The sequence below is a fragment of the Aeromonas sp. YN13HZO-058 genome (genome assembly GCF_001921245.1).
GTDB lineage: Bacteria > Pseudomonadota > Gammaproteobacteria > Enterobacterales > Aeromonadaceae > Aeromonas > Aeromonas allosaccharophila.
Window position 1 is genome coordinate 1 of sequence record NZ_MQSY01000079.1, and the last position, 57,671, is coordinate 57,671.

A 57,671-nucleotide genomic window follows, 5' to 3' on the forward strand; every position below is an offset into this window, starting at 1 on the left:
AAATCCGAAACCAAATCAACAGGTTTCGGATTTTTACACATCAGGAGGATCGGTCAATGGATCCTTAACTGATCGGCATTACCATCACGGGCCCCTTTTCGTTGCATGCCGAGCAACCGCATATCATCCCACCGACCAAGCCACTGATTTAAAACATATTAACCAGTCACATCACGGATCTTGGCGAGCCGTCACAGAACGGTGACGTGTAAAAAAACAGCAATTTAAGCGCTGGTCAGATCTCATGTCAAATGGCTCCACCTACTAAACTGGAGCATCACAAAAATGATAAAAATCAATAAATTGGTTCTGGCTGTTACCCTCACCCTCACTGCTACTCCCTTGCTGGCGGCTCACTGGGAGTGCGGCGAGCACGTGCGCTTCGGCCTCCCCTCTGAATCGGATCAGAAGCTCTGCCGTGAAGGGTATGCCGTCGGCTACAACTACGACTACAAGGTGGCGGACTGGGTCTCCTACCGGATAACCGCCCAGAGCGCACAGGGCACAGTGCCGCGCAAGGATGCCTTCGCCGAGGACAGAGAGATCCCGGTCGCCTATCGCGCCACCCTCTCCGACTACAAGGGCTCGGGCTACGACCGTGGCCATCAGGCCCCGGCGGGGGACATGAAATCGAACAAGAACACCATGAAAGAGAGCTTCCTGCTGAGCAACATGACGCCGCAGATCGGGGTACTCAACCAGAAGGCGTGGCGCGTGCTGGAGGACAAGGTGAACAAGTGGGCGGTCTCCCGCAAGAATGTGCAGGTGATCACCGGCCCCATTTTTACCGGCTCTGAAGAGTCTATCGGTCAGGGTGTGGCGATCCCGAGTGCCTACTACAAGATCGTGATGGACCCGGCCAAGCTGCAGGCCATCGCCTTTATCATGCCGCAGGAAGAGGTGCCCATCAGCCAGATCGCCGACTACCGGGTCTCGGTGCGTCAGGTGGAGGAGCAGACCCAGCTCAACTTCTTCAGCGATATGCCCGAAGAGCAGCAAGAGACGCTGGAAGCCCGCGTCTCCCCGATGTGGAACTGACTGCGAACACTCACCCGCAGATGGATTGACACCCCATCTGTCTTGAACCGCGATAGAGGGAGGGGCCTGCGCCCCTCGCAGCAGGGGGAATCACGCTCCCCCTGCCCTTTTCAGATGGCGGCTGACCCTTTGCGGCCACTTTTGCGGCCACTAGTGTGGCATCACCCGACGACCCGCCCCGACTCACAGTTTGCCGCGCCGTTAGCTGCTATATTGCCCCCTCTTTGGCACTAACAGACTGAATTGACGCACATTTGCCTCGTCGCATCGGCCCGCAAACCGCTGCGCCACAGCGCGATTCAGCCCGACAGAGGACCTTTTGATGAAACAGACCCTTCTTGCCCTCACCCTCGGCGGCCTGCTGGCGCTCTCGCCCCTCACCCTGCAGGCAGCCGAGAGTTCGATGCAGATGGAGCGCGACCTCAATACCCTGGTCAGCAAACGCCAGGCGGTGGACATGCTGCTCGACGAAGCGCTGCAGATCTACAAGTCGCCAGCCAAGATCTCCCATGCCGGTTTTACCGCCAAGATGCCGAGCAATATGGAGCTGGTGACCGAGCGGCTGCTGGCCGCCTACCAGCTTGAGCCCTACCGCACCGACCTGCTGATCTCGGCGGCCAACGCCCAGATCTACAACGGCAACCTGAGCCGCGCCATCACCTTGCTGGAGCAGGCACAGGCCGTCGCTCCCGATGATCTCGACATCAACAGCTATCTCGCCATCTGGCAGTTGGTGAAGGGCAACAAGGAGGCCTCCCGCAGCTATCTGGCGAAAGTGGCGGATCGCAACGGCGGCCGCGCCGCCGATCTGGAGGAGATCATCGCCCAGGTGCAGCGGATCACCGCCGCCCCGCTGCAGACCGAACTGACCGAGGATCAGGTCAAGGCCACCAGGGAAGGCAAGCGCGCCATCGTCACTCTGGGCTACGCCCTCAATCCCGACGGCAGCATGGACAAGATCCTGCTGGGCCGCCTGCAAACCACCCTGACGCAGGCCAAGGCCGACCCTGAGGCGCTGATCATCCTGACTGGCGGCGTGCCGCAGAACCGCCAGACCGAAGGCAAGCTGATGGCCGACTGGCTGGCCAATCACGGCATCGACCGCAGCCGCCTGATTGAAGAGAACTACGCCACCAGCACGGTGGATAACGCCCTCTACAGCGCTTATGCCCTCGCGCGCCACCAGATTGACTATGCGGTGCTGGTGAGCTCCGCCAGCCATGTGCGCCGGGGCCAGACGGTGCTGGAAATCGCCTGCGACCAGATTGGCCCGGCCAATATCAAGGTGGCAAGCGTCAGCTACCCCGACAAGCCGCTTGAGGAGCTGGCCACCCCGAGCGAGAGCGAGCTGCTCGGCATCTACCGCGATGCCCTGCGCACCTACGGCATGTGGAGCTACCGCTCCGCCCCGCTGATTGAGCGTTGATCGGCCATCAACACGAAAAAGAGAGGGAGGCATGATGCCTCCCTCTCTTTTAATTGGCCGATTATTGGCCGAGCAGAGCCCGTTAACTGACGATAAAGCCCTGCGAGGGGGCCGCTTTGGGATCGTCACCGAAGCGGTTCGGCCCCTGCTGGCCGTTGCAGACCATAAAGTAGATGAGCACCAGGGTGCCGATAATGGGGATAAGCCCGAGCAGCAGCCACCAAGCGCTGCGGTCGGTGTCGTGCAGGCGACGGGCCGCCACCGCCAGCGATGGCAGCAACACCGCCAGCGAATAGATCGAGCTTATCAGCTCCTTGTCGCCGCCAATCAGCTTGTCCACCATGCCGAGCAGCAGCATGACAATGATGTTGCACAGCACGAACATCCAGTATTCGGTGCGGCGGGCCCGCCCGCTGAATACCGCATATTGCTTGAGGACCGAGATATACCAGTTCATTGCGCCTCCAGAGTGGCTGTTACGCCAGTGAGTAAAAAGAGAGTCTATAAAACAAGTAGTTAAGAGCTTAACGCGATCATCCCCCCGAGTCGACAAGGATGCCCGAACGCCTCCCAAACTAATCAGCTGCGGCAATCATTGACCGACCGAGCCGAGAGATAATTTGCCCTGCAACAGGGCAAATCACCCCCATCAGCGCATCACTCTCGTCACAAGCAGGAAAATGGTGCTTAATAATCCATTAGCAATCGTATGGACTCAGCGTGAGGATAACGGTAGATTCGGCGCCCAATCCTGAACAGGATCTGTGTCTCCCTCCCATAATGAATCCACTTATTCATTACTTCTCCTAACACAGGGATAGCCATGAGTATTACACGCAGAGATTTTCTCAACGGCGTTGCCATCACCATTGCGGCAGGCATCGCCCCCATCAATCTGCTCAAGGCTGCCGAAGGCGGCAGCGCACTGGCCGACAAAACCCTGGCCTACCCGCCTGCCCTGACCGGCCTGCGCGGCAACCACCCTGGCTCTTTCGAACCGGCCCACAGTATCGCCCGTGACGGCAAGCAGTATGACTTCGCCAATATCCCCCTCGAGGGGGAGGTCGATCTGGTGATCGTCGGCGCCGGGATCAGCGGTCTGGCCGCTGCCTGCTTCTATCAGCAACTGCTCGGCGCGGATAAGAAGATCCTGCTGCTCGACAACCACGACGACTTCGGTGGCCACGCCAAGCGCAACGAGTTCACCACCCCCGATGGCCTGCGGCTGGGTTACGGTGGCAGCGAATCCCTGCAATCACCGCGCTCGGTCTACAGCCCGGTGGCACTCGGTCTGCTCAAGGCGCTGGAGGTCAACATCGACGAGCTGGCCAAAGGGTTCCAGCAGACCTTCTATCCGGATCTGGGGCTGAGCCGCGGCGTCTATTTCGACGAGAAACACTTTGGCGTCAACAAGATAGTGAACGGCGATCCGGGTCACAACGTGGCGGACGACATCCCCCGCGATCGCCTGAACGGCCGTCCACTGGCAGAATTTATCGGTGACTTCCCCCTCGATGATGCCGACAAGGCCGCCCTGCTGGCCCTGCACGAATCGAAGATCGACTACCTGAGCGGCATGACCCGCGAGCAGCAGGACGAGTGGGTCACCCGCAACAGCTACACCACCTTCCTGCGCGATAAAGTGGGCCTCAGCGAGCGGGCGATCACTTACTTCCAGCAGCGCACCAACGACTTCCAGGCGGTCGGCATCGACGCCACCGCCTGCGCCGATGCGCGCCTGTGTGCCTTACCGGGGTTCGACGGCCTCAATCTGACGCCGCTGGATGCCGAGGAGCAGGCGGAGCTGGACGATCCCTACATCTTCCACTTCCCGGATGGCAACGCCGGTCTCACCCGCCTGATGGTGCGCAAGCTCATTCCGCAGGTGGCACCGGGCCACACCATGCAGGATGTGGTGCTGGCCAAGTTTGACTACGGCAAGCTCGACCTGCCGGAGCACAAGGTGCAACTGCGCCTTGGCAGCACGGCGTTGCAGGCCAAAAACGTGCGCCTCGCCGATGGCAAGCTGGCGGTGGATGTCACCTACATCAAGGAGGGGAAACTGCATCGGGTACGGGCCAAGCAGTCAGTCATGGCGGGTTACAACATGATGATCCCCTACATGGTGCCCGAGATGCCGGAGCCCCAGAAGGAGGCGCTGCGCCAGAATGCCAAGGCGCCGCTGGTCTACACCAAGGTGGTGATCAAAAACTGGCAAGCATTCGTCAAGCTGGGGGTGCACGAGGTCTACTCCCCTGCAGCCCCCTACAGCCGGGTCAAGCTCGACTATCCGGTCAGCATGGGTGGCTACGAGCATCCCAAGAGCCCGGATCAGCCCATGTGCCTGCACATGGTCTATGTGCCGACCCTGCCGGGCAGCGGCCTCTCGGCCCGTGAACAGTCCCGCAAGGGGCGCGCCATGATCCTCGGCATGCCGTTCGAGCAGCATGAGCAGATGATCCGCGAACAGCTGCAGGGGATGCTGGGCAGCGCCGGTTTCAACCATGAGCAGGATATCCTCGCCATCACGGTCAACCGCTGGTCTCACGGCTACTCCTATGTCACCAACACCCTGTTTGATGACGAAGCGCAGTGCGAAAAATGGATTGAGCTGGGTCGCCAGCCGATCGGCAACATCACCATCGCCAACTCGGATGCGGGCTGGAGCCCCTACGCCCACGCCGCCATCGACGAAGCGTGGCGCGCCGTCAACGAGCTGGTTGCCCTGAGCAAGGGAGGTGCCCAATGAGCCGCACCCTGTCAATGACCGCCAGCGCCCTGCTGCTGGCACTGCCCGCCCTTGCCGCCCACGCAGCCCCCGCCATGTCGGCAGGGGAATACGTGGCCAAACTGGGCGATTGCGCCGCCTGTCACACCAGCGAGACCAGCAAGCCGCTGGCGGGCGGCAAGGGCTTCCCCACCCCCATCGGCACCGTATTTGCCACCAACATCACCCCCGACAAGAGCCACGGTATCGGCAACTACAGCCTGCCGGAGTTCATCAAGGTGATGCGCGAAGGGGTGGCCCGCGACGGCCATCGCCTCTATCCGGCCATGCCCTACACCGCCTACGCCAAGATGAGCGATAAAGATCTCGAAGATCTCTATCACTATCTGATGAAGGAGGTGCAGCCGCTGGCCATCGCCAACAAGGAGAGCGACATCCCCTGGCCGCTCAACATGCGCTGGCCGCTGATTGGCTGGAACTGGCTCTACCACGATGACAGCCGCTTCACCCCGGTAGCCGGCAAGAGCGAAGAGTGGAATCGTGGCGCCTATCTGGTGCAGGGCGCCGGTCACTGCGGCAGCTGCCACACCCCGCGCGGATTGGGGATGCAGGAGAAAGCGCTGACCGAGGCGGATCCCGTCTACCTGAGCGGTGCGGCGCTGGATGGCTGGTATGCTCCCGACATTCGCGGCAGCCGTTACAGCAAGCAGGCGCTGATCGATCTGCTGAAAACAGGCCGCAGCCAGCATGAAGCGGTCGCAGGCCCCATGGGGGAAGTGATCACTCACAGCAGCCAGTATTTCAGCGACGCCGATCTGGCCAGCATCGCCACCTATCTGACCGACCTGAAAGATGAGCCGGTGGCGGAGAAAGGGGCTCGTGCCTACGCCAGTGCCAGCGGCAAGGCGGACTACGCCATGTACTGCTCCACCTGTCACGGGGTCAACGGCCAGGGCAATGACCACGTCATCCCCTCGCTGGTGAACAACCGCACCGTGCTGGCGGGCGATCCGTCGAGCCTGATCAACGTGCTGCTGCACGGCGCCGAGACCCCGGTCACCCGCGGTCATCTCGGCTACCATATGCCGGGTTATGGCTGGACCCTGGATGACGAGCGGCTCGCCGAGCTGGTCAACACCCTGCGCGCCTCCTGGGGCAATGAAGGCACCGCCGTCAAGGCGGCGGCGGTCAAGGCCCAGCGCGAGCTGCACGGCAAGGAGTAAGACTCCGGCGCCAGTACAGCACCATTGCATCGCGCAGCACTATAAAAAACGGGCCTCCACTGGAGCAATGCTGTTCAGATAAGCACATTTTTGACTAATTATTCACAAATGCGACTTAAGTTGGGGGAGCAAGGCTGTTTCCAGTCGATGTTCCTTCAGCCTTTATCCAGCGTGGCTTGCAATAGAAAGAGGGAGGCATCATGCCTCCCTCATTTTTTAGCCCTGATACTACGTGGACTGGAACTCAAATTCTCTTAAGTGAACAGCATTGCTCCACTGGAGGCCCGTTTGCTATTGGTGAACCGCAGGCAGGGGATCACCCCTTGCGCGGTTTGGTGCCCGGCAGCGGCGCCGTTGGCTGGCGGTAATCACCATAGGGGAAGATATTGCGGAACCGCTGGGCCACCGGCTCGGGGATGGAGCGGGAGAAGATCAGCTTTACACCATCGCCATCGCGCTGCCCCACAATGCGACCGCGCACCGTGTCGTGGCGCAGGATCTGCTTGGCGTGCTCAATAAAGGCGGGCGACACCTTGCCCTGCTTGACCACCACCTTGCCGGGAGCAAGGCGGATCTCGAACAGGGCGCCACGCCCCAGCTTCATCAACCACCAGATCAGCGCAATTGCCACTATCAAGGAAATCCAGGCCATCTTCATCCCTCCCAAGGTCTTGATATCAGGCAGTATAAGCGGCTGTGCGCCCCGATTGTTTGGCGCCGATCACAGCCCCCGCGTCAGCGCAATGCCGCCTCTTTGCTCAGCAATCCTTGCCCCAGCCCACCAGCGTCTCGCGATAGAGCGCCAGCAAGGCTTCGTCGCGCACCGCCACCCCGACCTGCTGCGGGCGATACTCAGCCCAGTCGTCGTGGGAGTGGCGCTTGCCATCAAACTTTTGCAGGGTGTGGCCGATGGCCGGGCCGCTGGTGATGACCCGCACCGGCCCTTCCCGCAGGGTAAAGAGGGTCGGGTCGATGACATAGGCGATGGCGGACGGATCGTGGACGTGGCAACCGGAGAGCCCCAGCTTCTCGGAGTAGAAGCGCAGGTAGAAGCGGCTGACATCCCACAGGAAGCGACCCGGCTCCCCCGCCTTATCCCTGAGCTCATCCAGATAGGCGCTGCTGAAGAAGCTCTGTTGGGTCACGTCCAGCCCGATGATCACCACCGGCCAGTCGGCGGTAAAGACCCGGTCGGCGGCATCGGGATCGTCGTGGATATTGGCCTCGGCATAGGGGGTGACGTTGCCGCGATGGCCGTTGACGCCAAAGGCGCCGCCCATTACTACCACCTGTTTTACCAGCGAGACAATCTCGGGCGCCTGTTGCAGCGCCAGCGCCAGATTGGTCAGGGGGCCGATGGTGACGAGGGTGATCTCCCCCGGCGCGGCTTTGACCGCCTCGACAATATATTGCCAGGCGGGGCGGGGATCCGGAGCGATAGTCACCTCCCCCGCCTCCATGTCACCAAAGCCGCTCGGGCCGTGGACTATGGTGGTGGGGCCGACCGGTTCGCGCAGCAGCGGGGCAGCGGCCCCCTTGGCCACATCCGCCTTCATGCCATATTTCTGTTTGAGCCAGAGGGCGTTGCGGGTGCCATTGACGATGGTGGCGTTGCCATACACGGTGGTGATGGCAAGCAGCTCGATGGCGGGGTGGGCCTCGGCAAACAGAATGGCCATGGCATCGTCGATACCCGGGTCGGTATCCAGAATGATTTTATGGGTCATGAGAAATTCCTACGGTGACAAACCCTGCGACAAAGGGGAGAGTCTACCCGGCTGAAGGCCCCGTATCCCGGCATGGGATCACAGACCGGGCCTTTGCTCCCGGCTGCGGGGGCGCTGCTGGCGACAATCTGCACAAAAAACGGCGCGACCCTGTTGCCAGCGCCGCGCCCTTTATCGTTGTTTGTTATCTGCTATCTGGCACTGATCTGCCTGACTACGCCCCTCAGTGCTTGCGATGCCAGCGCGGTGAGGTCGCCTTCTCCCCCCAGGGGGTGACGCAGGGGAGCAGTGCCCCCTCAATCACCACCTCGCTGCCCGCCAGCGCCTCGGCGATCTTCTGGTGCAGCACCCGCAGCACCTTGCCCTCGTGCTCGGCCAGAGAGTGGCCCGCGGCAAAAAACTCCGGCTGATATTGCAGCGCCAGCTTCTGGGCGAACTCATAGGTGTTGAAGCAATCCGGCATCCGCTCAACCACATCTTCAAGCCGGGCCAACAAGCTGTTCAGTTCCCTGGTCATAGTGCTCTCTCCGTGTAGGTTAATAGCCAAAAACTACCCCTTATTGGATAAGTCACCAACGAGCAAACCCCAAAAGTGTGGGGAGGCACACAGTTCTCTCTTGCGTCCAGCTCGCGGTGAGCGGGAGAGAGCTTGCCAGCTTTACATTCCGGTAACAAACAGCTAAATTCAGACCGACTAATCAGTCGGTCATTTTTCATGCGGAGAACAACATGGGTGCGGCGCAGCTTCAACACACTCCTGAGGATATCCTCGCCATCAAGCTGTCCCTGCCGGATCAGCTGGCACGGCTCAAGCGGGCGAGTCTGGCTCACCCCATGCCCACCCTGGCCGAGCGCCGGGCACAGCTGACCAAACTCAAGCAGACGCTGCTCGCCTACAAGGGAGAGCTGTGCAAAGCGCTGGCAGCGGATTATGGCCAGCGCAGCAACTACGACAGCCTGATCGCCGATGTGCTGCCCTGCATCATGCAGATCAACTACACCCAGAAACGGCTCAAGCGCTGGATGCAGCCTCACCGCCGCCACACCGGCCTGCTGCTGGCCCCCGCCCGGGTCGAGGTACACTTCCAGCCGCTCGGGGTGGTCGGCATCATAGTGCCGTGGAACTTTCCGGTGATGCTGAGCCTTGGCCCCCTCATCACCGCCATCGCAGCGGGCAACCGGGCGATGCTGAAACTCTCCGAGTTCACCCCTCATACCAACGCCGTGCTGCGCACCATGCTCACCAGCGTGTTTGACGAGCACGAGATCGCCATTATCGAGGGGGATGCCCAGATGGCGGCCGCGTTCAGCTCGCTGCCGTTCGATCACCTGCTCTTTACCGGCTCGACCATGGTGGGCAAGCTGGTGATGGCCGCGGCGGCACCCCAGCTCACCTCGCTCACCCTTGAGCTGGGTGGCAAGAGCCCCTGCCTCATCGCCCCCGACATGCCGGTGGCCACCGCGGTCGAGCGGATGATCTTCGGCAAGAGCCTCAACGCCGGGCAGATCTGCGTCGCCCCTGACTATGTGCTACTGCCCCGCAGCGAGGTGGAGCACTTTATCGCCGCCTATCGCAGCCACTTCAGCAAGCTCTACCCACAGGGGCTCAATAGTGCCGACTACGGCGCCATCATCAACGATCGCCAGTATCAGCGCCTCGTCAGCTGGCTGGATGAGGCCGAGCAGGCGGGTGCCGAGCTCCACCCCTGTGGCAGCCCTGCCCGCGACGACCAGCGTCGCCTGCTGGTGCCCCACCTGCTGACCGGGGTGCCCCATCATTGTCAGGTGATGCAGCAGGAGATCTTCGGCCCGCTGCTGCCGCTCATCCCCTACGACACCCTGGAGGAGGCGCTCGCCTATGTGGCCGAGCGGCCCCGCCCGCTGGCCCTCTATCTGATGAGCTTCGACCCCCAGTTGCAGGCGCGAGTGACCCGGGAGACCCACTCCGGCGGCATGGCGATCAACGAGAGCCTGTTTCAGGTAGCCGCCGACGATGTGCCGTTTGGCGGCATCGGCGCCTCCGGCATGGGCCACTACCACGGCCACGAAGGGTTCCTCACCTTCTCCAAGGCGAAAACCGTGCTGACCCGCGGCAAGTTCACCACCGGCTCCCTGATCCACCCGCCCTACCACAGCTGGATCCAGAAGCTGATGATGGCCTTCTTCCTGCGCTGATGGAGATGACCATGAACCAGGCCATCCCACCGCCACCAGCCATGACCGACAAGCGCCGCCAGATCCTGGATGCTGCCCTCGCCCTCTGCGCCGAAGATGGCCTGCAGGGGGCCGCCACCGCCCGTATCGCCAAGGCGGCCGGGGTAGCCAACGGCACCCTGTTCCACCACTTTCCGAGCAAGGAGGCGCTGATCCTCCAGCTCTATCAGGATGTGAAAACCCGGATGGGGGCAGCCATCCATGAAGCAGACCCCACCCTGCCGCTGTACGACCAGACCCGCCACTACTGGCAACTGGCGATGGAGTGGATGCAGGCTAACCCCAATGAACTCAAATTCGTGCTCGGCTTCTTTCACTCTCCGCTGCTGGCCAGACCGGCCCGCAGCCAGATCCTGAATGATGCCTTGCGCTTTCTGCCCGCCCTGCTGGCAAAGGGGCAGGCTAGCGGCGAGCTGATGCAGGCTCCCGCGCCACTGTTGCTGGAGGTGTGTCAGGGCCAGTTCCTCGCCTGCGCATCACTGTTTGTCGATCAACCGGAGCTGGGAGAGGACGACTACTGGCAAGCCAGTGCGTTCGCCCTCTTCTGGTCAGCCATATCAGGAGCCAATCCCCATGCAAACAAGGATGTTTGAATCTGCGGCCGCCCTTGGCCGCCACCTCTGGATCATCACCCTGCTCTGGGTGGTGGGTCGCACCCTCTGCCGCGCCGCCCGCACCGACGAGGCGGTACGTCGCGAATTGGCGCCGTTGCCGGACGGGCTGGCGATCCGCCTCGAAGTGGGCGGCATCGGCTACGCCATGAACATGCACAAGCAGGGTGGCCGCTGGTATCCCGGCGCGCCGGTCGCTCCGCATGCCACCATCCATCCGCTGCGGGTGCGCTTCAAGCACCCCAATATCGCCTTTCGCACCCTGAGCTTTCGGCTCGGGGTCAATCAGGCGTTTGGTGAAAACCGGCTGTTGGTGGAGGGGGATCTGACCGTCGCCATGCAACTGGTGCGGGGGCTTGAGCAGATGCAGTCCCTGATCCTGCCCGCCTTTATCGCGCGGCCCCTGCTGCGCCACTATCCCGTTCCGACCAACAAATTCGGCCGGGCCTGCAACATCTATCTGGGTCTGGTGACCGGCTAACGCGCAAGGAGCCTTGAAATGAGCCGCTATTACGATTTCTTCTGCCCGGTCAAACTGCTGGCCGGTGAACAGGCGCTGGAGCAGCTGGCCAGTGAGCTGGCCAGCCTCGGGGCGCGTCGCCCGCTGCTGCTGACCGACAAGGGGGTCAATGCCACCGGTCTTGCCACCCTGCTGGCCAATGTGCTGGCCGAGGGGGATCTGCCGGTTGCCGCCATTTGGGATGAGATCCCGGCCGACTCCTCCACCGCCGTGGTGGAGCGGATCGCCAAGCGCTATCGCGAGCTCGACTGTGACAGTCTGGTGGCGCTGGGGGGCGGTTCGGTGATCGACACCGCCAAAGCGGTCAATATTCTCACTTCCATGGGGGGGGATCATCTGCTCGACTACTCGGGCGCCGGTTGCCTGACCCGTCCCCTCAAGCCGCTGGCGGTGGTACCGACCACGGCGGGCACAGGATCAGAAGTGACGCTAGTAGCGGTGATCAAGGATGAGGCGAGCGGGCGCAAGGTGCCCTTCACCTCCCCCTTCCTGCTGCCCCAGCTGGCGGTGCTCGACCCGCGCCTGACCCAGGGACTGCCCCTCAATATCACCGCAGCTACCGCCATGGATGCCATGACCCATGCCATCGAGGCCTTTATCGGCACCGCCAAGAACCCGGTGAGCGACGCGCTGGCCCTGATGGCGGTGGAGAAGATCGCCAGCGCCCTGCCGCAAATCATCCACGATCCCCAGAACAAACAGCTGCGGCTGCAACTGGCGGAAGGCTCAACGCTGGCTGGCATGGCTTTCTCCAACTCCATGGTGGGGCTGGTACACGCCCTCGGCCACAGCCTGGGGGCCCGCTGCCATCTGCCCCACGGGCTGTGCATGAACCTCTTTTTGCCCACCGTGCTCGACTACAACCGCCCCGAGGTGGATAGCGAGCTGGCTCGGCTGCTGTTGCCGCTGGTGGGGGCAGAGCGCTTTGCCGCCACCCCCGCCCACCAGCGGGCGGAGGCGACCATCTCCGCCATTCGCACCCTGCGCGATACCCTGTGGCAGGCGGTCAAGCTGCCGCGCACCATGAGCGAGGCAGGGGTTAGCGATCGCTCGCTACTGACCGAGATACGCGATCTGGCGCTCAACGACGGCGCCATGCTGTTCAATCGCAAGGACGCCGACCGTGAGCAGTTACTTACCCTGTTGGAGCGGGCCTGGGACTGATCCAGTCCCCCTTGACCAGCACGCTTTAGCCAGCGCTCCTGGCTGACACTAACGCGGTGCCCGACTAGCAATCGGGCATCTTGATCTACCTCGCGATATTCACACCACACCATGCCAAAGCACATGATATTGGCCACGGGCTCTCATTATCTGTTCTATACCTTGGCTAACAGTTATGTTGTGCCGAGAGACCCAACTTTATGCCAGAGGTGCCCACCATGAGCGACATCATCCATCAGGCCAACCAGCAGCAGTTCATCTGTATGGTGGAGGGGAAGGAGTCGAGACTGCGCTACCGGCGGCTCGATGCCAAGACCATCGATGCCTACAGCACCTTCGTGCCCCCCGAGCTGCGGGTACAGGGGATTGCCGATCAGCTGGCGCGCGCCTTCTTCAACTGGACTCAGGCGGAGGGGCTCACTATAGTGCCGAGCTGCCGTTACATTGATGTCTGGTTACGCCGCAATGCCAACAACTGAACCTCTGAACACCGTCCTCGAACAGCAATGCCAAGCCAAAACCGAAGCCCTGCTGCGGGCCGATCCCGAGCGGATGGCATGCCTGCAGGCCGCCGCCGAGCTCAATCTGCCCGACTGGGCGCTGGGAGCCGGTTTTATTCGCAACCTCATCTGGGATCACCTTCATCACAAGGCGGTGCCCACCCCGCTCAACGATATCGACCTTATCTATCTCGATAAAAACGATCCGCAAGGGCTGGCCGAGGCGGAACACGAAGCCTGGCTAGCCAAACGGCTGCCGGATCAGCAGTGGGAGGTGCGCAATCAGGCTCGCATGCACACGCGGCAGCTGGTAGCACCGTTTGCCAGCAGTCTGGAGGCGCTGAGCCACTGGGTCGAAGTGCCGACCTGCATCGGCGTGCGCCTCACCCGGGATGGCGAGTTCGAGTGGCTTGCCCCCTACGGCTTTGCCATCAACTGGTCGCTGCAAGTGAGTGCCAACCCCAAATGTCGCCAGGACAAACAGATTTTTACCCAGCGCATCAAGGAGAAACGCTGGCCGGCTATCTGGCCTGACCTTCAGGTAAACTGGCCATAACCTGATTGCAATCTTTCGATAACCTTGGGCACACTAGGGGAAAAGCTGGTTGTAACTCAATGGGTTAAATAATGCGCGACTTCTTCTCTCTCGAACGCTGGCTACCGGGCCTCGCTGCCCTGCTGCAATACCAGCGCGCCTGGTTGATGCCAGACCTTCGCGCCGGACTCTCGGTGGCGGCCGTGGCGCTGCCCGTCGCCATCGCCTATGCCGAACTCGCCGGGGTGGGCGCCATCGTCGGCCTCTACTCCTGCATCCTGCCCATGCTGGTCTACGCCCTGTTTGGCACCTCCCGCCAGCTGATTGTCGGCCCCGATGCCGCCACCTGCGCGGTCATCGCCGCCGTGGTGACGCCGCTGGCTGCGGGGGATCCCACCCGTCACTGGCAACTGGTGATGACCATGACCGCCATGACCGGCTTCTGGTGCCTGATTGCCAGCCGCTTCAAGCTGGGAGTGCTGGCGGACTTTCTCTCCCGCCCGATCCTGATGGGGCTGCTCAACGGGGTGGCCATCACCATCATGGTGGGCCAGCTCTCCAAGATCTTCGGCTTCACTTTCAGCGAACGTTACCTCATCGAGCGGATCGCCAGCGGGGCCACCTATATCACCCAGACCCATCTGCCGACCCTGGCCATGAGTCTGGTAGCCCTGCTCACCTTGCTGCTGGCCAAGCGCTACAAACCGGCATGGCCCTCCTCCATGGTGGCCATGGTGGTGACCGCTGCGCTGGTGTGGGGCTTTAATCTCGGCCAGTTTGATATCGCCACCCTAGGGACGGTGGGCTCCGGCCTGCCCGCGTTCCAGATGCCGGAATTTCCTCCCGGCCTGATGCGGGAGCTGGTGCTGCCTGCGCTTAACCTAGCCATGGTGAGCTTCGTCTCCATGATGCTGACCGCCCGCAGCTTTGCCGCCAAGAACGGTTACGAGATAGACGCGGACAAGGAGTTCCGGGCGCTGGGCATGGCGAACCTCGCCTCCGCGGTCTCGCAGGGCTTTGCCATCAGCGGGGCAGATTCACGCACCGCGGTTAACGACGCCAACGGCGGCAAGAGTCAGCTGGTCTCCATCATCGCCGCCGCAGTGATCGCCCTCATCACCTTCTACCTGACGGCGCCGCTCAAATACATTCCCACCGCCGCCCTCGGGGTGGTGCTGGTGATGGCCTCCCTGTCGCTCACCGATTTTCGCGGCCTCTGGGCGCTGCGCAATTCGGATCGCTCCGCGTTCTGGCTGGCATTGGTCACCTTTATCAGCGTGCTCACCATGGGGGTGATCCCGGGGATCACCCTCGCTGTGCTGCTGGGGCTGTTCCAGTTCCTGCGCAATGTGATGCGCCCCACAGATCAGCTGCTCGGCATGGATGACGAGGGGGTAGTACGCACCCTGGGAGACAACGAACAGGCCAAGGCGATCCCGGGCATTCTGGTCTATCGCTTCAACTCGCCGCTGACCTACTTCAACGCCCCCTACTTCAAGCGGCGGGTGCTGGCCCTGCTGGTGCAGGATCCCCACAATCCCAAGTGTCTGGTGATCGACGCGGTCGCCTGCTTCACCCATCAGGACATCAGTGTGATGAGCATGGTGGGGGAACTGCACAAGGATCTGAAACGGCGCGGCATCCATATGGTGATGGCGGGTCGCCACGGCCAGATGACCCACTGGCTCAAACAGGCGGGCGTGCGGGTGGGCGATGAGGGGATCATCCTCTGCCCGGATATGTATCAGGCGCTGCGCATGACCCGCTGCTACCGCGAGCCGGTGTTCAGGGATGACGAGGTGGTGGAGAGCACGACCGATGCCATCCGCTCCCACTGGCCGCAGGATGATGCCCTGCCCGACTCGGCGCGCCTCACCCTGCCAAGCGAACAGGAGGCGGGCGCCACGCCTGCCTGATCCCTTGGCCTGCTCCCCTGGCCGGTGCAATCCTGCACAAGGATTGCACCGGCCTTGGCCTTGGTGTTAAATGCGCCCCCAGAGGACACTCCCCCGTGCCCTCCCAGCTGTTGGACATGCCATGCAATCTCAATCCCACGCAGGCCCGGGCACGCTATTTGCACTGACCTGGCCGCTCTTTATCGATCTCGCCCTGCACTTTCTGACCGGTGCCCTCAACACCTTCATGGTGGGTCACGTCTCCTATCAGGGAGTGGCGGCGCTGGCGGTCGGCAATCAGGTGTTCGATCTCGCCATCACATTGTTCAGCTTCGTCAGCATCGGTACCAGCGTGGTGATCACCCAGTATCTGGGGGCCGGCGATCGGGAGAAGAGTCGGGTGGTGATCCACACCGCTATCGGCTTCAACCTGCTGATCGGTCTGGTGGCCGCCATCGGCGTGATGGCGGGGGCCAGCACCATGCTGGCGCTGATGAACCTGCCTGCCAATCTGATGAGCGACGGGACGCTTTACTTGCAGATCATCGGTCTCTGCCTGTTACCGGAAGCGGCAGCCCTCTGTCTGGCGGCGACCCTGCGCGCTCACGGCCACACCCGTCAGGCGATGTATGTGACCCTCATCGTCAACCTCATCACCTTCGTCGGCAACCTGCTGCTGCTCTACGGCTGGTTTGGCCTGCCCCAGCTTGGCGTCGCCGGTGTCGCCATCAGCACAGTTGCCGGGCGTCTGGTGGGCGTGGTACTGCTGGTGTGGCTGGTAGCCCGCAAGACCGGCATTCGACTGGTGGTACGTGATATCGTCCACCCCAGCCGGGAGATGCTGGGCAAGGTGCTCCATATCGGCCTGCCTGCTGCAGGGGAGAATCTCTCCTGGATGCTGCAGTTTATGGTGGTGACAGCCTTTGTCGGACTGCTGGGAGACAAGGCGCTGGCAACCCAGTCCTACTTCTTCCAGATCTGCCTGTTTATCCTGCTGTTTGGCCTCTCCATCGGCCTTGGCAACGAGATCATCATCGGTCATCTGGCGGGGGCCAGACAGTTCGATCGCGCCTATCAACAGCTGCTCAAGAGCCTCAAGCTGGGGCTGGCAGTCACCTGCGTCATCGCCGTGGCGGCGGCCCTCAATGGCCGTACCATCATCAGCCTCTTTACCGATGATGCCGACATCATCACCCAGGTGGCGCAACTGTTTCTTATCAGCCTTATCCTCGAACCCGGCCGCACCTTCAATCTGGTGGTGATCAACGCCCTGCGGGCCACCGGGGATGCCCGTTTCCCCCTCTACATGGCGTTGCTCTCCATGTGGGGAATTGCCGTGCCACTCTCCTATTTCCTCGGTATCATGCAGGGTTATGGACTGGTCGGTATCTGGCTGGCGCTGGCCTGCGACGAGTGGGTGCGCGGTCTGGCCATGTTCTGGCGCTGGCGCAGTCGTCGCTGGCAAAACAAAATTCTTGTTGAAACAAAAGCGGAATCACAATGAAGAAGATAGGACTCTTGCTGGCTGCCATCCTGCTCAGCCCCCTGGCCATGGCGCAAACTGCCCCTGCCGCTCCCAAGGCTCAAGCCACCCAGACCTGGTATGTGGCGCCCATCGCCATCGATGAAACCAGCGACGCCCAGAAGGCGCTGACCAAGGACTTCATGGCCCAGATGATCAAGACCATCAAGATCAACGAGTACCAAACCGGTAAGGCGGTGGGCAACACCAAAAAGCCCAAGTGGCTGATCCGCACCAAGCTGATCCCCGCCAGCAACGAGCCGCTGGTCGGCAAGAAGCACCCGCAGGGTCTCACCTACGGCAAGGGCAATCCGACCCAGGAGATCGTCGGCGAGCTGCTGATGAACGGCACCCTGGTGGCCCACATCGGCCAGGGCTGGCACGAGCCTATCGTCCCGGGCACGCCGGTGGCTGACAAACTCTCCATCGCCAACTATCGCTACGCCATCGGGGATCAGGCCAAGTCGGCGGATCTGGAGGAGCTGGCGGCCCAGATTGGCTTTGAAGCGGGCAAGGTGATCCACCGTGACGGCAAGCCGCTGCCCGAGAAGAAAAAGAAAAAAGAGCAGGCGGACGAAGAGAAAGAGTAACGTTGCCTGCATCCATAAAAAGGGGCCAATCGGCCCCTTCTTTGATCCTGCACCCTCACGCCAACACAGCCCCTGTTGTGACTTGTCGCACAGTTTGGCTCATCATTCAGATTGATAAATCACTTATCTTGTTTTGATTCAACAAGTTATAAATATCCCGCCGAATACTCCAAATCATTGCCCCCAAATCCGATCAGGATCACATTTATCCCCGGCACTAAGGGGTAGCTTTGGTCTTACAGGCACAATCAAACGAAACCAAGGAGGCTCCATTACATGTTCCCAGAGTACAGAGAACTCATCTCGAAACTGAAGAGCAGTGATGTCCATTTCCAGAAGAAGTTTGACTTGCACAACGACCTGGATGCGGAGATTAGAAAGTTGGAAAAGCATCACGCCAGCGACTATAGCGCCGAGGTGAGAGATCTGAAAAAACAGAAACTCAAACTGAAAGAGGAGATATACGACATCCTCAAACAACATCCACAATAGATGCCTCGAAGAATATGCGGATAAGCAATTTATCCCCCAGCCCGGCCCACGCGCCGGGCTTTTTGTTGTTTCAGTCAATTAGTTGACACCCGAGCCTACCTATCTTGCCGGTAGTTTGTTACATTTTTCCCTTGGAATTCAGGGAATAACGGTGATGATAACATGAGCAGAAAACGATCTTTTTATCATCTCTTGCTGCTTTGCCTGTTCGCATTGAGCCACCCCCTGCAGGCTCAGGAGCCTGAACTGGAGCTGTGGCACTCCCAGCAAGCCGGTTACGTGATCGACGACGTGATCGCCCGCTTCAATCAGGAGGGGAACCACAGAGTACGGGTCACCCAGATTGAGCCAGGCAAGATCAAGGCGGATCTCCTGCTGGCAGCTCAGGCCAGGGGGCTGCCCGATCTGATGCTGATCCCCTCCGATTTTATCGGCCTCTATCGCCAGATGACCCTCGCCCCGCTCCCGGCCGAGTGGTTTTCCCCCGCGCTGATGGCCAGCGCCCTGCGTTATGTCACCCTGGATCGGCAACGCTGGGGCATGCCCATGATGCAGGGCAACCATCTGATGCTGTTTTACAACAAGGCGCTGGTCTCGACTCCGGTGACCCAATGGCAGCAACTGACAGCTATCACCCCGACCCTCAAGGCCAAGGGGGTCTACCCCGTCAGCTGGCCCTATCACGACATGTACTACTTCGCCGCCTTTTTACACACCTTTGGCGGCTCGCCGGTGACCGAAGGGCGCATCACCCTCGACAGCCCGGCCATGGTGCAGGCACTGGAGGCCTACCGCACCGTCGTCAGCGAACAGTGGGTCGATCCCGAGTGCGACTATGACACCGCCCTCACCCGCTTCAATGAGGGCAAGAGCGCCTACCTCATCAATGGGGACTGGGCGTTCAATGATCTGGTGAAGAATATGGGGGATAAGCTGGGCGTTGCCCTGCTGCCCCGCTGGCAAAGCCATCCCATGCACTCCATGAGCGGCGCCTACGTGATGGGAGCCTCCCGCTGGGCGATGGATGATGAGGATCGGAAACCCGTCATCAAGGCATTGATGACCTTTATCCAGCGTCAGGATATTCAACAGTTCATCTATCATCAGGGGGCGCTGCTGCCGGTCAATCAGCAGGCATTTACCGCCATCAGCCGCCGTCCCACGCCTCAGGAAAAAGTGCTGCTGGAACAGTTCACTCTCAGTACCCCCATGCCCTCCGACAGCGCCATGTCCATCGCCTGGCAAGCGATGGAGAAAGGGTTCGAGCGCTTTAAAGAGGGGATCAGTGCTGCCGACACCGCCCGCTATATGCAGCAGCTGGCCGATCAGCAGTACCGGCAGGTCAAAACACCATGAAACATCGCACCTTTCGGCTCGGCCCGACCCTCATCATCATCCTTTTCACCGTCGCCTTGCTGCCGGCACTGCTGGCCAGCACTGTGCTGCTGATCCGCCAGCACCAGATCATCGCCCAGAGCGAGCAGTCACAGCTGGAGCGGGCCCTCACCAGCATGACCCGCGAGGCCCGCTTTCGCAGCGAGCTGATCGGCACCCAGCTCAATCAGCTCAGCCAGGATCGGGTACTCCATCAGGCCCTCGACAACTTTCTCTTCTCCAGCCATGCCCGGCTGGCGCTGGCCACCTTCATCAAGTCCAACAGCCTGCTCACCTCGGCCTACCTCATCGATGACAAGGGGCTGGTGGTGGAGTACATCAATGGCCAGGCCTCTCACCTCGAATCGAGCAATCTGATGCCGCAGCTGATGGCCTGGAGCAAGACCCGCGAGGCGAAACAGGGCAAGCATCTGCTGCTATCTGTCGATGATCCCGTGCTGGTCGGCGATATGGAGCAGAACCGCAGCGGCGGGCTGGCACTGGTAGCCCCCATCTATCGCAATCACCAGCGCGCAGGGGTGATGCAAACCCCTTCCGGCTTCGTGATGGCCATTCTCCCCTGGCGACAGATGGCCCAACTGCTGGAGCCCTATCTCAAGGGGAGCGAATATCTGGTGATCTCCCAGGGCAAGAACCGTCTCTACGAAGGGGCTCACCAGAGCGCCAACGCCACGAACGACACCGAGCCCGACAAGGAGAGAGTGCCAAGCAAGATGGCGCAACCCCTGGTCATCGGCTGGCCCCAGCTGGAGCAGGAGATCACCCCCACCATCACCCTTTACAGCTACAGCGATGACAGGGTCAGCGAGCTCAACAAATCCCAGCAGCTGCTGACCGGCAGCATTGTCGGCATGTTGCTGCTGGTAGCCATCGGCTGCGTCTGGCTCACCCGCTGGCTCACCCGACCGCTGCGTTCACTGGCCGCGCTGGTGCGCAGCTATGGCAAGGGCAACTACCAGCAACAGCAGGCACCGCTGCGCTTTGTCGAGTACGACGAGGTGCGCCAGCTGCTGCAGGAGATGGCCAGCACCATCTCGGCCCAGGTGCGGGCGCTCTACCAGCAAAACGAACAGCTGCAGCGCGCCAATAGCGAGAAAGAGGCGTTCAACCAGCGGCTGCTCGGTTTCAACGACGAGCTGGAGCAAGAGGTCGCCTCGCAAACGACCGCCCTGCGCTCGGCCCTGAGCCGGGAGGAGCGCAGCCGCCATATCCTGCAATCCTGGCTGCAGTTCGGCCTGCACCAGCAGCTGGATATCGATATTGCCGAGCTGGCCAGCTCCGCCCTGCTGCAGCTCTCCCAGCTCTATCCCGGCCACCGCTGGGGGCTGGTGATCCGCCGCGACGGAGAGCCCCACTACTCCCTGACCCAGGGGGTCGATGCCCCCTTGCGGGATGCCCTGCAGGAGAAGCTGGCCCAGCTGATAGATGAAGAGATCAGACACTCCGAATGCCAGTGGGATAACACGCTCTGGAAGATCATGACCCTGCCCGGCAGCCAGAGCGGCGTGCTGTTTGGCTATCTGATGGTGAGCGCCGAAGGGCTGGAGTCCGAAGACAGGGCCATCTTGCGGCTGTTTGCCAAGCAGCTGGCGGTGGGCATCGAGGGGCGACTCTTTACCGATGAGCTGGCGCGGGTCGCCCGCACCGACAACCTCACCGGGCTGCCCAACCGGCAGGCGTTCGAAGAGGCCTTCCATCACTATCAGGCGGTGCTGGCGCGCCATCCCGAGCGTCACCTCGCCCTCTTCATGCTCGATCTCAACGGCCTCAAGCGCACCAACGACCAGTATGGACACGAGGCAGGCGACGCCCTGCTGATCCAGATGGCCCGCCAGCTGCGCACCCTCTGCCGTCAGGATGAGAAGATCTTTCGCATCGGTGGCGACGAGTTCGTGCTGCTGGCGGAGGCGGATCACCTCGCCAGTCAGCGGCTGGCAGCACGACTGGAAGCAAGCCAGCACCACGCCACCGTGCAGCATGGCGAGCACTGCTTCCCGCTGCGTTTTGCCATCGGCTGGAGCAGCAGCGACCAGACCCCGCTGGCAGAGCTGAGCCGGGTGGCAGACGATGCCATGTATGCCGACAAGGCGCGCTTCTATCAGGAGCAGCAGTAAAACCGGATGCCTCCGGCGTTGGCGAGCCTTTCGCCAACCCCCTGATGACCTCGCAAAAATGGCGCGCAATGCTAGACGCGGCGCGGGCCATGACTAAGATAGGGGCTCTTGATGTTTCGATTCGGAAGGGAGTAGGAAATGGAGTTAGTACTTGGCCCGCTGGAGGCCCGCGTCATCGGCTGTCTGATTGAAAAAGAGATCTGCACCCCGGATCAATATCCCCTCTCCCTTAATGCGCTGGTCAACGCCTGCAACCAGAAGAGCAACCGCGAGCCGGTGCTGGAGCTCTCCGAGCTCGATATCCGCGCCGTGGTGGACGAGCTGATCCGCAAGCGGCTGGTGGTCAACACCGCCGGTTTCAACGCCCGGGTACCCCGCTACCAGCACAGATTCTGCAACACCGAATTTGGCGAGCTGAAATTCAGCGCCCAGGAACTCGGCATCGTCTGTGAACTGCTGCTGCGCGGCCCGCAAACCCCGGGGGAGCTGCGCTCACGCACCAACCGCCTCTGCAGCTTCGATGATGTCACCGAAGTGGATGCGGTGCTCGGCGCCCTTATCGAGCGTGGCCCCTACGTGGTCAAGCTGCCGCGCGAGCCGGGCAAGCGCGAATCCCGCTACGCCCACCTGTTCAGCGGCGAAGTGGATATTCAGGCGATGATGGATGCCGCCCCCGCTGCGGCCTATGCCTCCCCTGCTGCCGACCGTCTGAGCGAGCTGGAGCAGGAGGTGAGCGAGCTCAAGAGCCGTCTCGCCGCCATGGAAGCACGGCTGGCCGCACTGGATGGTCAGGGCTGATCGCCTTTACCATCGCCAATCTCTATCAGGGAGCCGGGGCTGATGTGCCCGGCTCCCTGCGTTTCTTCATCGTGAGGAAGTGCCCGTGATCACCCTGATTAAAGAGTCTGACCACCAGAAGATGCCCTGGAAAAACCAGCAGGGCACCACCAGCCAGATCCTCATCTCCCCCAAGGGGACGAGCCTTGCCAAACTCGACTTTGACTACCGACTGAGCTCGGCCCCCATCAAGAGCGCGGGCCCCTTCTCCCCCTTTCCTGGCTATCAGCGCATTTTGCTGCCGGTGAGCGGGGCTGGCTTTGTGCTCAACGGCCACCCCTACGCCACCTTCGAGGCGGCGCACTTTAGCGGCGATGAGGAGACCCACTGCGAGCTGCTGAAAAAAGAGGTGACCGATCTGGGGCTTATCTACCATCCGGATCGCATCAGCGCCAACGTGCGGGTGCTGAACCTCCCCTTCCCGCTGACCCTGACCCTCGAGCCAGAGAAGACCTACCTCTGCCACCTGCTGAGCGGCCAGCTGACCGTGCAGGGCAAAGAGGTGGCCATCAACGAGACGCTGGTGGTGACCGGGGAAGAGAGCATTCACTTCGAATGCCAGAAGAAGACCGCCATCGCCTTCTTTACCCTGCAGGCCAAATAGCGCGAAAGTCGGCGGTGTGCAGTCATGCCATGCCACAAGCAAGCAGCAGAGATGAAAAAGCCGGGTAATCCCGGCTTTTGCTATTCAGGCAACCGGCTCGATGCCGGTTATCGCCTTAGTTGACCTTGAAGGCGCCCTTCATCATGGCGAAGTGACCGGGGAAGGAGCAGAAGAAGGTGAGGTCCTTGCCCGCCAGACCGTCGGTCTTGAAGGTAACGCTGCTGCTCTCGCCGCCGCCGATCAGCTTGGTGTGAGCCAGTACACGGGGATCATCCTTGGGCAGGTAGTCATTCTCGGCCCCGGCGCTCATCCCGGCAGTCGCCACGGTCTGATAGTCGGCAGTGCTGGCCAGCACCCAGTTGTGACCCATGGCGGTAGCAGGCAGCTTGCCGGTGTGGTTCAGGGTGACCGTCACCTCTTTGCAGGTGGCCGGCACACTCATCTCTTTGAGGTTGTACTGCATGGCATCATTGCCTTCGATGACCAGTACACACTCATCCGCCAGCACCGGGGCAGCCAGGGTACTCAGCAACAGCAGGGTAATCGCCTTTTTCATCATCTTCTCCTTTGATTGGCAATGGATGGCAACGACTTGGCGGATGCGGTTAACGCTTCGCAAAGATGCCGTCTAAATCAACCTTCATTTTACTCAATTGTCTTCAATCGGCTATGGCTTTTGGCCAAAGCTGCGGGCCAGGTCACCAGATGGTGCTGCACTCGCCAATATCTCCCCTCACGGTTGGACGATACGACCCGCTCCAGCCACAGGTTCAAAACTGTTTAATTTTTTCTGCCCTTTTTCCTCCGATTGCACCTATCAGGGCTCGCCCGGCGGGCGCCCCTTGGCTAAGCTAGCGCCCCGATATGAACCTCCTCCAGATGAGAGCGCCGGATGATTGCAATGACCCCCGTGGCGGCCCTGCGCGGCCTGCTGCTGACCCTGCTGCTGGCGCTGGCCGGCTGCCAGCCCACCCCGCCTGCCCAGACCCGCATTCAGGGCAAGACCATGGGCACCTACTATGTGGTGACCCTGAGCGATAGCTACCCCGGTGGGGAACCCGCCCTCAAAAGCGACGTGGAGAGCCTGCTGGCCCGGATGAACAAGGAGATCTCCACCTACGATCCGGGCTCGCTCATCTCCCGTTTCAATCAGGGGCCTGCCAACACCCCGTTTGCCATTCCGCCCGCCATGGCCATCATCGTCCAGCAGGGCCTTGATGCCGGTCGGCTGACCGATGGCAAGCTGGATGTGACCGTGGGGCCTCTGGTCAATCTGTGGGGCTTTGGCCCCGACAAACGGCCAGTCAAGCGACCCGATGAGACGGCCATTGCCGCCGCCCGCCACAAGGTGGGGATCGACAAGCTGACCCTGACCCCGCAGGGGGATCACTTCCTGCTCGAAAAAACGATCCCGGATCTCTATCTCGACCTCTCCACCCTCGGCGAAGGGGCCGCCTCTGACGAGATTGCCGCCCTGCTCGAGGGCAAGGGGGTACACAACTACCTGATCGAAGTGGCCGGTGCGGTGCGCAGCAAGGGCAACAACAGCAAGGGCTCGCCATGGAGAGTGGCCATCGTCGAGCCCTCCGATCAGCCGGGGGCGTTTTCCGATATCGTCATCCCCAACGGCATGGCGCTCAGCACCGCGGGCAGCTATCGCAACTACTACGAGCTGGATGGCCAGCGTTACTCCCATATCATCGATCCCGCCACCGGCCAGCCGGTCACCCACAAGCTGGTCTCCGCCAGCGTGATCACCCCGACCGCACTGGAGGCCGATGCCCTCGATACTGCGCTGATGGTAATGGGACCTGAAGCGGGGATGGCATTTGCCAAACAGCACAAGCTGGCGGTCTATCTCATCATCAAGACCGAACAGGGGTTCAAGGCTGAGTACACGCCGCAATTTGCTCCTTATCTAGCAGAGAAGCGGGCAGAGAAACGCTCCTGAACATAAGGCCCCAACAGCGGGGCCTTATCATTAGGGTTCATTGATGACGGGTTATTCGATGGTCACCCGATGAGGTGCCGGGGTTTCCACCTGCTTGGGCAGTTGCAAGGTGAGGATGCCGTTCTCGAACCTGGCGCTGACCTTGTCCAGCGCCACCTCGACCGGCAACTCCAGGGTGCGCGAGACACTGCCGAAGTAGCGTTCACTGCGCAGGGTTCGCTCATCCTTGTTCTCGCTGTCAAACTGGCGGATCTCCGCCTTCAGGGTCACCTGCTTGCCATGGATATCCACATGAATATCCTCCTTGGCGACGCCCGGCAGCTCGGCCTGCAACAGATAGTTGTCATCACTCTCTTTCAAATCCAGCCTGATCTGGCTCGGTAGCGGATCCCCGTGCAGGGGACGAATATAGAAGCCGGACGCCATATCGCGAAACAGGTCATCGAACAGACTGGTACGGCTCGGTAACAGACTCATTTTTGCTCCCTCCCTGAGTGTTCCATGGACAGATGCAGGCCCTGATGCCTGCCTGATAGGGTCTACAGCTGACCGGAGCGTCTCTCCGGTCCCCTCTATCAGTCTAAAAAGTGCGCCGCAGGCTGCCACCCCATCTGAACTTTATTTGATATGGATCAACCACATGGCCCCGATAAATCCGGAAAAAACGTGACCCGCGAACAGAAAGCGATGCGGCAAAAGCACATTGATTGCCACTTCACGCGCTTTGGTGGCACACTTTCCCTCATCAGCCCGCAGCGCCTCGACCCAGACAGATGCAGACACCTGAACAAGAGCCAGAAAAAAAGAGCCCAGCCAAGCCCCAACGCATTCTGATGGTCAATGAGCAGCGCTCGTTTCAGGTGATGATGAAGGCGATGCTGATCAATCTGGGGATCAGCAACATCACCTACTCCAATACCGCCGAGGATGCGCGGCGCCGCTGCCAGAAGGGCAGTTTCGACATTTATCTCATCGATTACGATCTGGGGGTCGGCGAAAACGGTCGCCAGCTGCTCGAAAGCCTGCGCGACAAAGATCTGATCCCGCCCCAGAGCGTGGTGATCATGGTGAGTGGCGACAGCTCCCGCGCCATGGTGCTGAGCGCGCTGGAAGCCGAACCCGACGAATACCTGATGAAGCCCTTCTCCCAGGAGCAGTTCTCGTTTCGCCTCAAACGCGCCCTCGCCCGGCGCAACGCCCTGGCCAGCGTCTTTAGCGCGCTGGCCGATGACAATCTGGCGGCCCTCATTACCGCCTGCGCCGAGCGGGCCGATGCGGTGCCCCGTTTTGCCAACTACTGCCGCTGCCTGCAGGCCGATACCCACCTCAAGCTGGGTCAGGCACAGGAGGCGCGCGCCCTGATGCGCCAACTGCTGGCCGGGCAGGAGAACAGCTGGGCCCGCCTGACGCTGGGCAAGGCGTGCAACACCCTGGGGCTCCACGAGGAGGCAGTCAGCCATCTGCAGGCGACCCTCAAGAATACCCCGCTGATGGTGGAGGCTCACCTCTGGCTGGCGGAGTCCCTGCTGGCCCTCGGCCATGACGAGCAGGCGCAGCAGGAGCTCAGACGGGCGGTGGATATCTCCCCCCAGTCGGTGCAACTCTCCCGCCGACTGGCGGAGGTGTGCCTGCAGCGCCACGACTACGCCCAGGCCAAGGATGTGCTGCTTGCCCTTATTGATCTGTCGCGCAACTCGATTCATCGCACCCCCCACTATCTGGGGGCCTACATCCAGACCCTGACCCTCTACGCCCTCAACAGCAATGACAGCTACCACATCGCCAACCTGCAAAAGCAGGTCAATTCCGCCCTGTCGCGTATCCGCGATTCGCTGATGATGTCGGAGTTCAACTACCCGGTGTTCGAGCAGATCTGTCAGGCCCGGGTGCAGATTGCGCTGGGGGAGCTGCTCAAGGGCAAGAAGATGCTCTATCGCGCCAACCAGAACTGGCTCGATGAACCAGCCACCATGCCCCCCGCCCTGCTTGGCGAAACCATCCTCGCCCTCTACCAGCTCGGCGAGTTCGAGTATGCCGAGAGCCTGCAGGGACTGCTGGCGGAGGATGAAGACCGGCTGCTCACCACCTGCATTCAGGCAACCCGGGATGACAAGACGGTGCTGGAGCGGCGTCAGCGCTACCAGCAGCTCAACGATCTGGGGATCAAGGCCTATCAGAGCGGCGAGCTGGAGCAGGCCCTCGGCCACTTCCGCGAAGCCCTGCGCCGTGCCCCCGCCAACACTGGTGCGGCCCTCAACAAGATCCAGGTGTTGCTGCAACTGATGCAGAAAAACCGCAAGAGCCCGGAATTTGGCGCCGAGTGCAAAGACACTCTGGACGTGCTCGACGGCATTCCCCTCAACCCGGCCCAACAGGAGCGTTTTCGCAAGTTACGTCAGGAGTTCAACCAGTTCAGCTAAGACGCCGCCACGCCCCCTTTTCCCCGCCTATGCTGAAACCAGTTCGGCAATGCGAGGGAAACGAAGATGGCGATGTGTCGTTATCTGGTGGCCGATGGCCGCCACTGCAGTGAAGAGGCTGGCGAGCACGAGCTCTGCCACTGGCATGATCCCCACAGACCCCATCAGGAAGCCCACACCGCCGAGGCGCTCGAACAGTACGTTCGCGCTGGCGGTCTCTGCCACGGCCTGCAGTTGTCACGGGCCAATCTGGCTGGTCTCAATCTGGTCAACAAGGAGTCCGAACAGGGATTTTTGCTGGAGCAGTGCAACCTCTATCGCGCCAACCTGCGCGGTGGCCACCTCTACGGCCTGCGCATGAAGGGCGGCAGCCTGATGAAGGCCGATCTCAGTGATGCCAACCTCCAGTGCGCCACCCTCGATGACGTCAACCTGCTCGGCATCCGCTGGCACAACACCCGGCTCGACAACATGCAGACCGGAAAACGGGTGATGCAGGATCGCAAGGGGCGCCGCGAACGGGATCCCAAACAGGCGCGTGTCTGGTTCAAGGAGGCGGAAGAGACCTACCGGGATCTGCGCAAAGCCTCCGAGGCGCAGGGGATCTTCACCATGTCCGGCAACTATATCCAGCAGGAGCTCACCATGCGCCGGCTGCAACTGCCGCTCTGGTCGAGCCAGCGCTTTACCTCCTGGGTGGTCGATCTGTTCTGCGGCTATGGCGAGGCCCCGATGCGGGTGGTGCTCTTCTCCCTGCTGCTCATCTTTATCTGCAGCATTTTTTACTTCTTCTGCGGCCTCAACTTCTCCGGCAACCACCTAATCTATCGGCCGGATGCCCCCTTCGAACAGAACGCCATCTTCCTGCTCGAGTGCCTCTACTACAGCGTGGTCACCTTCACCACCCTGGGCTATGGCGACTTTACCCCGGTCGGCCTCTCAAGGCTCTTCGCCGCCTTCGAGGCCTTTACCGGCAGCTTCACGCTGGCGCTGTTTGTGGTGGTGTTTGTCAAGAAGATGACCCGCTGATCTCTCCCCCCAGCCAAGCGGGCGTGCCACTGACGCAGGCCCGCAGCCAAACTTGCATCCACCGACGATTCCTAGTCCAATAGCGACTTATAAAAATGACATGAGCATCCCGGACATGAAGATCATCTCTTTCAATATCAACGGCCTGCGCGCCCGCCTGCACCAACTGCAAGCCATCATCGACAAGCACCAGCCCGATGTGATCGGCCTGCAGGAGATCAAGGTGCACGATGAAGCCTTCCCGCTGGCCGATGTGGAGGCCATGGGCTATCACGTGGAGTTTCACGGCCAGAAAGCCCACTACGGGGTCGCCATCATGAGCAAGCAGAAGCCGGTCAAGGTGGAGAAAGGCTTCCCCACCGACAACGAAGAGGCGCAGCGCCGGATGATCATGGCCACCTTCGAGCGCGAAGACGGTTCCCTCATCAAGGTAATGAACGGCTACTTCCCGCAGGGTGAAAGTCAGGATCACGAGACCAAGTTCCCGGCCAAACAGAAGTTTTATGAAGATCTGCAGCACTATCTCGAAACCAACCACACCCCGGACGACCAGCTGGTGCTGATCGGGGATATGAATATCTCCCCCACCGATCTCGACATCGGTATCGGCGAAGCGAACCGCAAGCGCTGGCTGCGAGATGGCAAGTGCTCCTTCCTGCCCATCGAGCGCGAATGGATGGAACGGCTGAAAGGGTTCGGCCTGACCGACACCTTCCGCGCCGCCAACCCCACCGAGTGCGAGCGTTTCTCCTGGTTTGACTACCGCTCCAGGGGCTTTGACGAGAACCGCGGCCTGCGCATCGACCTCATCATGGCCTCCGACGCCCTCAAGGACTCAGTAACCGAGACCGGTATCGACTATGAGCTGCGCGGCATCGAAAAACCCTCCGACCACGCTCCCATCTGGGCCTGCTTCGCCTGATGTGGCGCCGGATGCCGCAATGATATCGCCAATCTGTGAAGCGGCTCGCGGTTGCCTGCGATAAAAGGGCGTAAACAGCCTATCCAGACAAGGTGCCTCAGGGCACCTTCTTTTTGCAGCAAGGAGTGCCAGCAGTGACCCCAACTCACCTTCCTCTCTCCCCCGCCCGTTTTCTGGCCCTGCGCCTGTTGCCCGGGGAGGATCTTATCGCCGGATTGCGCGCCCATATGGTCCGACATGGCCTGCAGGCGGCCTGGATCGCCGGGGCGGTCGGCAGCCTGACCCACGCCAACCTGCGCTATGCCGCCCAGCCCGATGGCACCCTGCTGGAGGGGGCCTTCGAGGTAATCGCCCTCGGCGGCACCCTGGATCCGGAGTGCGAACACCTGCATCTCTCCATCTCTGACGAGCAGGGATTGATGCGCGGCGGCCACGTGCTGCCCGGTTGCCGGGTGCGCACCACCCTCGAGCTGGTAGTCGGAGAGCTGGAGGCGTACCGTTTTGGCCGTGCCCCCTGCCCCCAATCCGGTTATGAAGAGCTGCTCATTACCCCCAGAACCTTGTGAGGATCACTATGTCCGTCAGTAAACTCTCCAGCTACAACCTGGCTTTTATGGTCATCTGCATCGCCATCAACATGGTGGCGGGACAGGCCGTCTCCATGCTCAAGCTGCCCATCTTCCTCGACTCCATCGGGACTGTGCTCTGCGCCATTCTGGCGGGCCCCTGGATGGCGATCGCCACCGGTCTGCTCACCAACCTGCTGTGGGGCCTGCTCACCGGCCCCATCGCCGCAGCCTTTGCCCCGGTCGCCATGATGATTGGTCTCAGTGCCGGTCTGATGGCGCGCGCGGGCTGGTTCAACAATCTGCCCAAGGTAGTGGTGAGCAGCGTGGTGATCACCCTGGCGCTCACCCTGGTGGCCATTCCCATCCGCTCCTACCTGTTTGGTGGCGCCACCGGCAGCGGTGCTGACTTTATGGTTGCCTACCTGCACGCCATGGGCAGCGATCTGCAAGAGTCGGTCGCCGTCACCGTGCTCGGCACCAACCTGCTGGACAAGCTACTGACCGTGCTGATCGCCTGGGGGCTGGTACGCCGCCTGCCGCAGCGCACCCTGCGCCACTTCCCGCAGATGGCCGCCGTGCGCTGATGCACCCGTTTACCTCCCTCGCACTCTGGCTGTGGTTTTCGGTCACGGCCAGCGTGCTGCCGCCCCCCTGGCTCTGGGGCTGGAGCCTGCTGCCGCTGCTCGCGTTAATGGTGCTACCGGGAGCCCGCTCCCGGGTCAAGCTGGTGCTGGCGGTGATGCTGCCGCTGGGATTGGGGCTCTATCTGGTTCACGGCCCCTGGTTGCGGATCCTGCTCGGCATGCCAGCGGTTCCTGCCAGCGAAACCGTCCCCATTCTGCCCCTCTGGTGTCGCCTGCTCGCCTGTCTCGCCAGCGCCCAACTCTGGCTGTGGGCGGTCTCGACCGAGCGCTTTGTCCATGCGCTGTTTGCCAGCCGGCTGCCCATCGCCCTCTCCTACCTCTGCTGCGGTCCGCTGCTGCTCAAGGAGCAACTTGGCCACCAGCTGCGGGCGATAAAGGAGGCCCAGCTGGCCCGTGGCGTCCCCTTTGATGGCCATCCGTTGGCCCGGCTGCGCGCTACCATTCCGCTGCTCTCGCCGCTGGTCGGGCAGGCGTTGAGCGAACTGGCCACCCGCAGCATGGCGCTGGATCTGCGGGGCTTTCGCAGCCAGCCGACCCGCACTCGCGTGGTCGAGATCCCGCAGCGGCGCCATGAGCCGCTGCTGCGCTATCTGTTGCTGGCACTGGTGCTACTGGAGATTGTCTGGAGGTGGTGGCCATGATCTCGCTGCAAGGGTTGACCATCGGCCATGCGGCCCATCCTGACCACTTCCAGCTGGGGCCCCTCGACATTGAATTGGGTGCTGGCCAGTGGCTCACCATCCTCGGCGGCAACGGGGCAGGAAAATCCCTGCTGGCTCAACTGCTGGCGGGAGGCTGGTCGCAGCTGCACCTCGACACCCTGGCCGGGACAGGCATCATCCTCGGTACTGCCCACGACGGGGGGCAGCTCAATGAACAGGCGGCCCAACGCCAATGGGTGCAGCAATCCCCCTATCTGCAATTTTCCGGCTGCTGCTTTTCGGTAGCCGATGAGGTGGCCTTCGGCCCCGCCAATCTGGCGCTGCCGATGGCCGAGGTCCGTCGGCGGGTGGCTGATGCTATGGCGTGCTGTCACTGCGAGGAATTGGCGACGCAACATCCGCTCTCCCTGTCGGGAGGGCAGGCCCAGCGGGTGGTGCTGGCCTGTGCGCTGGCGATGCAGCCCAAACTGTTGATCCTGGATCAGGCCTTCAGCCGCCTGACCCCGGAGGCGAGCCACACCCTGCTGCGGCAGATCCGCCACTACAGCGAGCTGAGCGGCTGCAGCGTCATCTTGCTGGAGCAGCGGCTTTTTCCGGCCGCTCACTATTGCGAGCAGTTCGTACTGCTCGACCATGGCCGCCAGCTGACCAGCGGCGAACTGGGCGAGGTGCTGCCCCATCTGCCCGGGCGGGTGATCCTGCCAGACTCCCTGCGCGAGGCGTTGCTGGCGCGCGACCCGCACCATAACCCCTACCCTCTGGCCATTTTGCGGGAATTTTATGCTGAGCTTTGACCGCCTTTGTTTCTCGTGGGCGCCGGACAATCCCTGCCTGCACAACATCACATTGCAGATTGCCAGCGGGGAGCAAGTAGCCATCGTCGGGGATAACGGCGCAGGCAAGTCGACCCTGCTGCGCCTGGCGGCGGGCCTGCTGGCCCCCACCTCCGGCACGGTGAACTGGCAACAACAGGCGCTCTGCGAGCAGCGGGCACTGGCGCGCGCCAGTCAGATCGGTTTTCTGTTTCAGGAGTCGGAGCGCCAGCTATTTCACAGCCGGGTCGACGATGAAATCGCCTTTGGCCTGCGCCTGCAAAAACAGCCGGGGGAAGAGATCCGGGAACGGGTGGCGGCGGCACTGACGCAGTGCGAGTTGACAGCGTGGGCAGCATCCCACCCGCTGGATCTCGATGCCGGTCAGCGGCGGATGGTGGCGGTGGCCTGCCTCCATGCCATGCAGCCCGCCTTGCTGCTGCTCGATGAGCCGAGCCGAGATTTCGATCCCCATTGGCTTGCCATTCTGGAGCGCTGGCTTGTCAGCGAACGGGCGAAGGGCACCACCATAGTAGCCATCAGTCACGACGCCGAATTTGTCAGACGCAACTTCACCACCCTGATCGAGCTCAAAGCCGGGCGTCTGGTGGCCCACGGCCCCGCAGCCGAACGACTCTCCGCTCTCAATGGCTATCACCAAGACGAGAAGAGCAGTGCCCTGTTGCTGGCCGCCCTCGCTCGGGCCGAACATCCCCGCTGAGCTTCGCCACATTGGAAAAAGTCAGGCTTTTTTCGTCAATCGGCAACCTTGATTGCCACCTTGAGAAGGCTGGGTTCAGATTACAGACCTATCATCTCTCATTCCTCTCATAAAAAAGTTGTTTTTTTAATCATGAAGTTAATGATGTGTATGGAGTGTTTTGCTGAACGCAGCAACCGGGATCGATTGAACAGGAGTGTGATGATGAAGGTGCCCCTTGCCGGAAAAGAGATGTACAAACGTAGCTTGCTGACCCTGGCGCTGATTGGCGGATTGACCGCCTGCGGTGGCGAGACGACCCAGACGGCCCAGACCATGCCCGCCGTCCCCGTGGTGGTCGCCGAAGCCACCCTGACCGATGTACCATTGACCACCGAGATGGTGGGCGAGACCGCCGGTTTTCGCGAGATCGATGTGCGCTCCCGGGTCAATGGCATCCTGCTCAAGCGCACCTATGTGGAAGGCCAGCCGGTCACCGCCGGTCAGGAGCTGTTTCTAATTGATCCCGAACCCTACAAGGTGGCGCTGGAGCAGGCCAAGGGGACCCTGGCTCAGGAGCAGGCGCGTCTGAACAAGGCCCGTGCCGATCGGGATCGCATCATTCCCCTGTTCAAACGTCAGGTGGTGAGCCGCCAAGACTATGACAACACCATCGCCAACTACGAAGCCGCCATCGCCAGCCATCAGGCGGCTCAGGCCATGGTAAAAGAGGCGGAACTCAACCTCAGCTACACCCGGGTGACCGCCCCCATCAACGGCATGGCGAGCAAGAGCTCCCAATCCGAGGGGAGTCTTATCTCCACCAGCGGCGAAAATGGTCTGCTCACCACCATCACCCAGTTTGATCCCCTCTACGTCAACTTCTCCTACTCGGAGCAGGATCGCCTCAATTTCGAGAACTCGGTAAAGAAAGGGATCATTGAAGCCAAGGACGCCACCACCTGGCGCACCCATATTCGCCTCGCCGATGGCTCCGTCTATCCGGAAGCGGGCAAGCTCAACTTCTCCGACAACCGGGTCGATCCGCAGACCGGTACCATCCGTGCCCGTGCCATCTTCGACAACAAGGACGGCGTGCTGCTGCCCGGTCAGTTTGTCCGCATGACCATCGATCTGGGCCTGCGCAAAAACGCCATCGTGGTGCCGCCGCGCGCCATCGTCCAGTCTCAAGCCGACCGCATGGTGATGGTGGTGGATGCCGACAACAAGGTGATCCCGCGTCCGGTCAAGCTGGGACCTGTGGTCACCGATGGTGTGCTGATCGACAGTGGCCTCAATGCCGGTGACCGTTACATTGTCGAAGGCCTGATGAAAGCTCGCCCCGGCGCCGTGGTCAAACCGGTCTCGGCCGACGAGATGAAGGCCATCACCACCAAGGTGGTCAGCCAGTCTGCGGCCAAGTAAGGAGCCCGTATGTTTTCCAAGTTCTTCATAGAACGCCCCATCTTCGCCAGCGTGATTTCGATCATTATCGTGCTGAGCGGATTGGCGGCGATGCGTTCGCTCCCCATCGAGCAGTATCCCCAGATCACCCCACCCGTAGTGCAAGTCACGGCCTACTACTCGGGCGCGACTCCAGAAGTGATCTCTCAGACCGTAGCCGCGCCACTGGAGCAGCAGATCAACGGTGTAGAAAACATGATCTACATGCAGTCGGGATCAGCCTCCAACGGTCAGATGAGCCTCAACGTCTACTTCGACATCGGCACCGATCCGGACCAGGCCACCATCAACGTCAACAACCGGGTCTCGGCCGCCATGGCCCAGCTACCGGATGAGGTGAAAAAGCAGGGGGTAACGGTTCGCAAAAAATCCACCTCGATCCTGCAGGTAGTGACACTGCAGTCTCCGGACGGAGAATTTGATACCACCTACCTGTCGAACTACGCCCTGCTCAACATCATTGACGAGCTCAAGCGGATTCCCGGCCTGGGTGATGCGACCCTGTTTGGCGGTACCGACTATGCCATGCGGATCTGGTTGCGACCGGATCGGCTGGCCCAGCTCGAACTCACCCCGAGCGATGTGATCGGCGCCATTCGCGAGCAGAACACCCAGTTCGCGGCAGGCAAAATCGGCGCCCAGCCCACCACGACCCCTATCGACTTCACCTACACGGTGCAGACCAAGGGTCGCCTTGAAGATGTTAAGGAGTTCCAGGACATCATCGTCCGCTCCATGCCCGATGGCTCCAAGATCCGGGTGCGCGATGTCGCTCGGGTCGAGCTGGGCGGCAAGGATTACGATGTGACCGCCAGTGTCAATGGCAAGTCGGCCATCGGTATTTTCACCTACCTGCAACCGGGCGCCAATGCGGTGCAAGTGGCAGAGGATGTGGAAAAAACCATGACCCGCCTGCAGGAGCGCTTCCCGCAGGGACTGGAATACCGTATTCCCTATGACACCACCGAATTCGTGAAAATCTCCATCGAAGAGGTGGTCCACACCCTGTTCGAGGCGATCTTGCTGGTGTTCGTGGTGGTCTACCTGTTCCTGCAGAACTTCCGTGCCACCCTGATCCCCTGTATCGCGGTACCGGTATCCTTGATCGGGACCTTCGCCGGCATGCTGGTGCTCGGCTTCTCCATCAACCTGCTGACCCTGTTTGGCATGGTGCTCGCCATCGGTATCGTGGTGGATGACGCCATCGTGGTGCTCGAAAACGTCGAGCGGATCATGAACGAGAAGAAGTGTTCGCCCAAAGAGGCTGCCATCCTCGCCATGAAAGAGGTGTCCGGTCCGGTAGTCGCCATCGTGTTGGTGCTCTGCGCCGTGTTCCTGCCAGTCGCCTTTATGGGTGGCATGACAGGGGTGATGTACAAGCAGTTCGCTATCACGGTCGCGGTCTCGGTCGCCATCTCCGGTCTGGTGGCGCTGACCCTCTCCCCTGCCCTGTGCGCCGTACTATTGAAAGAGGGGCACCACAAACCGGCCCGCTTCTTCGTCTGGTTCAACAGCAGTTTTGACAAGCTGACCAACCGTTATGTGCGCGGTGTGGCCTTCCTCAACCGCCGGGTTGGCGTGGCCTTTTGCATCATTGCGGTGATCGTCGGATCGATCGGCATTCTACTGATGAAGGTGCCTGGTGAGCTGGTGCCCAATGAAGATCAGGGATACCTCATCTCCTCCATCATGTTGCCGGATGCGGCGTCATTGACCCGTACCCAGGCAGTGGCCAAGAATTTCGACAAGATCATCATGAACAACCCGAACGTGCAGGATGTGGTGACCTTCTCGGGTTTCGATATTCTCTCCAACTCCATTGTCAGCAACCGGGGGCTCTCTTTCATTCCTTTGAAAGATTGGGCAGAGCGGAGCGAGGCGGGACAAAGCTCGTTCGATCTGGCCAAGAAGTTCCAAGGCTATAGTGCATTCGGGCTGGCTGATGGCTTTGTCGCCTCATTCAACCCGCCACCCATTCAGGGGATGTCCACCACCGGTGGCCTCGAAGCCTATCTGCAAAACCGTGGCACCGGCGATGCCCAGGCCTTCTCCGGCGAAGTGGAGCGCCTCCTGGAAGCAGCCAAACAACGACCGGAGTTTGCCAGCGTCACCACCACCTACCGCGCCAACGTGCCACAGGTCTATCTGGACCTTGATCGCGAAAAGGCCAAGGCACTGGGGCTGCCGATCAATGCGGTGTTTGACACCATGCAAGCCACCTTCGGTCAGGTCTATGTCAACGACTTCAACCAGTTCGGCCGCACCTACCGGGTGCAGTTGCAGTCCGAGGCGGACTACCGCGCCAAGAAGAGCGACATCCGTAACGTCTATGTCCGCTCCGACAAGGGAGAGATGATCCCGCTCAGCAGTCTGGTGACGGTGCGTGACGCCACCGGCCCCGAACTGGTGGAGCGCTTCAACATCTTCCAGGCTGCCAAGATCATGGCCCAGCCCGCCCCCGGCTACAGCTCGGGTCAGGCCATCGCTGCGCTGGAAGCGGTCGCCAACGATACGCTGGGCAACGATGCCAAGCTGGAGTGGACCGGTTCCGCCTATCAGGAGAAAGCGGCCGCAGGCAGCGCAGGCACAGCGTTCGGCTTCGGTATCGTGATGATCTTCCTCATTTTGGCCGCCCAGTATGAACGCTGGACCCTGCCGTTTGCGGTGATCACCGCCGTGCCGTTCGCCCTGTTCGGCGCCCTGCTGGCCACCTGGCTGGTGGGCCTGACCAACAACGTCTACTTCCAGATCGGGCTGGTGACGCTCGTCGGCCTTGCCGCCAAGAACGCCATCCTGATCGTGGAGTTCGCGGTGATGAAACACGAAGAGGGGATGAGCCTCATCGAGTCGGCACTGGAGGCGGCGCGCCTGCGTTTCCGCCCCATCGTGATGACCTCGCTCGCCTTCATCCTCGGCTGTGTGCCGCTGGTCACCTCCAGCGGTGCCGGTGCAGCAAGCCGTCACGCCCTCGGCTGGCCGGTGATCGGCGGCATGCTGGCGGCCACCTTTATCGCCATCTTCTTTATCCCGCTCTTCTTCCGGCTCATCATGCGCCGCTCGGAGAAACAGGCCTGACCACTTCGGTCTCGCTCACCAAGCCCCTCCCTCATGGCGGGGCTTTTTTATGTCCGTGCGTTACATGGCAAACAGATAGGCCTTCATCGCCTTGAGACGCACAGTGGCAGCACCGATGATGTCGATAAAGCCGAGCAGCGGATGGGGTTTGTGTGCCGAGATCCAGGCCGAACCGGTCGCCCCGATGGGCAGCACGACCCCTTCCGGCTCCAGCATGTCTAGCACCACGGTACGGCCATGGCTGGACATGTTGTTGCCCACATGTTGGCGCACATGCTGATCACCCTGCATCGCGTTCAGCTGGGCCTCACCCGTGCCGGTACGCACCGAGTGAACCCGAGCCCGGAATACCCGCCCCGGATAGGCATCCACATAGAATTCGGCAAACTGGCCCGGTTCAATGGCGCGGTAGCTCTGATCCGGAATGCGAAACTCCAGAAACTTGCGCGAGGTATCGTAGAGGTGCATGTTGCCGGTACGCGAGCCGTTGGCCAGATTGACCACCGACACCTGACCGTCGAACGGGGCACGGATCACCTTCTCTTCGTTCCGCCGTTGTTGCAACGCCAGCTCGCTCCCCAGATTCTGCACCTGGGCCTCGATCATCTTCACCTTGGCCTCGCTGACACTCTGTTGCGCCAGATCACCATCGATCTGGGCCTGCAACTGATCGCGGCTCTGAATGCTGGAGTAGCTGCCCAGCTGGGTCAACCGCGCCAGCTCTTTGCGATTGAGGGTCAGCCGCGACAAAATGGCGCGCTGCTGGCTCAGCTCGGCGCTGATCTGGGCCTGCTGGGCGTCGATCTGGTGGCTCAGGGCTTGTGCCTTGCCATCGCTCTCCCAGTTGGCGAGGGTGTAGATGGGCTGGCCCTTCTTCACCTGCTGGTTGTGGACGACATGGATCTCGTCGATCTGGTGGAACTGGTTGGTGCCCAGCAAGGGGCCCAGCACCGCATGAGGCGCCTTGACCGTGGCCGAATCGGTGAAGTCCACCGGCGCCAGATGGCGGGAGGTGGTCAGCAATCCGAGGGCCAGCAAGGCCCCGATCGCGGTGCTCCAGAAACCGGTCTTGAGGTTCCAGGGCAGCACCTTCAGCTTGACCAGCAACCAGACGATCAGGATATAGGGCAGCAGGATCTCTTTCACGATGGCTCCCCTTGATGACGACCACGGCGAATCCCATGGCCGATGATCTGGCTCATCCGCTCGGCCAGCACATCCCAGCGGGCAAAGGCGATAATGATGGCCAGCACCCACCAGGTCTTGTCGATAAACAGCCCGCACAGGGAGAGGGCGAACACCAGGGTGATATGTACCGACTCGGACAATTTGGCACGATGCACGGCAATCTCGTGCAGTTGCCACAACAGATGGATCAGATAGAGCACGACATAGAGGGTAATGACGGTGATCACCCCCATAAAGATCTCGGAATCGAGCAGTACCATGATGGCTGGCAGGGGATGACTGAACTGAGCTGCATCAACCGGATAGATGCTGGCCCCTTTCGAGAAGAAAATTACCAGAGCGACCGTGACCAGAATAAACGCCAGGCGCCAAAGCCACCGTGCTAACGCAGAGGCAGGTTGTGATGACATTCGCTGTTGCTCCTCGTGTAACGGGTGATCAAACGGGTGTCCCTCGAGGGTCACCCGGCTCATACCCCCGCCGGTTGGCAATAACCAGACCGGCTACGGGCAGGATGGAGAAGCCCCCAACCTGTGGGGGCTTGCTTGACTCACGCCTCAGAACTGGTGCTGCACACCGATATTGAAGAAGTTGAGATAGCTGTTGTTGTAGGTGCCGGAGATCTCCGGACGCCCCTTACCATTTTGGTAAACCGCCATATCCCCCAACCAGGCCAGGGTGTAGCTGGCTTCCAGCTTGGTGGCCGGGCTCAGCTGGTAGCTGGCACCCAGACCCCAACGCCATCCCTCACCCATCGGCAAGTTGACGGTACGGTGGACATCGTCCACGGCACTGCTGTCATAAGCGATGCCACTGCTCAGACGCAGAGCGGGGGTAACGTCGAACTGGGTACCCAGGCTGAGGTGCCAAGTGTCCTTGTAGTGCATATCAACGGTTGTGCTATATGGCACAGAATTCACGTCAATGTCACCAAAGCGGGACCACTGCTGCCAGTTGGCGCTGGCCAGCAAGGCCCACTGGTCGTTGAGCTGGTGATAACCACTCAGGGTGACGGTCTGCGGGATCATCATATCGACGCCCAGACCGGCAAGATTGACCTGGGTAAACAGCTGATCTTCCAGCTTCCACTTCAGTTCGGAGAAGTAGCTCAGGCCGATGCGGGAGTGTTGATCCAGCTCGTAGAGCACCCCGAAGGAGCCGCCATAGGCCCAATCGCTATCGGAGAACTCACGACCCGCGAAATGATTTGCCGTCATATCCAGCGAGGTATCCAGACTGCCGTGCATGGCGATCAGGCTGGCCCCCACCGACCAGTTGGCGTCGATGCGGTAGGCCAGGCTCGGGGCAAAAGCGATGCCGGTCAGCTTGGCGGCTTGCACATAGCCGCTGCCCTTCCAGCCATCACCATAATCGATACCCAGACCATGGCTGCCAAACATGCCGAAACCGGCGACCCACTGGTCATTGATGGCATGGGTCAGATAGACGCTGCCGAGCGGCGCGGTCTGCAACGCATTGCCGCCGTTGTTGCCGCCATTGTCCAGATCCAGCTCGAGATCGCCGTATACCACACCGCCATTGACCTGCAGCTGGGTACCTTCCAGCTTGGTCATACCGGCCGGGTTGCTGGCGATGGTCTCTGCCCCCTGGGCACGGGCGGCAGCCCCTGCGTTGGCCAGCGCACTGTTGGCAGTGCTGGTTTCGTAGAGGGCAAGGCCGCCAGCCATTGCTGAAGGGCTCAGCAAAGCGGCAAGCATCAGCGACAGCAGTCGTTGCTGCATTTCGATACTCCTGAATAGTGAACAAGGGGGCACCCGAGAGGGTGTGCATCTCAACAAATGACATTTCTGTGTCTGGCAATCAGCATCCGGGAGGCCAACGGCTTTATATTGCACGTTCGTGGCGTCACGCTATTGAAGGGTTGGCAAGCATGTTGTGAGGCCCGCTTCCCTGTTGCAACCGGCATCCGGACGCAGGAAACGCACCATCACTCAATAGTGGTGATTGACTGGCGCGCATCCTAACGGGATGAGCGGCAAGCTTCATTAGGGTTGGGCATACGCAATAGTTAAGTATTACTTAACTGTTTAGCCTCAACACCCCAGCCCTGTTACACAGCACAGGCCCAGGTCCCTCTTCTGCCAGCAGGGAATGGCGGATAAGGCTCACCCTGAGCGGCGAGTGTAACCGCCTCTCCGACAGCCGGTTTTCCCCTCCCCAGTTTTCCCGTTTGCGGGATGCAGCGCAAAATGGCACCGCCATCCTCATCTAGAATCAGAGGACATCATCCGGGAGTGATTTCATGCTGATCGAATGGTGGCTCTCAGCCACCCTGGCAAGCTCGACCCTGACGGCCTGCGGCCACCATGACTATCCTCCGTGGAACTGGCACGCGGACGGCAAGATTGTGGGCGTCTGTGCCGAGGTAGTGAGCACTCTCTATCAACGGCTCGGCCTCAAGGTCGATCTCTCCTATGTGGGGCCATGGGCTCGCTGTCAGCAAAAGGTGGCAGCGGGCGAGGTGGACATCAACATCTGTGCCCTGCGCAACGAGGAGAGATCGCGCTACTCCCGTTTTACCCAGACCCCGATGGCGATCAACGACATGGCGGTGTTTGTGCGCCAGCCCAGCAACCGCTTGCTGCAACAACGGGATGATCTGACCGGATTGCGGGGCGCCATGATGATAGGGGTCAGCCTCGGCAGCGAGCTGGATGGTTTTTTGCAAGACCATACCCGCATCCACAGGGTCAACTCCCTCAAACAGGTATTTGGCCTGCTGGCCAATGACAGAGTGGACTTCGTGCCGTATGGCCGCTCTTCCGGCCGACTGTTCCTGAGAGAAAATTACCCGGATAGCGGTCTGGCGGATCTGTTGTGGCCACTGCAGCGGGGCGAGCTCTATATTTCCGTCTCGCTCCGTTCCCCCCATCTTGGCACCCTGGAGCAACTGGAACCCATGCTGCAGGCACCGGGAATGAGCCAGTGGATAGACCAGTTGCTGGAAAAATACAGTGACCTCTACCTGCAGCAGCAGCGCCAGCAGAAGCCTTGACCTTCTCCTGCGAGCAAGGTTTAGAGTTTGGCAACTCGCCCCCTAAGGATGCCCGGATTGTCACTCACCCAGCTTGCTGCAAGATTGCCCTCAGTTGCTCTGGCCCGGCTATTGCTGGCGCTGCTGCTCATCTGCAACCTGACCCTCTGCATCAGCTGGCACGAGGCGCAACCCGCGCTCGACACCTCGCCCCGACAAATGGCCTCCCAGCCTCACAGCATGGTGATGGGTGGCGATGAGCCGATGGCGGTCATGGATCACCAAACCCCTACCGCGTCCCTCTCCTGCCATCAGGGGATGGGAGATGACGCCACCCCAAGCGGTGACTGCCAGATGCAGACCGGCGTCTCTGGCGCAGCCAACACCCTGCCGCTGTTTGGCATGCTGCTCTCCCTGTTTATCTTGCCGCTGCTGCTACTGCCCACTGGAGCGGCGAGCAGCGTACTGGACAACTGGCTGCGCGACCCCTTCTTGCGATCCCGCGGTACTCACCCTCCCTCCTGGCCGCGCCGACATCTGATGCTGTCGGTGCTGCGTCACTAGAACGATCTTCTACTGCGTGCCTGCGGCAAGCTTGACCTTGCCCGTGTCTGCACGCCTTGCTTGACCCTGTGACCACTGGCCCCGCCAGCAGCAGGGAGCCGTGCGTCTGCTGACTCGTCAGCAACGCCCCGTTTGCCGCCAGCCCCTTGGGTGATGCCTTGCACCTCACCCGCCCGGCGGCCTGCACAAGAGAAGACGTATCATGTCACCAGCCCACTTTTCACCGTCCAAGGTTGCGGCCTTCGCGAGCACCCTATCCTCCTGCACGTTCTGCACGCAGATCCGCGCTGGAGGCCACTCATGAACAAGACCATCCTGATGTCAGCCCTGTTGCTCGCCCTTGGTGCCGGTGGCGGCTACTGGGTCGCCAAACAGAGCACCGCTGGCACCGCGGCCAAGGAGAAGACACCCCTTTACTGGGTCAACCCCATGGATCCCCGCGACAAGCGCGATGCCCCCGCCAAGGACAACATGGGGATGGACTTTATCCCCATCTATGAGGAGCAAAAAAATGGCTCGCCGGGCACAGTCACCATCAGCCCCGAGATCCAGCAGAACCTGGGGGTACGGCTCGCCAAGGTGGAGAAGCTGCCCATCCACCAGCAGATCGAAACGGTGGGCTATGTCGGCTATGACGAAGACAAACTGGAGGCTGTCAACGCCCGCATGGCGGGCTGGATCCGTACCCTCGCCATCAAGAGCGAGGGGCAGCAGGTGACCAAAGGCTCCTTGCTCTACGAGATCTACGCCCCGGATCTGGTCAACGCCCAGCACGAGTATCTGCTGGCCCTCAACACGGCTAACCCGCTGCTGCTGCGCGCCGCCGAGGGCAAGCTCAAGTCCCTGCAGGTACCGGCAGATCAGATTGCGGCCCTCAAACGCAGCCGTCAGGTGCGCGAAACCATTGGCATCTATGCCCCCAGCAGCGGCTATGTCTCCGAGCTCAAGGTGCGCGAGGGGCAGTATGTGGAGCCCGCTGCGGCCCTCTTTAACATCAGCACCCTCAAGCAGGTGTGGGTCAGTGCCGAGGTGTTCGAACGTCAGGCCGCCCAACTGAAAGTGGGGGATCCGGTCACCATGACCCTCGACTATGCCCCCGGTCGTAGTTGGCAAGGTAAGGTGGATTACCTCTACCCGACTCTGGATGCTGCCACCCGCACCCTCAAGGTGCGGCTGCGCTTCGCCAACCCGGACGAGTTTCTGAAACCCAATATGTTCGCCAAGGTGAGCATTCGCACCGGGCAGGGGGAACCCCGGCTGGTGGTACCAAGCGAAGCGGTGATCCGCACCGGCAGTCAGGATCGGCTGGTGCTGGCACTGGGGGATGGCAACTTCAAGTCGGTGGCTGTCACCCTCGGCCCCCAGTTTGGCGACAAGGTCGCCATCAAGGCAGGGGTAGAGGCTGGGGATAGCATCGTCAGCTCGGCGCAGTTCCTGCTCGACTCCGAATCGGCCATCGATTCAGATTTCCAGCGTATGACGGCGGTGCGTCCCGCCCTGGTGTGGACCCAGGGCGAGGTTGAAAGCATCGATCTGGCCAACCGCACCCTGATGGTCTCCCACCAGCCCATCCCGGAGTGGCAGTGGCCCGCCATGGAGATGGAGTTCACCGTCGCCGACGGTGTGGACATCAGCAAGCTGGCCGAGGGGCAGACCCTGCACCTGCAAGTGATGCAGGAGGGGGATGAGTACCGCATCACCACCATCCATCAGGAGAAGGCACCCGATACTAACGGCGACGCCAAGCCTGCAACGGATGAGATGGAAGGGATGGACCATAGCCAGCACGATATGGGAGCCAAGTCATGATCCCTGCCATCATTTGCTACCTTGCCGATAAACAGGCTCAGCTCTCTGCACCAAATGAGCAAGGAGCCCAATCATGATCCCGTCGATTATTCGCTGGTCAGTGGGCAACCGCTTTCTGGTACTGCTGTTGACCCTCATGCTCACCGCCTGGGGGCTCTGGTCGGTCAAACAGACCCCGGTAGACGCCCTGCCGGATCTCTCTGACGTGCAGGTGATCATCAAGACGGCCTATCCGGGCCAAGCGCCCCAGGTGGTGGAGGATCAGGTCACCTATCCGCTCACCACCGCCATGCTGGCGGTGCCGGGGGCAACCACGGTGCGCGGCTACTCATTCTTCGGCGACTCCTTCGTCTACGTGCTGTTTGACGACAACACCGACCTCTACTGGGCCCGAGCCCGGGTGCTGGAGTACCTAAGCCAGGTTGCGCCCAACCTGCCCGCCTCCGCCCGCCCCCAGCTCGGCCCCGATGCCACCGGGGTGGGTTGGGTCTACCAGTACGCGCTGGTGGACAGAACCGGCAAGCACGACCTCAGCGAGCTCACCTCGCTGCAAAACTGGTTCCTCAAATACGAACTGCAGACGGTAAACGGGGTCTCCGAGGTCGCCACAGTCGGCGGCATGGTGCGCCAGTATCAGGTACGGGTCGATCCGGACAAGCTGCGCGCCTACGGTATCCCGCTCTCCCTTATCGAGACCGCCATCAAACAGGGCAATCAGGAGACCGGCGCCTCCGTCATCGAGATGGCGGAGGCGGAGTACATGGTGCGCTCCAACGGCTATCTGAAGAGCGTCGAGGATCTGAAGCAGATCCCGCTCGGCACCACTGTGCGCGGCGCCTCGCTGCTGCTGGGGGACGTGGCGGATGTGGTCACCGGCCCCCAGATGCGGCGCGGCATCGCCGAGCTTAACGGTGAGGGGGAAGTGGTGGGCGGCATCATCGTCATGCGCTACGGCGAGAATGCCCAGCACACCATCGACGGGGTCAAGGCGCGGCTAGCCCAACTGAAAAGCAGCCTGCCAGAGGGGGTGGAGATCGTCACCGTCTACGATCGCTCCGACCTTATCCAGCGCGCCATCGACAACCTCTCCGGCAAGCTGCTGGAGGAGTTCGCGGTAGTGGTGCTGGTCTGCCTCGCCTTCCTGTTCCACCTGCGCTCGTCGCTGGTGGTGGTCATCTCCTTGCCCATCGCTATTCTGGTGGCCTTTATCGTGATGCACCTGCAGGGGATCAACGCCAACATCATGTCCCTTGGTGGCATCGCCATCGCCATCGGTGCCATGGTGGACGGCGCCATCGTGATGATCGAGAACGTCCACAAGCACATGGAGCGGGAGGCGCTCACCGACAAGAATCGCTGGCGGATCATCACCGAGGCGAGCATAGAAGTGGGGCCCGCCATCTTCTTCTCCCTGCTGATCATCACCATCAGCTTCCTGCCGGTGTTCGCGCTGGAGGCGCAGGAGGGGCGGATGTTCCACCCGCTCGCCTACACCAAGACCTACGCCATGGCAGCCGCAGCCGGGCTCGCCATCACGCTCGTTCCAGTAATGATGGGGTACTTCATCCGTGGCAAGGTGCTGGCGGAGCAGGCCAACCCGCTCAACCGCTGGCTGAGCCAGGGTTATGTGCCACTGCTCAAAGCCGTCCTGGCTCGTCCGAAAACCACCCTGGCCATCGCCGCCGTGGTCACGGTGGCGGGCTTCTGGCCACTCAAGTACCTGGGCTCCGAGTTTATTCCGCCGCTCGACGAGGGGGACATCATGTACATGCCCACCACCGCGGCCAATATCTCGGTGGGCAAGGCGCGGGAGATTTTGCAGCAGACCGACAAGCTCATTCGTACCGTGCCCGAGGTGCAGAACGTGTTCGGCAAGGCGGGGCGCGCCGAATCGGCCACCGACCCGGCGGATCTGGTGATGATGGAGACCAGCATCCAGCTCAAGCCCCGCGATCAGTGGCGCCCCGGCATGACCCCGGAGAAGCTCAAAGAGGAGCTCGACGCCCTCATCCGCTTCCCCGGCCTCACCAACGCCTGGGTGCCCCCCATCAAGACCCGCATCGACATGCTGGCCACCGGCATCAAGACCCCGGTCGGCATCAAGATAGCGGGGCCGGACCTCAAGGTGATCCAGCAGCTCGGCCAGCAGCTGGAACAGATCGTCGGCAAGGTGGAGGGGGCAGCATCGGTCTACGCCGAGCGGGTGGCCGGTGGCCGCTACGTCAAGGTGGACATCGACCGGCTCAAGGCGGCCCGTTACGGCCTCAATATCGCCGACGTGCAGGCGGTGCTCGCCACCGCGGTGGGCGGCATGGAGGTGGGCCAGACCATCGAGGGGCGCGAGCGTTACCCCATCAACCTGCGCTATCCCCAGAGCTATCGCGATTCGGTGGCCAGCCTCGAGCTGCTGCCGCTGGTGACGACGAGCGGTGCGCGTATCGCGCTGGCGGACGTGGCCAGGGTCTATATCAGCGACGAAGCGCCCATGCTGCGCAGTGAAAACGCTCGCCTCAACGGCTGGGTCTACGTCGACATTCGCGGCCGCGATATCGGCTCCTTCGTCGATGAGGCCAAGGCCGAAGTCGGCAAGCAGCTGGTACTACCGGCAGGCTATGCCCTCACCTGGTCAGGGCAGTACGAGTACATGGAGCGGGCCAAGGCGCGCCTCGCCTACGTGGTGCCGCTCACCATCGCCATCATAGTGCTGCTGCTCTATCTGGCGTTTCGCCGCGTTCAGGAGGTGCTGCTCATTCTCACCACCTTGCCGCTGGCGGTGGTGGGGGGGATCTGGACCCTATGGCTGCTCGACTTCAACCTCTCGGTAGCGGTCGGGGTGGGCTTTATCGCCCTGGCCGGGGTGGCGGTGGAAACCGGCGTCCTGATGCTGGTCTACCTCAACCATGCCTGGGATGACCTCATCGCCAGCGGCAAGCCGGACAAGGCGGGGCTGCACCGGGCGGTGATCCACGGCGCCGCCCTGCGCCTGCGCCCCAAGATGATGACGGTGGTCACCATCATAGCCGGCCTCTTGCCCATCATGTGGAGCCACGGCACCGGATCCGAAGTGATGCAGCGCATCGCCGCTCCCATGATTGGCGGCATGGTGAGCGCGCTGGTGCTGACCCTCTTGGTACTGCCCGCCGCCTACTACCTGTGGCGCAGTCGTTCCCTGCAACAGCTGACCACCGCGGATCAGCAGGAGTCATCACACTGATGAACAGAACATTTTCAACCAGACAAACAGCAACCCCATAAGCCAGACAAGGAAACCAGGATGAACTACAAGACGCTGACACTGACCCTGCTGATGGGCCTCGCTACCCACACCAGCCTGCAGGCTGCCGAGATGATGAACCATCAGGGCCACGACATGAGCCAGATGGGGCAAATGGAGAACATGAGCGAGATGGGCGACATGATGATGACCAAGGGAGTCGTCACCCGCATCGATGCATCCAACGGCAAGGTCAGCATCAAACACGAGGCCATCGACAACCTCAAGATGCCCGCCATGACCATGGTGTTTCGGGTGGCTGAGCCGGCCCTGCTCAAAGATCTGAAGGTGGGGGATTCGGTGCGCTTTCACGCCGAGAACCCGGGTGGCAAGCTCACCATCACCCAAATCCAACCGCAGTAAACACCCGGCTAGCTTGGGGCCGCGCGGATAAGCAAAGAGGGAGGCATCAGCCTCCCTCTTCTCTTGGTTAACTTTTTGGTCAACCCCAGCTGTGCAATGGCAGCTCAGCTGCGGGTTGCCAGCAACTGCTCCACATCCTCAATCACTTTGAGGGCCGCCTGCGGGCCGCCGCTGGAGGTCCAGAGCGACCCGTCCACGGCGCCAAAGCGCTTGGCCTTGATCACCGGCAGCTGCTGGAACGCCGGGGTCTGCTCCGCCTGACGCATGGCATCTACCGCATCACCGGTGGCGCTCAGGGTACCAACCACCAGCCAGTCGGCATCCAGCAGGTTGAGGGACTCCAGACTGAGCGCCGGTGAGTGGGGCGCGCCAGTACCCTGTTGTTTACCCGGACGCACCAGCCCCATCGACTCCACCACGCTGCTGGCAAAGGTGCCCTGATACATAAAGCTCGGCCCCTTGGGGTTCCAGCGCACTATGCTGATGCTCTCCCCCTGATGCTTGGCCAGCTTGCTGCGAGCCTGAGTCAACCGCTCGGCGTACTGCAGCAAGAATGTATCGGCTTGCTGATCGCGATTAAGGGTGTGGGCGGTGCGGCGGAAGCTATCCTGCCACGGCTCACCCCACTTGCTGGTCACCACGGTCGGCGCGATCTCCCCCAGCAGCGTTAGCAGCTCGGGGCGGGTCTGGCCGGTCAGGATAAGGTCAGGCTCCAGCGCAATCAGCGACTCCAGATTGGGGCTGTCGAGATCGCCGATCACCTGGATCCCCGTGCCCGCCTTGTTCAGCAAATAGCGTGGCAAGGTAGGTTGACCACGGCCATTGACGGCACCGATGGGGGTCAGCCCCAGGGTCAGGGTGCTGTCGAGTTCGAGCTCGCTCAGCACCACCACCCGCTTTGGCTGGACTGGCACCTGCACCTGCTGGCCAAACGCATCGGTCACTTCACGTATCTCCTGCGCCTGAACCAGCGGGGCGGCCAGCATCAGGATGGCTGCTGCCAGGGCGGCAAAACGCTTCATCATCTCACTCCTTCTCGTTGCACGGCCCGGATAATCGGCCGCGTGGATACACTCGGTGGGCCCACAGAGCAGGCCCATATGACTCAACTCGCCGAACGCAGGGCGTGGCCATGTTCGTGGCGACGGGGCACGATAATGGGCGCTCCGTCGCCGGGGGCATGCAGAATATCGACACTGGTCTGGTAGAGCCGGTCGATCAGCGCCTTGGTCACCACCTCCCGGGCCGGGCCCATGGCTGCAATGGTCCCCTCGCCAATGGCGATCAGCTCGTCACAGTAGCGGGCCGCCATCGCCAAATCGTGGATCACCAGCAGCACGGTTTTGCCTTCGGCGGTGATGCGGTGGATTGCCTCCATCACCTCGGTCTGGTGGCCGATATCGAGGGCGCTGGTGGGCTCGTCGAGCAGCACCATGTCGCTGTCCTGGGCCAGGATCATCGCCAGCCACGCCCGCTGTGCCTGCCCGCCGGAGAGCGACGCAGCGCTCTGCTGCCAGATGCTTTCAAGCTGCATCCGCTCGCAGGCACTGCGCACCATGCGGGCATCCTCCTCGCCCCACTGATTGAACCAGCCCTGATGAGGGTGACGGCCATACTGCACCAACTGTTCCACCAGAATGCCGGCAGGCAGGGTCGGCCGCTGGGGCAGATACGCGAGCTCCCGCGCCAGCCCCTTCATGGGATAGCTGGCAAGCGGCTTGCCCTTGAGCAGGATCTCGCCGTTTTGGGCTTTCATCTGGCCGGAGAGCAACTTGAGCAGGGTCGATTTGCCGCAGCCATTGGGGCCGACGATCCCCACCAGCTTGCCCCTCGGCACGCTGAAGGAGATGTCCCGCAGGATGGGAGTCTGCTGATAGGCGAAGTGGAGGCGATTTACGGTGAGCGTCATCAGTCAGCCCTCTGGCGATCGTTAACAAGAAGAAACAGCAGCAACAGGCCGCCGAGAATGCGGGTCATGATGCCGGTCGCCACCTCGTGGGGGCTGGCCAGCACCCGGACCAGGGTATCGCTGGCAAGCAGCAACAGGGCGCCGCTGAGTGCCGCCAGCCAGAGTGGCACCACCCGGTCTTTCACCAGCCAGGAGGCAAGGATGGGGGCCGCCATGGCGATAAAGACCACGGGGCCACCGATGGCGGTGCCGAGCGCCGCCACCAGAATGGCCTGTGCCAGAATGCCCAGTTGCACCCGATCGCCGTTGACGCCAAGCCCTCTGGCCATCTCGGGGCCAAAGCGCAGCACCGCCAGCGAGCGGGAGAGATAGACGATCCAGGGGCAGAGCAGCAGCAACAGGATGGCAATGGGAGTGATGGTGCTGTACCCCACGGCGATAAAGCTGCCCATGTTCCACAGATAGAGGGAGCTCAGGTGCAGCAGGGCCTGGGTGGACATCACGAACTGGCCGAGCGCCTCCAGCAGCTCGGAGAGGCCGATACCGATCACCACGAACAGATAGCCCTGCTCCCCCGGTTTGCGGCAGAGGGCATAGAGCACCAGCGCCGCGAAGATAGCGCCGATAGGTGCCGCCCACCAGGGCCAGCTGCCCACGGTCAGATAGAGGGAGAAGACGATGATGGCAAGGGAAGCGCCGTTGTTGACCCCCACCATGTCGGGAGTAGCCAGCCGGTTGCGGATCAGGGTCTGCACCAGACAGCCGGAGAGCCCCATGGCGGCCCCCGCCACCACGACCCCAAGGATGCGCGGCAGCCGGATCTTGAACAGGGTAAGCTGCTCAAGCCGCGTCCCCTCCCCCAGCAGAGTGTTGACCACCCCGGCAAAGCCGAGCTTGCCGCTGCCAACGCTCAGGGCCAGCAGAGCCAGCACCAGCAGCGCCACGGCCAACAACGCCAGCCAGCGCCAGCTTGGCAGATGGATCAGCAAAGAGCGGTTGCCTGCCCGCAGGCAGAGCATATCGGTAGGTGTACGCATCAGCCCCTCACTTGACGGTCAGCAGGGTTCGAAAGCCCCCGCGATGAACGATGGCGATCAGCACAGGTGCGCCGATCAGGGCCAGAATGACGCCGTTGGGCAACTCGAACGGCTGGATCAGCCAGCGCGCCAGAATGTCGGCCAACAGCAGAAACAGCATGCCGAACAGGGCGGAAAAACAGACCTGCACCGACAGTTTCACCGGCTCCACCAATCGGCCACAGTAGGCGGCCAGAAAGCCGACAAAACCGATGGGGCCTGCGATGGCGATGGCACTGGCGGTAAACAGGGTGGCGGCCAGCAGCACGCCAATCCGCACCCGGTTGGGACGGATCCCGAGCGCCTGGGCCTGACTGTCCCCCATCTGCATCAGGGTCAGCTGGCGACAGAGCAGCAAGGTGATGACAAACGCCGCCAGCACGAAGGGCAGCACGGCAATGATGGCATCGAGATTGGCCGCCGACAGGGAACCTAGGTTCCAGAAGCGGTACTGCTCCAGCACCATCTTGTTGGAGAGCAGCAGAAAGCTGGAGAGACCGCCGAAGGTGGCGGAGAGAGCCACCCCGACCAGAATGAGCTTGAGGGGGTTGGAGCGGCCAATCATCATGCCGAGCCCCAGCACAATCACATTGCCGAGCAGCGCGCCGAGCCCAGCCCAGAGCAGATAGCCGTAGGCGGACTCCACCCCGAACCAGGTGAGCCCCACTACTAATGCAAAAACGGCACCGGCGTTGACCCCGAGCAGGCCGGGTTCTGCCAGCGGATTGCGGGTCGCGCTCTGCAACAAGGAGGCAGCCAGAGATAAAGAGGCGCCGACCACCATGGCACAGAGGGTGCGCGGCAGTCGCAAGGTATTGAGCACCATGGCAAGCTTCTCGTCGCCAGCCCAGCGGGCATCCCCCATCAGGTAGCCGAGTACCTCGCGGGCACCATAGACGCCCGCACCGGTGGCGAGCGAAAGAGAAAGCAGTATGAACAGGAGGAACAATCCCAGCCAGAACAGCGAGGTCTGGTCTCTAAACACCCTTTAACTCCTTATGATTGCAATGCCATGTGGTTGAAATAAATGCCGTCACCCGGGGTGATGGCAACAACGGGAGCCCGCCAGTGCGGGTTCCCGCTCAGCCATTACAGCTTGTAGGCCACACCGGCATAGACAGTGCGCCCGTCGAGGATCTGATCGGCCTCGGTGGCAACCCAGTCACGCTTGGTATTGGTCAGGTTGTTGAGTCCGAACTTCAGATCCAGTGCCCGGGTGGCGTTCCAGACTGCCCCGACATCCAGGGTGTGGAATCCGGCGGTGGTCTCATATGTGGTGCCGCTCATGCGCGGAACCGGAAGGATCTGGCTGCCGGTGTAGTTCCAGCCGAGCTGGGTACTCAGGCTCTCGATGACCTGCCACTCCAGCTTGGCGTTGGCGGTATGCTCCGGGGTCCGATAGAGATCCTTGCCGCTGGTCTTATCCTCCCCGTCGATCAGGGTGACGTTGCTGGAGAGGGTCAGAGTATCGGTGAGATCAAACCAGCCGCTCAACTCCACCCCCTTGATGCGGGCCTTGCTGACGTTCTGATAGGTCATCACCGCCGGACGCCAGGTGGAGGTCCATGCCTCGCTCTGGATCTTGTCCTTGATATCGTTGTGGAAGGCGGTAACCCCGGCGCCCCAGAACGAACCATCGTAGGCGGTACCCAGCTCGTAGCTGACGGCGGTTTCCGGTTTCAGATCCGGGTTGCCCACCACGGCGCAGCGACCGCGACAGGCGGCTACTGCATAGTCCGGGTTGGACTGGGCAATGGTCGGCGCCTTGAACGCCTTGCCAATGCCGCCCTTGACCACCCAGTTATCAGTCAGGCTGTAGAGGGCATAACCACGAGGGCTGAACTCGGTACCATAGGTCTCGTGGTGATCGACCCGGCCACTCAGGGTCAACGCCAGATCGCCAAAGCCAAACTCATCCTGCAGATAGAGCGCGCTCTGGTTGACGCTGACATCACCCCCCTTGAGGTTGACGTTATGCTTGAGTTCGGTGATGCGGTACTCGGCACCGCTGGTCAGCAGGTGGCTGCCCAGATAGCCGCTCAGCTGGCCATCGAAGGTGTGGTTGGTCTGACTCACATCGCCGCTGGTCTTGCTCAGCGCCGTCATCAGTTCGGAGTCATCTAACAGATCAACCTGCTCGAAGGCATAGCCGACCCGACTGTCGAACTGATCCCAACGGCCGATGTGGGTGGCGTTGAGCCCCAGGCGCTCCATCTGCTGGATATTGCGCGGCGTCTGGCCGTAGTTGTTCCAGTGGGCCTCGCGATCGTCTTTGGCGTAGTTCATCCCCACATCCAGATCCTGACGATCATCGATCAGCCATTTGACGTTGGAGAGGATCCCCAGCTTTTCACGCTGCTCGATGGCATCGGCCTTGGGGTTGATGCTCTGCTCGCTCTGCCAGGCGTCCCGGTGGTTCCCTTCCACCACCAGGTTGGCCAGCAGTTTGTTGTCGATCAGCGCCCCGCCCACATAGGCGCTCGCCTTGTTGATATCCCCGCCGTGACCGTCGGTGGGGTCGCTGAAGGTATAGGTGGCCGCCGCTTCGGTCTTCTCCCCGGGTTGGCGCAAGATGACGTTGACCACCCCACCCAGCGCATCTGCACCGTAGAGGGAGGAGATGGGGCCGCGGATCACTTCGATACGCTCGATGGCCGCCATGGGGATGGCCGAGAGATCGAAATCATTGCCATAACCGGAGGTAAGGGCGTCGCGGGAGCTGATACGCCGGCCATTGACCAGCAACAGGGTGTAATCCCCCTCCAGCCCGCGCAACTTGATCTCGCTGCGGCCGTAGCTGGTAGCAGGGCTGATATTGACCCCCGGCAGCTGTTTCAGGGCGCCGGTCAGATCATTGACATTGAGCTTGTCGAGCTCGGCCCGGGTCACCACAGAGACGCTGGCCGGGGTGGTCAGCTCGCTGTGCCGGGTTTTGGTCGCCGTCACCACCATGGTTTCATGAGCGGCGGCAGGCGCAGTCCCTTGGGCCAGAACTGGCAGGGCAAAAAGGGACAACACCAGCGGATGCACTGCAAATCGTCGGGATGATGTACGCATCATCAACACTCCACATAAAACAACCAAGGCCAACACCACCGACATCCCTGTCTGACCTCGCCAGACCCGGTGCAAAGTGATGGAGTTCATCGGCATGAACTGTCATCCATGCCCCATAACCCCGAACATCAGTGCATTACGGCAGGACCTGCGTTGTGCTATGCCACGCGCAGCCATCAATAACAAAAACGCCGTGCCGACTGACATCGGGACGGCGCAATACTAAATGCAAATCATTTTTATTTGCAAGTGTGAATCAGGTATTCTTTCGCATCCGCTTAATTATCCATCACATCGTGACGAGTCTGGTGATAGGCCTCTTCACTCTTGCCCCGCCGCCAGTACGGCACGGCGTAGAGCGACTGGCGATCCACCTCGAGCACAGACCGAAAATGGCGGCGCAGCGGCAACACCAGCGCCTCTTCCCCACCCAGCCAGAAGAAGCCGCCATCGCGCACTAGCGGCAGAGCAACCACATGCTCCAGCAGGCCGCTAAGCTCGGGCTCGCCGACAAACCAGTGACAGCGCACCCCGACCGGCAGCGTCAACGGTTGAGCATCCGCCTGATCCGGCACCAGTATGGCGATCTCCCCTCTGGCATCGGCAGGCATCACCTCGCACATCGCCATGATGGCGGGCAAGGCGGTGAGATCCCCCACCAGACAGTAGTGATCGGCCGGTTGCAGCATGGGGTTGGGACCACCCGGCCCGGAGAGGATCACCTTCTGCCCCGGTTTGGCATGGGTGGCAAAGGCGCTGGCTGGCCCGCCGTCACCGTGCAGCACGAAGTCGATGTCAAGCTCCTGCGCGTCGCGGCGAAACGCCCGGATGGTGTAGGTGCGGATCACCGGCTTGTCCGCCGGGTCACTCCAGCGCGGGCCGCTCGGGGTCATGGCAGGCAGCACCGGCTCTACCTGATGGGGCTGGGCCAGCATCACCTTGATATGGGCCCCGCCGCAGGTAAAGGGATAGTCAGCCAGTTCGCTGCCAGCAAAGGTGATGCGGCGCAAATGGGGGGTGATCCGGGTAACGGCCTTGACGGTCAGCAGACGGGGACGATTGGGAGGCAGAGATGGGGACACGATGGGCTCCTCGTTGAGTGTGTCACCCATGCTACACGCAAATAGGAATTACTATCAAATAGGATTCCTTCTCGCCGGCCCCGGCGGGAGGGATGTGCAAGAGCCGCGCGATATGGTGCGGCAATCGAGATCACGAGTGGCGCGGATGCAATCCAGCCTCATGATTGTGCGAAGAAAGCCCTCGCCAACGGTCACCGGAAGTGGCGGTTCCATTTGCTTATTCGACCATTGTTTTTCGAGATCAAATTTTATTTCTCAATAAGTTTCCTATCCTTAGTGAAGCAGTTAATGTAAGCACAGGATGCCAAACAGGATTGTATGATGGATGACCAAATCCTGATTATTGATGATGATGATCTCGCCCTTCCCGACACGCAACAAGCGGGCTGGAAGGTGATGATTGTTGACGATGAGCCCGAAGTGCATCGCATCACCAAAATCACCTTGAACAAATTCGAGTTTGACAATCGCCCCATTGACTTTCTGCATGCCTATTCCGCTGCAGAGGCAAAAAAGCTGCTGGCCATCACCCCTGATGTCGCGCTGCTGCTGCTGGACGTGGTGATGGAGGTCGACCACGCGGGCCTCGATGTCGTCAAATATGTCCGTGAAGAGCTGCAAAACAAGATGGTGCGCATCGTATTGCGTACCGGCCAACCCGGCCAGGCGCCGGAAGATGACGTGGTCACCAACTACGACATCAACGACTACAAGGATAAAACCGAGCTCACCTCCCAGAAGCTGCGCACCCTGCTGCGGGCCAGCCTGCGCTCCTATCGGGATATCCGCACCCTGGAGAGCAACCGTCAGGGGCTGGAAAAAGTCATCGAAGCCTCCAAGGGGATCTTTGAGAAGCGGGCCCTGCGCCAGTTTGTCGAAGGGGCCCAGGAGCAGTTGAGTGCCCTGCTCCATCTGGGCGAGACCCAGATCTACGACGTAAAGCAATACGCCTATGAGGTGAGAGATCAAGTATTGGAGCCTCTGCTCCCCGGCCATCCCGCCATGCTCCTCACGGAAGCGCCGGAGATCTTGCGCCAAGCCATGGGCAAGCGCAGCAATGTATACGGCACCAATCAGATGGTGCTCTATTGCCAGAACCAGCGCCACCACCTGCTGTTCCATATCGAGACCACTCGTCAACTCAGTCAGATCGATACCAGTCTGCTGACCCTGTTTACCGAAAACATCATAGTGGCGCTGGAAAATATCCGGCTGAACGAGGTGATCGCCGACAATCAGCGGGAGATCATCTACCGCATCGGCGAACTGGTCGAAACCCGCTCGAAAGAGTCGGGGCTGCACGTCAAGCGGGTCGCGCTCTATACCGAGCAGTTCTGCCTGCTGCTGGGGATGAGTGAAGAGCAGAGCGAGCTGATCAAAAGAGCCTCACCACTGCACGACATTGGCAAGGTCGGTATTCCCGATGCCATCCTGCACAAGCCGGGCAAGCTGACCCCGGAAGAGTGGGAGATCATGAAAACCCATGCCCAGCTCGGGCAGGATATGCTCTCCGGCAGCGATCTAGCGCTGTTCCAGATTGGTGCCACCATCGCCGGCAATCACCATGAGAAGTGGAATGGCAGTGGCTATCCTCGTGGCCTGAAGGGAATGGATATTCCGCTGGAGGGACGGATCGTGGCACTGGCCGATGTATTCGATGCCCTCGGCTCGGATCGCTGTTACAAGAAGGCGTGGCCACTGGACAAGGTGCTGGCGCTGATTGAGGAGGAGAAGGGTCAGCACTTCGACCCCCAGCTGGTCGAGCTGATGCTGGCCAATCTGGACAAGTTCCTCGAGATCCGCGAGCAGAACAAGGATGTCTATATCGGCGAACACTGATATCCGGTTTGTTCCGTTTATGAACTCAAAAAAACCGCCCTGCTTATCAGGGCGGTTTTTTATATCTGGCATCACGCCACTGCAGAGCGACGGTTACTGCTCCGGCAGGTTGAGATCCAGCTTGGCTGCCGGCGGCCCGGACTGCTGACTTTCGGCCTGTGCCGCCGCCAATGCGCGTTTGAAGGCTCGCCGTTTTTGCATCACCACAAAGCCGACACCACCCAGCATCACCAGCAGCACGCCACCACCCGCCAATACCCAGATCAGCCAGCCCATCTCCTCCTCGGCCGGAGCCTCATGGGTTGACTCGGCACTGGATGCCGGTGCGGCAGCCGATACCACCTCTACGGGAGGGGGAGGCGGCGGGAAGATATTGAAGGTTTTGACCGGCAACTCGATTTTCAGCTCGCGGCCGAGGCGAGTGGTGCCATAGAGGGTTGCTTTCACCACATGCTGACCGACCTCCTTGATGATGGAGAGATCGATATCAAGCTTGGGCTCACTGGCGGTCTCGCTGAACTCGTAGAGGCCGCCCACATTGCTGGTCACACTCCCCTTGATCACCACGGAGGCGGGATCCAGCTCATCACGGTCGATCAGCAGCGACAACTTGGCACCCAGCTCTTCCGAAGGCGGCGCCAGGTTATAACTGAACGGATAGGGGTAGAGCAGTACATCCTGATAACGGGCGCGGACAAACACCTGATTACCGGTACTGAACATGGCGCGGTACTTGCCACCGGGTATATCTTCCAGTGTCACTTCCGCGGTCATAATACCGTCACCCGGCACTTCGTCGAGACCCTTGCCGTCATCGCGGTAGTGGCCGAGCACCTGATCCAGTACGACCTTTTGCTGGCTGGCATCGCTAAAGGATTGCAGCTTGACGGTCATGCCAAGGTCAGAGAGATAGTATTTATCTTTCGGCGGCTGGCCATTGATCAGCAACCACGCCTTGAGCTTGGCCACCTCCCCCTGATAGAGCTGCATCGGCAGGGCGGCGATATCGAGCCGGATATCGGAGAGAATACGCACCCGGTTGTCGGGGTCCACCTCACCAATCGCCTGCCAGGGACCCGGCATGGGATTGCGCAGGGTAATGAGATCGTGCTCCGGCAGTGCCAGCCAACCC

51 protein-coding genes (1 of these 51 running past the window's edge) are annotated in these 57,671 nt (G+C 61.2%); 35 read left to right on the plus strand and 16 right to left on the minus strand.

Annotated elements, in window-relative coordinates:
- The first annotated feature begins 285 nt into the window (after nucleotides 1–285).
- Both BSP75_RS20115 and BSP75_RS20120 read left to right on the plus strand, forming a co-directional pair.
- Nucleotides 286–1,038, plus strand: a complete 753-nt coding sequence (locus BSP75_RS20115; protein ID WP_075114393.1) for a DNA/RNA non-specific endonuclease — start codon at nucleotides 286–288, stop codon at nucleotides 1,036–1,038.
- A gap of 322 nt (nucleotides 1,039–1,360) precedes the next feature.
- Complete coding sequence (locus BSP75_RS20120) at nucleotides 1,361–2,464, plus strand: YdcF family protein (RefSeq protein WP_075114394.1); 1,104 nt, start codon at nucleotides 1,361–1,363, stop codon at nucleotides 2,462–2,464.
- 82 nt (nucleotides 2,465–2,546) lie between these two features.
- Here BSP75_RS20120 and BSP75_RS20125 read toward each other — a convergent pair whose 3' ends face one another.
- Entirely contained in the window at nucleotides 2,547–2,921 is a 375-nt protein-coding gene (locus BSP75_RS20125) for a DUF805 domain-containing protein (RefSeq protein ID WP_075114395.1), read from the minus strand.
- Nucleotides 2,922–3,287: 366 nt separating this feature from the next.
- Between BSP75_RS20125 and BSP75_RS20130 the strand changes: the two genes are divergently transcribed.
- Both BSP75_RS20130 and BSP75_RS20135 read left to right on the plus strand, forming a co-directional pair.
- A complete protein-coding gene (locus BSP75_RS20130) occupies nucleotides 3,288–5,213 on the plus strand; it encodes an FAD/NAD(P)-binding protein (protein ID WP_075114396.1) in 1,926 nt (641 codons plus the stop codon).
- Nucleotides 5,210–6,415, plus strand: coding sequence for a cytochrome c (locus tag BSP75_RS20135; RefSeq protein WP_075114397.1), 1,206 nt, complete (start codon nucleotides 5,210–5,212; stop codon nucleotides 6,413–6,415). Before BSP75_RS20130 ends, BSP75_RS20135 begins: the two co-directional genes overlap by 4 nt.
- Nucleotides 6,416–6,731: 316 nt before the next feature.
- Here the strand turns inward: BSP75_RS20135 and BSP75_RS20140 are convergent, their stop codons facing one another.
- From BSP75_RS20140 to BSP75_RS20150, 3 genes are all read right to left on the minus strand, one after another.
- On the minus strand, nucleotides 6,732–7,067 hold the full coding sequence (locus tag BSP75_RS20140) for a DUF3634 family protein (protein ID WP_075114398.1): 336 nt from the start codon (nucleotides 7,065–7,067) through the stop codon (nucleotides 6,732–6,734).
- 106 nt (nucleotides 7,068–7,173) lie between these two features.
- Entirely contained in the window at nucleotides 7,174–8,142 is a 969-nt protein-coding gene (locus BSP75_RS20145) for a nucleoside hydrolase (protein WP_075114399.1), read from the minus strand.
- 223 nt (nucleotides 8,143–8,365) lie between these two features.
- Nucleotides 8,366–8,659, minus strand: a complete 294-nt coding sequence (locus tag BSP75_RS20150; RefSeq protein ID WP_042656987.1) for a hypothetical protein — start codon at nucleotides 8,657–8,659, stop codon at nucleotides 8,366–8,368.
- A gap of 212 nt (nucleotides 8,660–8,871) precedes the next feature.
- On the opposite strand from BSP75_RS20150, the gene BSP75_RS20155 reads away from it, so the two are divergent.
- The 14 genes from BSP75_RS20155 (at nucleotide 8,872) to BSP75_RS20220 (ending at nucleotide 23,135) form a co-directional block, all read left to right on the plus strand.
- Entirely contained in the window at nucleotides 8,872–10,317 is a 1,446-nt protein-coding gene (locus BSP75_RS20155) for a coniferyl aldehyde dehydrogenase (protein ID WP_075114400.1), read from the plus strand.
- An 11-nt stretch (nucleotides 10,318–10,328) separates the two neighbouring features.
- On the plus strand, nucleotides 10,329–10,949 hold the full coding sequence (locus BSP75_RS20160; RefSeq protein ID WP_075114435.1) for a TetR/AcrR family transcriptional regulator: 621 nt from the start codon (nucleotides 10,329–10,331) through the stop codon (nucleotides 10,947–10,949).
- Entirely contained in the window at nucleotides 10,930–11,448 is a 519-nt protein-coding gene (locus BSP75_RS20165; RefSeq protein WP_042057858.1) for a hypothetical protein, read from the plus strand. Before BSP75_RS20160 ends, BSP75_RS20165 begins: the two co-directional genes overlap by 20 nt.
- Nucleotides 11,449–11,466: 18 nt before the next feature.
- Nucleotides 11,467–12,651 carry an iron-containing alcohol dehydrogenase gene (locus tag BSP75_RS20170; RefSeq protein ID WP_075114401.1) on the plus strand — a complete coding sequence of 395 codons (1,185 nt, stop codon included), beginning with the start codon at nucleotides 11,467–11,469 and terminating at the stop codon, nucleotides 12,649–12,651.
- Between the two features lie 218 nt (nucleotides 12,652–12,869).
- Nucleotides 12,870–13,130: a GNAT family N-acetyltransferase gene (locus BSP75_RS20175; protein ID WP_005337747.1), complete on the plus strand. Its 261-nt coding sequence runs from the start codon at nucleotides 12,870–12,872 to the stop codon at nucleotides 13,128–13,130.
- The gene (locus BSP75_RS20180; RefSeq protein ID WP_075114402.1) at nucleotides 13,117–13,707 is read left to right on the plus strand and encodes a nucleotidyltransferase family protein; all 591 of its coding nucleotides are present in this window, start codon (nucleotides 13,117–13,119) and stop codon (nucleotides 13,705–13,707) included. Before BSP75_RS20175 ends, BSP75_RS20180 begins: the two co-directional genes overlap by 14 nt.
- 71 nt (nucleotides 13,708–13,778) lie before the next feature.
- A complete protein-coding gene (locus tag BSP75_RS20185; protein WP_075114403.1) occupies nucleotides 13,779–15,602 on the plus strand; it encodes a SulP family inorganic anion transporter in 1,824 nt (607 codons plus the stop codon).
- A 121-nt stretch (nucleotides 15,603–15,723) separates the two neighbouring features.
- On the plus strand, nucleotides 15,724–17,085 hold the full coding sequence (locus BSP75_RS20190) for an MATE family efflux transporter (RefSeq protein ID WP_005361670.1): 1,362 nt from the start codon (nucleotides 15,724–15,726) through the stop codon (nucleotides 17,083–17,085).
- Nucleotides 17,082–17,693: a hypothetical protein gene (locus BSP75_RS20195; protein ID WP_075114404.1), complete on the plus strand. Its 612-nt coding sequence runs from the start codon at nucleotides 17,082–17,084 to the stop codon at nucleotides 17,691–17,693. Before BSP75_RS20190 ends, BSP75_RS20195 begins: the two co-directional genes overlap by 4 nt.
- A 276-nt stretch (nucleotides 17,694–17,969) precedes the next feature.
- Complete coding sequence (locus tag BSP75_RS20200) at nucleotides 17,970–18,185, plus strand: DUF465 domain-containing protein (RefSeq protein WP_005337763.1); 216 nt, start codon at nucleotides 17,970–17,972, stop codon at nucleotides 18,183–18,185.
- A 162-nt stretch (nucleotides 18,186–18,347) separates the two neighbouring features.
- On the plus strand, nucleotides 18,348–19,541 hold the full coding sequence (locus BSP75_RS20205) for an extracellular solute-binding protein (RefSeq protein WP_075114405.1): 1,194 nt from the start codon (nucleotides 18,348–18,350) through the stop codon (nucleotides 19,539–19,541).
- The gene (locus tag BSP75_RS20210; RefSeq protein WP_075114406.1) at nucleotides 19,538–21,694 is read left to right on the plus strand and encodes a diguanylate cyclase; all 2,157 of its coding nucleotides are present in this window, start codon (nucleotides 19,538–19,540) and stop codon (nucleotides 21,692–21,694) included. The genes BSP75_RS20205 and BSP75_RS20210 overlap by 4 nt, the downstream gene beginning before the upstream one ends.
- 138 nt (nucleotides 21,695–21,832) lie before the next feature.
- Nucleotides 21,833–22,492, plus strand: a complete 660-nt coding sequence (locus BSP75_RS20215; RefSeq protein ID WP_042057879.1) for a DUF480 domain-containing protein — start codon at nucleotides 21,833–21,835, stop codon at nucleotides 22,490–22,492.
- A gap of 85 nt (nucleotides 22,493–22,577) precedes the next feature.
- Nucleotides 22,578–23,135, plus strand: a complete 558-nt coding sequence (locus tag BSP75_RS20220) for a HutD family protein (protein WP_075114407.1) — start codon at nucleotides 22,578–22,580, stop codon at nucleotides 23,133–23,135.
- Nucleotides 23,136–23,250: 115 nt separating this feature from the next.
- Here BSP75_RS20220 and azu read toward each other — a convergent pair whose 3' ends face one another.
- Nucleotides 23,251–23,691 carry an azurin gene (gene azu, locus BSP75_RS20225; RefSeq protein ID WP_075114408.1) on the minus strand — a complete coding sequence of 147 codons (441 nt, stop codon included), beginning with the start codon at nucleotides 23,689–23,691 and terminating at the stop codon, nucleotides 23,251–23,253.
- Nucleotides 23,692–24,027: 336 nt separating this feature from the next.
- Between azu and BSP75_RS20230 the strand changes: the two genes are divergently transcribed.
- Nucleotides 24,028–25,086: an FAD:protein FMN transferase gene (locus BSP75_RS20230; protein WP_083617274.1), complete on the plus strand. Its 1,059-nt coding sequence runs from the start codon at nucleotides 24,028–24,030 to the stop codon at nucleotides 25,084–25,086.
- Between the two features lie 51 nt (nucleotides 25,087–25,137).
- On the opposite strand, the gene BSP75_RS20235 is transcribed toward BSP75_RS20230, so the two are convergent.
- Nucleotides 25,138–25,563, minus strand: a complete 426-nt coding sequence (locus BSP75_RS20235; RefSeq protein WP_042057885.1) for an Hsp20 family protein — start codon at nucleotides 25,561–25,563, stop codon at nucleotides 25,138–25,140.
- Between the two features lie 296 nt (nucleotides 25,564–25,859).
- Between BSP75_RS20235 and BSP75_RS20240 the strand changes: the two genes are divergently transcribed.
- The 10 genes from BSP75_RS20240 to BSP75_RS20285 all read left to right on the plus strand — a co-directional run bounded on the left by BSP75_RS20240 (nucleotide 25,860) and on the right by BSP75_RS20285 (nucleotide 37,383).
- Complete coding sequence (locus BSP75_RS20240; RefSeq protein ID WP_058054094.1) at nucleotides 25,860–27,506, plus strand: tetratricopeptide repeat-containing response regulator; 1,647 nt, start codon at nucleotides 25,860–25,862, stop codon at nucleotides 27,504–27,506.
- A 66-nt stretch (nucleotides 27,507–27,572) separates the two neighbouring features.
- Nucleotides 27,573–28,535: an ion channel gene (locus BSP75_RS20245; RefSeq protein WP_075114409.1), complete on the plus strand. Its 963-nt coding sequence runs from the start codon at nucleotides 27,573–27,575 to the stop codon at nucleotides 28,533–28,535.
- 115 nt (nucleotides 28,536–28,650) lie between these two features.
- Nucleotides 28,651–29,457 (plus strand): exodeoxyribonuclease III, encoded by an 807-nt coding sequence (gene xthA / locus BSP75_RS20250; RefSeq protein ID WP_075114410.1) that lies wholly within the window; start codon nucleotides 28,651–28,653, stop codon nucleotides 29,455–29,457.
- A gap of 134 nt (nucleotides 29,458–29,591) precedes the next feature.
- Nucleotides 29,592–30,023, plus strand: a complete 432-nt coding sequence (locus tag BSP75_RS20255; protein ID WP_075114411.1) for a DUF296 domain-containing protein — start codon at nucleotides 29,592–29,594, stop codon at nucleotides 30,021–30,023.
- Between the two features lie 8 nt (nucleotides 30,024–30,031).
- The gene (locus BSP75_RS20260) at nucleotides 30,032–30,610 is read left to right on the plus strand and encodes an ECF transporter S component (RefSeq protein WP_075114412.1); all 579 of its coding nucleotides are present in this window, start codon (nucleotides 30,032–30,034) and stop codon (nucleotides 30,608–30,610) included.
- Entirely contained in the window at nucleotides 30,610–31,311 is a 702-nt protein-coding gene (locus BSP75_RS20265; RefSeq protein WP_075114413.1) for an energy-coupling factor transporter transmembrane component T, read from the plus strand. The genes BSP75_RS20260 and BSP75_RS20265 overlap by 1 nt, the downstream gene beginning before the upstream one ends.
- Nucleotides 31,308–32,126 (plus strand): energy-coupling factor ABC transporter ATP-binding protein, encoded by an 819-nt coding sequence (locus BSP75_RS20270; protein WP_075114414.1) that lies wholly within the window; start codon nucleotides 31,308–31,310, stop codon nucleotides 32,124–32,126. The genes BSP75_RS20265 and BSP75_RS20270 overlap by 4 nt, the downstream gene beginning before the upstream one ends.
- Nucleotides 32,113–32,865 carry an ABC transporter ATP-binding protein gene (locus tag BSP75_RS20275; RefSeq protein ID WP_075114415.1) on the plus strand — a complete coding sequence of 251 codons (753 nt, stop codon included), beginning with the start codon at nucleotides 32,113–32,115 and terminating at the stop codon, nucleotides 32,863–32,865. The genes BSP75_RS20270 and BSP75_RS20275 overlap by 14 nt, the downstream gene beginning before the upstream one ends.
- A 204-nt stretch (nucleotides 32,866–33,069) precedes the next feature.
- Nucleotides 33,070–34,269, plus strand: a complete 1,200-nt coding sequence (locus BSP75_RS20280; protein ID WP_075114416.1) for an efflux RND transporter periplasmic adaptor subunit — start codon at nucleotides 33,070–33,072, stop codon at nucleotides 34,267–34,269.
- Nucleotides 34,270–34,278: 9 nt separating this feature from the next.
- On the plus strand, nucleotides 34,279–37,383 hold the full coding sequence (locus BSP75_RS20285) for an efflux RND transporter permease subunit (RefSeq protein WP_075114417.1): 3,105 nt from the start codon (nucleotides 34,279–34,281) through the stop codon (nucleotides 37,381–37,383).
- Between the two features lie 60 nt (nucleotides 37,384–37,443).
- Here BSP75_RS20285 and BSP75_RS20290 read toward each other — a convergent pair whose 3' ends face one another.
- The 3 genes from BSP75_RS20290 to BSP75_RS20300 form a co-directional block, all read right to left on the minus strand.
- Complete coding sequence (locus tag BSP75_RS20290; RefSeq protein ID WP_075114418.1) at nucleotides 37,444–38,529, minus strand: HlyD family efflux transporter periplasmic adaptor subunit; 1,086 nt, start codon at nucleotides 38,527–38,529, stop codon at nucleotides 37,444–37,446.
- Complete coding sequence (locus BSP75_RS20295; protein ID WP_058054103.1) at nucleotides 38,526–38,981, minus strand: hypothetical protein; 456 nt, start codon at nucleotides 38,979–38,981, stop codon at nucleotides 38,526–38,528. The genes BSP75_RS20290 and BSP75_RS20295 overlap by 4 nt, the downstream gene beginning before the upstream one ends.
- Before the next feature lie 147 nt (nucleotides 38,982–39,128).
- The gene (locus BSP75_RS20300; RefSeq protein ID WP_075114419.1) at nucleotides 39,129–40,313 is read right to left on the minus strand and encodes an outer membrane protein transport protein; all 1,185 of its coding nucleotides are present in this window, start codon (nucleotides 40,311–40,313) and stop codon (nucleotides 39,129–39,131) included.
- Nucleotides 40,314–40,834: 521 nt separating this feature from the next.
- On the opposite strand from BSP75_RS20300, the gene BSP75_RS20305 reads away from it, so the two are divergent.
- The 5 genes from BSP75_RS20305 (at nucleotide 40,835) to BSP75_RS20325 (ending at nucleotide 47,576) form a co-directional block, all read left to right on the plus strand.
- Entirely contained in the window at nucleotides 40,835–41,587 is a 753-nt protein-coding gene (locus BSP75_RS20305; RefSeq protein WP_075114420.1) for a transporter substrate-binding domain-containing protein, read from the plus strand.
- A 48-nt stretch (nucleotides 41,588–41,635) separates the two neighbouring features.
- A complete protein-coding gene (locus BSP75_RS20310) occupies nucleotides 41,636–42,130 on the plus strand; it encodes a hypothetical protein (RefSeq protein WP_075114421.1) in 495 nt (164 codons plus the stop codon).
- A 300-nt stretch (nucleotides 42,131–42,430) separates the two neighbouring features.
- Nucleotides 42,431–43,939, plus strand: coding sequence for an efflux RND transporter periplasmic adaptor subunit (locus BSP75_RS20315; RefSeq protein ID WP_075114422.1), 1,509 nt, complete (start codon nucleotides 42,431–42,433; stop codon nucleotides 43,937–43,939).
- Nucleotides 43,940–44,012: 73 nt separating this feature from the next.
- Nucleotides 44,013–47,153 (plus strand): efflux RND transporter permease subunit, encoded by a 3,141-nt coding sequence (locus tag BSP75_RS20320; RefSeq protein WP_075114423.1) that lies wholly within the window; start codon nucleotides 44,013–44,015, stop codon nucleotides 47,151–47,153.
- Nucleotides 47,154–47,213: 60 nt separating this feature from the next.
- Nucleotides 47,214–47,576: a copper-binding protein gene (locus tag BSP75_RS20325; protein ID WP_075114424.1), complete on the plus strand. Its 363-nt coding sequence runs from the start codon at nucleotides 47,214–47,216 to the stop codon at nucleotides 47,574–47,576.
- A gap of 104 nt (nucleotides 47,577–47,680) precedes the next feature.
- Here the strand turns inward: BSP75_RS20325 and BSP75_RS20330 are convergent, their stop codons facing one another.
- From BSP75_RS20330 to BSP75_RS20355, 6 genes are all read right to left on the minus strand, one after another.
- Nucleotides 47,681–48,598 (minus strand): iron-siderophore ABC transporter substrate-binding protein, encoded by a 918-nt coding sequence (locus tag BSP75_RS20330; RefSeq protein WP_075114425.1) that lies wholly within the window; start codon nucleotides 48,596–48,598, stop codon nucleotides 47,681–47,683.
- 83 nt (nucleotides 48,599–48,681) lie between these two features.
- Nucleotides 48,682–49,485: an ABC transporter ATP-binding protein gene (locus BSP75_RS20335; RefSeq protein WP_075114426.1), complete on the minus strand. Its 804-nt coding sequence runs from the start codon at nucleotides 49,483–49,485 to the stop codon at nucleotides 48,682–48,684.
- Nucleotides 49,485–50,522: an iron ABC transporter permease gene (locus tag BSP75_RS20340; RefSeq protein ID WP_075114427.1), complete on the minus strand. Its 1,038-nt coding sequence runs from the start codon at nucleotides 50,520–50,522 to the stop codon at nucleotides 49,485–49,487. Before BSP75_RS20340 ends, BSP75_RS20335 begins: the two co-directional genes overlap by 1 nt.
- A 7-nt stretch (nucleotides 50,523–50,529) precedes the next feature.
- Nucleotides 50,530–51,546: an iron ABC transporter permease gene (locus BSP75_RS20345; protein WP_064339787.1), complete on the minus strand. Its 1,017-nt coding sequence runs from the start codon at nucleotides 51,544–51,546 to the stop codon at nucleotides 50,530–50,532.
- A gap of 104 nt (nucleotides 51,547–51,650) precedes the next feature.
- A complete protein-coding gene (locus tag BSP75_RS20350) occupies nucleotides 51,651–53,618 on the minus strand; it encodes a TonB-dependent receptor (RefSeq protein WP_075114437.1) in 1,968 nt (655 codons plus the stop codon).
- 278 nt (nucleotides 53,619–53,896) lie between these two features.
- Nucleotides 53,897–54,700 (minus strand): siderophore-interacting protein, encoded by an 804-nt coding sequence (locus BSP75_RS20355; RefSeq protein ID WP_075114438.1) that lies wholly within the window; start codon nucleotides 54,698–54,700, stop codon nucleotides 53,897–53,899.
- 321 nt (nucleotides 54,701–55,021) lie between these two features.
- Between BSP75_RS20355 and BSP75_RS20360 the strand changes: the two genes are divergently transcribed.
- Complete coding sequence (locus BSP75_RS20360) at nucleotides 55,022–56,539, plus strand: HD domain-containing phosphohydrolase (RefSeq protein ID WP_058052087.1); 1,518 nt, start codon at nucleotides 55,022–55,024, stop codon at nucleotides 56,537–56,539.
- Between the two features lie 93 nt (nucleotides 56,540–56,632).
- Here the strand turns inward: BSP75_RS20360 and BSP75_RS20365 are convergent, their stop codons facing one another.
- On the minus strand, nucleotides 56,633–57,671 hold the 3' portion of the coding sequence (locus BSP75_RS20365; protein ID WP_075114428.1) for a TIGR03503 family protein. 227 nt of this gene lie beyond the right edge of the window; only the last 1,039 of its 1,266 coding nucleotides appear in the window; its start codon lies beyond the right edge, outside the window; the stop codon is at nucleotides 56,633–56,635.

Coding starts and splice junctions, on each gene's coding strand:
- BSP75_RS20115 (WP_075114393.1), top strand. CDS start 286: ATGATAAAAATCAATAAATTGGTTCTGGCTGTTACCCTCACCCTCACT.
- BSP75_RS20120 (WP_075114394.1), top strand. CDS start 1,361: ATGAAACAGACCCTTCTTGCCCTCACCCTCGGCGGCCTGCTGGCGCTC.
- BSP75_RS20125 (WP_075114395.1), bottom strand. CDS start 2,921: ATGAACTGGTATATCTCGGTCCTCAAGCAATATGCGGTATTCAGCGGG.
- BSP75_RS20130 (WP_075114396.1), top strand. CDS start 3,288: ATGAGTATTACACGCAGAGATTTTCTCAACGGCGTTGCCATCACCATT.
- BSP75_RS20135 (WP_075114397.1), top strand. CDS start 5,210: ATGAGCCGCACCCTGTCAATGACCGCCAGCGCCCTGCTGCTGGCACTG.
- BSP75_RS20140 (WP_075114398.1), bottom strand. CDS start 7,067: ATGGCCTGGATTTCCTTGATAGTGGCAATTGCGCTGATCTGGTGGTTG.
- BSP75_RS20145 (WP_075114399.1), bottom strand. CDS start 8,142: ATGACCCATAAAATCATTCTGGATACCGACCCGGGTATCGACGATGCC.
- BSP75_RS20150 (WP_042656987.1), bottom strand. CDS start 8,659: ATGACCAGGGAACTGAACAGCTTGTTGGCCCGGCTTGAAGATGTGGTT.
- BSP75_RS20155 (WP_075114400.1), top strand. CDS start 8,872: ATGGGTGCGGCGCAGCTTCAACACACTCCTGAGGATATCCTCGCCATC.
- BSP75_RS20160 (WP_075114435.1), top strand. CDS start 10,329: ATGAACCAGGCCATCCCACCGCCACCAGCCATGACCGACAAGCGCCGC.
- BSP75_RS20165 (WP_042057858.1), top strand. CDS start 10,930: ATGCAAACAAGGATGTTTGAATCTGCGGCCGCCCTTGGCCGCCACCTC.
- BSP75_RS20170 (WP_075114401.1), top strand. CDS start 11,467: ATGAGCCGCTATTACGATTTCTTCTGCCCGGTCAAACTGCTGGCCGGT.
- BSP75_RS20175 (WP_005337747.1), top strand. CDS start 12,870: ATGAGCGACATCATCCATCAGGCCAACCAGCAGCAGTTCATCTGTATG.
- BSP75_RS20180 (WP_075114402.1), top strand. CDS start 13,117: ATGCCAACAACTGAACCTCTGAACACCGTCCTCGAACAGCAATGCCAA.
- BSP75_RS20185 (WP_075114403.1), top strand. CDS start 13,779: ATGCGCGACTTCTTCTCTCTCGAACGCTGGCTACCGGGCCTCGCTGCC.
- BSP75_RS20190 (WP_005361670.1), top strand. CDS start 15,724: ATGCAATCTCAATCCCACGCAGGCCCGGGCACGCTATTTGCACTGACC.
- BSP75_RS20195 (WP_075114404.1), top strand. CDS start 17,082: ATGAAGAAGATAGGACTCTTGCTGGCTGCCATCCTGCTCAGCCCCCTG.
- BSP75_RS20200 (WP_005337763.1), top strand. CDS start 17,970: ATGTTCCCAGAGTACAGAGAACTCATCTCGAAACTGAAGAGCAGTGAT.
- BSP75_RS20205 (WP_075114405.1), top strand. CDS start 18,348: ATGAGCAGAAAACGATCTTTTTATCATCTCTTGCTGCTTTGCCTGTTC.
- BSP75_RS20210 (WP_075114406.1), top strand. CDS start 19,538: ATGAAACATCGCACCTTTCGGCTCGGCCCGACCCTCATCATCATCCTT.
- BSP75_RS20215 (WP_042057879.1), top strand. CDS start 21,833: ATGGAGTTAGTACTTGGCCCGCTGGAGGCCCGCGTCATCGGCTGTCTG.
- azu (WP_075114408.1), bottom strand. CDS start 23,691: ATGAAAAAGGCGATTACCCTGCTGTTGCTGAGTACCCTGGCTGCCCCG.
- BSP75_RS20230 (WP_083617274.1), top strand. CDS start 24,028: ATGATTGCAATGACCCCCGTGGCGGCCCTGCGCGGCCTGCTGCTGACC.
- BSP75_RS20235 (WP_042057885.1), bottom strand. CDS start 25,563: ATGAGTCTGTTACCGAGCCGTACCAGTCTGTTCGATGACCTGTTTCGC.
- BSP75_RS20240 (WP_058054094.1), top strand. CDS start 25,860: ATGCAGACACCTGAACAAGAGCCAGAAAAAAAGAGCCCAGCCAAGCCC.
- BSP75_RS20245 (WP_075114409.1), top strand. CDS start 27,573: ATGGCGATGTGTCGTTATCTGGTGGCCGATGGCCGCCACTGCAGTGAA.
- xthA (WP_075114410.1), top strand. CDS start 28,651: ATGAAGATCATCTCTTTCAATATCAACGGCCTGCGCGCCCGCCTGCAC.
- BSP75_RS20260 (WP_075114412.1), top strand. CDS start 30,032: ATGTCCGTCAGTAAACTCTCCAGCTACAACCTGGCTTTTATGGTCATC.
- BSP75_RS20265 (WP_075114413.1), top strand. CDS start 30,610: ATGCACCCGTTTACCTCCCTCGCACTCTGGCTGTGGTTTTCGGTCACG.
- BSP75_RS20270 (WP_075114414.1), top strand. CDS start 31,308: ATGATCTCGCTGCAAGGGTTGACCATCGGCCATGCGGCCCATCCTGAC.
- BSP75_RS20275 (WP_075114415.1), top strand. CDS start 32,113: ATGCTGAGCTTTGACCGCCTTTGTTTCTCGTGGGCGCCGGACAATCCC.
- BSP75_RS20280 (WP_075114416.1), top strand. CDS start 33,070: ATGAAGGTGCCCCTTGCCGGAAAAGAGATGTACAAACGTAGCTTGCTG.
- BSP75_RS20285 (WP_075114417.1), top strand. CDS start 34,279: ATGTTTTCCAAGTTCTTCATAGAACGCCCCATCTTCGCCAGCGTGATT.
- BSP75_RS20295 (WP_058054103.1), bottom strand. CDS start 38,981: ATGTCATCACAACCTGCCTCTGCGTTAGCACGGTGGCTTTGGCGCCTG.
- BSP75_RS20300 (WP_075114419.1), bottom strand. CDS start 40,313: ATGCAGCAACGACTGCTGTCGCTGATGCTTGCCGCTTTGCTGAGCCCT.
- BSP75_RS20305 (WP_075114420.1), top strand. CDS start 40,835: ATGCTGATCGAATGGTGGCTCTCAGCCACCCTGGCAAGCTCGACCCTG.
- BSP75_RS20310 (WP_075114421.1), top strand. CDS start 41,636: ATGCCCGGATTGTCACTCACCCAGCTTGCTGCAAGATTGCCCTCAGTT.
- BSP75_RS20315 (WP_075114422.1), top strand. CDS start 42,431: ATGAACAAGACCATCCTGATGTCAGCCCTGTTGCTCGCCCTTGGTGCC.
- BSP75_RS20320 (WP_075114423.1), top strand. CDS start 44,013: ATGATCCCGTCGATTATTCGCTGGTCAGTGGGCAACCGCTTTCTGGTA.
- BSP75_RS20325 (WP_075114424.1), top strand. CDS start 47,214: ATGAACTACAAGACGCTGACACTGACCCTGCTGATGGGCCTCGCTACC.
- BSP75_RS20330 (WP_075114425.1), bottom strand. CDS start 48,598: ATGAAGCGTTTTGCCGCCCTGGCAGCAGCCATCCTGATGCTGGCCGCC.
- BSP75_RS20335 (WP_075114426.1), bottom strand. CDS start 49,485: ATGACGCTCACCGTAAATCGCCTCCACTTCGCCTATCAGCAGACTCCC.
- BSP75_RS20340 (WP_075114427.1), bottom strand. CDS start 50,522: ATGCGTACACCTACCGATATGCTCTGCCTGCGGGCAGGCAACCGCTCT.
- BSP75_RS20350 (WP_075114437.1), bottom strand. CDS start 53,618: ATGCGTACATCATCCCGACGATTTGCAGTGCATCCGCTGGTGTTGTCC.
- BSP75_RS20360 (WP_058052087.1), top strand. CDS start 55,022: ATGGATGACCAAATCCTGATTATTGATGATGATGATCTCGCCCTTCCC.